Below are 54,400 nucleotides of genomic sequence, written 5' to 3'. Positions count from 1 at the left end.
TCTTCGGCAAGCTGAAGGAATTCAAACGCATAGCGATGCGATGTGACAAGACAGACGGCAGCTTCGCAGCGATGATCTACCTCGCCACCGCTGTCATCCATTCCAAGTGAATCTCAACAGACCCTAGGCCAACTTCGGCGCATTCTTCAGATAAGCAAGAGCGCGACGTCCGGCCGAGGTCAGCTCACCCAGACTGCTCTTTCCGGCCCGCGCAGCTTCAATCAGTTGCTCGGCGACATACCGGCGGCTTGCGTGATCCCCGCCATTCGGTAGTTCGGCACAGACCTGGTCCAACACCACGTCCATATTCGCCTGAACCCCGTCCTCAAACTCGCTCATCCCTCGGGTCTCTCGTTTGATGATGATCTGAAGAAAACTAAGCGGGTTTCCAAAGTGCGTATAGCGTTAGGCTGTGCGTGGGTTAAGAGGATGTTGTGTGCAGAGGTGAACTCACTAGTGAGGCGGTCGGCCGCGCCTGCCCATCCCCGGGTGGGCCGGCCCCGTTTGGGCGCCGCAGCTCCAAACTCTGGCGGTCTCGTTGAGGGAAGACGCCGAGTGCGCCAGCGTCGAAGTCCGCAGCGCTCCCACACGTCAGCGCACTCTTCGCGCTTTTGATGTCACTATGTGAATCACCCCACGTTTGCCAGATGAGTGTTCCAGCCAAGCAAACTCCATCTAACATAGGTTAAGTATCGCCACAGTTTCCTGAGACCCCGCGAAAATCATAGGGATGCTTCTAGGATCGGGCTGGCACATTCATCCCGCATCTATTTTCACGGTGGTCTGAAGACACCGCTGAGACAGGCGGTTTTGAGCACTTAAATCGGGGCCCTACATATACTGACGCCGTCTCCGGGCGGCCTCATTGTTTAACATCGACCGCGCGGGAATCGATTTTTTTCTAGCTTTTCCTGCGCAAAGCGCTCAGAATTCGTTCATTGTTCAATTCTTTCGGGGGACATTGCAATGGCAAAACCTGCCGTTTCCCGTGATTCCTTTCGTGGGTTGTCCGCTTTCTATGCGGCGAAGGCTCATCACGACCAAAAACGCGAGGGCGAACATTGCTTTTTGAAGTTGTTCGGATCTGCGGAAGACATTCCTGAAAGCCTATTGCAGCAATGGTCGGACAAAGTTGACCTGCTCGGCCTCGAAACCGTTGGTCGCACAATGGAACCGCGCGCCCGTCAAATCACCGATGGCAACGCGCGTGACGACCATGCCAGCGACTTTCTCCACACGCTCTTGAGAGACCACGGGCAAAAAGTGCAGTGATCAAAACCGCGGCCGCGCTAACGTCGCCGTCGTCAGACGCGCAGATTTTCCGCGCTGCTCTTCCCGCGCTTCCGATCAAATTGGACTTCATAAGAGACCTTCTGCCCTTCAGCCAAGCCCGATAAGCCAGCGCGCTCCACTGCGCTAATGTGCACGAAAATAACCTGGCCCCGTCATCGGGCTGGATGAAACCAAATCCCTTGGTCGGGTTAAACCACTTCACGATGCCTGTTGCCACGTCCGCCTCCCGGTTAAACAATGACAACAGCCTAGGTCGACCGCCTTGGGGCTGACAAGCCGCCCAACGGGCGAACGCCGGGGGTGTTTTCCAGGCAATCAGCTGGTCTAAGCAATGAGCGAACGATTGCAGGCGACGACCGCTGGGCTTGTGAAGTAGTTCACAGATCGGAACAGAAAAGCTCATTACCGTGGACGAGAGCGCGTGGGGCGAAGATACTCCGCTTCAGCGATGTCTTGGAATGTTGCCTCAGGGTCGCCTCCCCCGTGAAGGAAACGATGAATGGATTGGTGTTTCCGTCACAGGACTTCAAACCAGTCTGACAGAGTTCGAACGCCAGTTTGTCGAAAGGCGTTTGAACGAAAAGCAATCGAAGCTGGAGATATTGGTCAGCTCCTTCTCAAACGAAAGTGCACCGCGACCGATCACCTGGCTCGAATAGTCACCTGGGCTGGGTCGCCTGAAGCCGTCGCAGGCGTGCGAGACATAGGCCCGTCAGCGTGAACCGGCGGGCTATTCAGAGTGATGAGTGAAGCCCAGTCCGGGCACGAAGCGCCGAGTTTTCTACCTATTCCCCTTGCGTTGCAACATAATTTTCATTTTCGTCGGAATCAAATTGAGCGCCTATTTCATTTTGAGGACAGCATTCATGACAAAGGAAAATTCCTTGATCGTTCACGCAGCCGGGAAACAGTTGGACCTGCTGCGCGCCGAAGCCTCCCGCATTGCGAAAGGGAGCAAGGTGGGCTGGTGGATCGATCGTGCAGACGTCGGCACGAGGTTTTGCTTTGAAGACGCGAAAGCAAAAGAGACCTTCGCGAGTACCTGCGACAGCTTCGGCATTCCGGCCCGAGACGGCTAGCCGGCGCTCGCGGGAAACCGCTGAACCACCTGTGTTCGCCCTCTGGTTGCGATCGTATCAGGTTTTTAGGATTTATAGATCCGGATGGCCATCAAGTTCATCTTGGCGAAGGTTCTCAGAGACGAGCTTGCTTTGCGAGGCATCGCGGCTCTTATTTTCGAACGGATTACCGATCTCGAACTGCTGGCCGCGCGCGACTTCATCTCGACCAGCCGCGTCGACAGACCGACGTGACGAGCCGAGTTATGTCAGTTTACGATCCGCTGCGAAGGAAGCTGGAGAGCGTGCGAGGGCAAACAGTCCGGTTCACATTTTCAGAAATCGAAGCGGTGCTGGGAAGACCATTACCTACCTCTGCCTACAAGTTTAGTGCTTGGTGGGGAAACGAGAGCTCACGCAGGGCTGGTCACCCACAAGCCATGGCGTGGCTTCTGGCAGGCTTCAAAGCTAAGGTATCCATGAAGCAGCGAGCGGTCGAATTTCATCGAGCTTAACATTGCGTTCGCCCCGCTTACAAACGAAGTGCTGTCCTGCGATCGAACATCAGCCAGCAAGGTCACATTTCGCTTGATTGGCTGGCGCCCACCGCTTCGCAAAAACCCCATGATAAAATCAGCATATCACCATCACAAAAAGACCAACCATCATTATCGCCACACGTAGCTTATGACCGTAGCTGCAAGGAATGCGTTCCTCGGCACTTCTGAGTCCTGTGTGTCAATCGGCCCTTTAATTGCGGATTGATGTCAATTCTCTTTTTGAAGCCATTCGGCAAGGTCGGGTTGCGGAGGCGGGGCGAGCGCGGCTGGTAGATCGATAGCCAGCTCGGTAGTCGTGGGCCGATTAGCCGTTACCTAAATCTCAATGCGATCAGCTGCCCGTCGCTGGGGTCATGGTCCTTTCCAAGGTCGCAAGCGCCTCATGATGATGTCCGGATCGGGTGCCTCATCGTTTGCAACGGTGTGCGGGCGAGCCCGCCACCAGCCGATTGACCGAGGTCACCACGACCACCGTCCCAGCGGGACATCGCCGGGCCGGGCGGACCGGACCAGCAACTTGCAAAATAAGGTCAGGCCGGCGTGTGGCCCCAGTCGAACGACGTACCATCGACCCAAATGCAGTGGAGGATCACAGCGATCTCGCGCGCAATGGCGACCTTTGCCTTTTTCATACACCAGGAACCGTCATCAGGCGACGCGTCGTCTCGTCAGACTTCGCCAATCGGCGGACCTCGTCGTCGAATTTGCTCTGCTGCTGGCAGATATGTTCATGAATCGACAGGAGCGGCTCGATCACGTTAAGAAGTTGATGACCTTCGCCCAATAGCTCGCCGACCTGGTTACGGAACTGTTGGCCAATGGCGCGAGGGAATAGCAACCCACATTCCTTGATCAGACTGCGGACCTGGTTCTCGATATCCCGGCGCATGGACACAAGGCGGAATCGCGCGACAAGGATCGCTCGAACCTTCTGGCTCTCCTCGCTCTTGATTTTGACTTCACGATACCACCCAACCCGCACCAGTTCGGCAAGGCCCCGAGCATCATTCCGATCGCTCTTCTTCATGCGGACCGACAGTGCTGCGTGTGCATGCCTTGCATCGAGGCAAACGACGGGAAGTTCAACCCTACGAAGCTCGTGCCAAAGCCAGCTTGCCATCGCGCCCGTCTCAAAGCCGATCCGCTCCGCCAGTGGCGCATGTTTACGAAGCAGCTTGGACAGATCGCCGAGATCAGACTTGGCCTTTCCTTCAAAAATCGCCTGACCAGTCTCGTTGACCACGCAAACCGAAGTCTCTCTTTGCGAGACATCCAGGCCGTTCGGCTGGTGGCGGCTTGACTGTACTCCGCTGCAGACGTTGAGGCGTCCGACCCGGACATCATCATGAGGCGCTGCGCGACCTCGGAAAGGACCATGACCCCAGCGAAGACATCAACAAGCCCGGGCGATCCAATGCCCTGGCCGGCAGGGCAGTATCAGCCGCGCCCGCGCCGTCTCCGCAATCCGAACCAGCTCCGACGGCGCGAGCACTACCACCGTGCCGTGGGCGAGTTCAGAAATGTAAGCTTGACAACAAACTGCAATTAAAGGGCCGAATGACAGCCAAGGTTCAAATTAGGGAGGACAGAGCGCGCGTGGCTCAACATTTTCGTAGCTCGGCACGGTAGTTATTTGCGCCCCCTCCCATAGACCTCCAAAAAAATGGCGTTCTTACAGGTTCTTGTGGCTCTTGGTGTGGAGGAGTGGATATCCTCGGGCCATTAGGATTATCGAACCTGTCCAGCTCGCCAGATCCAAAGGGTGACTATCGATCTGCTGGCATCGATGCTGCTCCAGTGTTCAAACCCAAGTTTCTCAAGACAGAGTGGGCCCTCAACTCGCCGGCGACACATCCGCGTGCTCGCGAAGGATTGAGACGATCTGCGCTGCTTGTCTGCCCGCGCGCAAGAAAATTCAGAGCGACTGTAGGAAGCATCCGGGCGGCATCGCAGCGGCTTTCGAGGACGGCTAGACCGGTTTGGACTATTCCGGGCGGGTTTGTTTCACCTGCGGGTGAGGGGCTTGTCTCAAAGCACTGGATTGGCGCGACCGAGTCATTCTCGCGCCGTCGCCGGCACTAACCATAGTTGCTCGCAAGGCTTGAATCACCAAATCCTAAACCCTACAGTTGACTTTTCAGTATGGATTTCTTTGATGATGGTCCACTTACCCATCGTCGCGGTCGTTTCGTCCGATGGGAGACGGTCGTACTGGGTGGCAGCGGTGCCACCAGAGAAGGCGACGGATGCGGTTGCGCGAGTCGTCCCCGATGCCCGCGTCGCCAAGCTCTTGAAGCACCGCTTGCGCGCGAAACCAGATGCGCTGCGGCCAGGGGAAGTTCGGCAGCTTTCGCTCTGACCCAACCAGCTACCTCCTAAGAGACATTCATCTCCCTCAAAAGAGTTGCCCTCCAGCTTTCACCCGGTCTATTTATCTGGTTCCCACATTGGCGGACTGAGACGCGCGCGCTCGCCGCGGCTCTTGGAGGGGAGCCGCCTGGATGATCCGCTTCTTCTTCCATGTCCACGGCGGCATTTCTGTCTTCGGTGACGTCGTGCTGGAGCTACCGGATATCGACGCTGCGCAAGCAGCGGCAATCGAATTGAGCCGTCAAACTTTCAAAGAGGAACCAGAAGGTCCGATGTGGCAGGATAATGAATGGCGCGGCCAGGTTACTGACAGCCCTGGCATTGGCGGGCGGACTTTTCCTTATCCTTGAGTTTTCAGTCTCGCGACATAATGCATCGCGGCCTTTCCCCGAATGACAAGCCCCGCCAGCATGAACCGACGAGCGGTCAGGACCGCCGCTTGTGTCCCCTGCCCGCTTTCGTGACTAGCCATTGAGCAGCGCCTGAGTCACGCGACCAAGAACCTTAAGAAACATCCATTTTGTTTGATTTTCTTTCAGAGGTACTTCCATGGTCAAAACCGATTGTTTGATTGTACGAGCCTACGGCAGGCAACTGGATCAACTCCGTGCAGAAGCATCCCGTATTGCGCGGGGAAGCAAGATTGACTGGTGGATCGAGCGAGCTGACAGGGGCACGCGGTTTTGCTTTGAGAATGCTGAAGCAAAGAAGACCTTTGCCTCGATCTGCGAAAAGTTCGCCGTTCCGTACCTTGATGCCTAGTGAAGCAAAGGCGGGTCAGCATGAACCAGCGACTTCGATTTATGAGCAATCGCGGCCCAGCACGCCCCTACGTCCGGCGAGGCGCGCCGGGCCTAACCATTCGCCGCTTCCCCCGTGAGGTTTGGCTGAGCTGATCATAAAGCGATTCTCACGGCGCTCATACGTGACTGTGCAACTCCCGGAGCCTCGCCGGTGTCGCTGGTCAATTTACTGACCGGATGACAGCTACGATGAACGCAGAAGGTGCTGCCTGGATATCGCTGGGCTGCAACACATGCCAGATTTTCAACAGGCCACAGGCGCCATGCATCGGCCGCCAGTTAGAATCGAGATCGGTTCTCATGCTCCCGCTTTTGCTGGATCTCCTGACAGTCTTCTTCATCATAGCAGGCTTGGTGCTGCTTTGGATGAACCTGCGAGCATCGCGGCGAAACAGAATTAACCTCACCCCGCAGAAGCATCGTGAGCAGACCAAGCCTGACCAGTTCCAGAATTAACCCGCAGCGCGGACATCAATCTTAATTTGAGACTGTGATTGCGGCGGCGCATTGGAGCGTTAGCTTTGCGCACCGGACATTGCCCCGTCCGGGGTCCACCCAGGCGAAAGCCTTCGCGCCATCATACTCGGCGCGTTGGCTTCGTTCGCTGGCCACACGCGCGAGTGACATTTTGAAGAGGCCATCGAAACACGAGACCCTCGATCTCGCCGAGATGCGCCGGCAGATCACGGCCCTGCGATCCCGACACTCGGAAAATTTACGGATCACATATCTGCTGAACAGGCTGCTGATCAAGATTGCATATCTCAGTGAACCGGAGAGCGCAGCTCACGCGGAGCAGCTGCGCGAAGCGTTCGCCACAACGATGGCGGATATCGAGAAACGCATCACCAAAAACGCCCTCAAGCGATCGGGTAAGACGAACAAGTAGATTGCGCAAAGCGATTGCCAGGTTGGGTAATCCGACGCGTCTGAAGCAGGAGCACGTCTGCAAAAGCTCAAGCAGGCAGGCAACGATTCCTGGGCGGTGCTCAGTACCGCGTTGGCGGAATCCCGCAAGACGTTCGACCAAACCTATCAGGCCGCCTGGAACGTCTTGAGGGGCTCTGGCTCGAAGAGCTGACCCAGTTGGTCACGACGAAAATCGAGCAATCGGTCTGGAACCCGCGAGGTATTGTAGTCCGCCAGATCGGCGATGCGGAGTTCGCACAAGGCTAAGCTCTCGCGACCGGACAAGTTCGACGCAGATTTCGCACATAAATTCGAACCCGCGAAACCTCGCCGGGAGAACAATGCTCGGGGTCTGCGGAGGTGCCGACGCCGAATCCCTCGATCCGGACCCGGAAATGCTCGCCGCGACCATCGTCTGACGGACGCGTCACGCGGGTCGGCGCCCCTCAAAATCTATTCTGTTCATTGCGTCCTGCAGACGGCCGTCCTGGCGATGGCAATGGGGCTCGTCCTGACCGCGCCGATCGACGCCTTACCACGTTCATCGCAACCTCAGCCTCCTGGTGTTGCGACGACCATTTGAATCCGCCCAATATGCCTCACGCGCCTATCGCGACGCGCTCGCGGGCGCCGGCATCACCGCATCCATGAGTCGCAAGGCCGATTGCTACGACAATGCCCCGATGGAGAGCCTCTTCCATACCTTGAAGACCGAGCTCGTCTATCATCGCGACTACAACAAACCGCGCCGAGGCCCAACGCGATATCTTCGCCATCATCGAGGGTTTCTACAACCGAACCAGGCTCCATTCCGCCATCGGATATATCGCCCCGATCGAAATGGAGCTAAAAGCTGCTTAAACCCGTCCACTTTTTCGGGGGAAGATCACGACCTCTTCATAGTCAGATCGTCTCAGCGAATGCACGCCGCGCAACATCATCTTCTCTTGAAGAATGGTCGCCGTCATGGCTTTGACGCTCATGGGGCCCTCGTCTGAAAATCACATCTTCATCAGTGCTCGAGCGTGACGGACACGACATGCTTGAGCAAAGAAAAGCTCTCGCTACGGAACGATCAGGCCTGGCAACACAGATCGCGAGACAATTTCGGCTGCTAGAGACAAGGTGCACATCCGGCGAAGATCTCGTTGCGGCTGTAATGAAATGATAGAACGTCGAAAGCTGGAGCGCATCGATGTGGACGAGGTCGCCTACATTTCGGGCGACGGCGCCAGCTTACGCTGCCGCGTGGTCAACATGTCGGAAGAGGGGCATCAGTTGAGCTTCCGTCGAAGCGGCACGTGAACTCCACTTTCAAACTAATGCTCGAGAAAGATCGCATCATCCGAAGCTGCCGCCTAGTCTGGTCGAGTGGAAATCTTATCGAAGTCTCGTTCGAGGATCTTTGAGGCGGAGAAGAGTCATTTCTACCTCTGCCCTAGAATGGAATATTCGCGGTGCTTTCGCTGGCGTGGATGGCCGATGTCAAACAATAGACTGGAAATCCGTTCGTGGTCCCCCGAGGAAGAAGCGCAACTTCTCGCGCTATTCGACAATGGCATGACCGCGAGCGAGATCGGCCAGCGGCTGGGCCGCACTCGCCTGGCAGTCTACGGTTCGATTGCAACGCTTCCATAAGCAGCAAGGTCGAGTAAGCCGCACTAGCGGACGTGTCTTCGCGCAGCGGGCCGGTTAGTCGAAGGTCCCGGAGATCAAACTCTCCTCCCTCCATTCTTGGAGTGGGACGCAAACTAAACCTCGCGATGCCCGCGCGGGCCAAGTCCGGTGGATATCTCCTTTGACCATCCGGCCAATCTCGCGGCGCCCCTGATGGCGGGGGAACCAGGTCGCGTCTAGGCCCCCAACCCGAACAACACCAACTCACTGTTATGTCTGGTATTGGGGCGACATCCTTCTTTAACTGATTAGAAACCACAGAAAACGATCGGAAATTTTTAAGGAAATAACTTGGTAGCCTCGATCGCTGAGAAGTTACTGATCCGCTTGCCGCGTGCCTGCTTCACGGAATTGTCGAAGAACTTGAAGCGGATCTGCGAAGGGATCGCGAGAATGTGGTTCGCGCTTTTAGGCTCGACTGAAAGCTGACGCGGCGGCAAAGAGGCTCCTGAGGTCCCGCAGTTAAGGAATTCGTCACCAGCAATTGTCACCATGTTGCCATTGCATAGGGGACGCGAATTGCGGCCCACGGAATTCTGAAATGGTTTGAACCTGGGCACGCCGGGTTGGTGATCTCCTTCAAAGAGGAGAGGCGCAATGTTTAAGGGCTTCATGGCGGCAGTTGTGGCGCTGATCAGTACAGCGCAGGTGGATCAATACCTAACCCACGGTCGGTACACCGACGCGGCCATGGCTATGCTGCGGCAAATCAGGCATGCGTTTGGGTTTTGAGATACCCTTGGGGATAATTTTGAGGCGCGTTGATGGAACGCATCTTATGGGCTGATCTCATCGCGGATGAGCAACGCGCCGTTGCGATATTGGAAGCCGGACTTTCTATCGAGCTCTGGGACCCCGTTGCTCTCCTGACTTTAAGGCGGCCGGTCTGATCGTAGGCTTTCATTTGACGGCTGCTGCGCACGAGTTGCGGAGCGGCGTTGTTTTAGACGAACTCGGGGTGCGTGATTGCATGATATAACCGAACGCACGGCCGCTAACAGGCGGTCGAAAGTCCTCGCCAACGACAACCGCGACGCAGGATCGTTTTGGTCATTAGTATCAGTCAGTCATGCCCTGTGTTTCTCGATGATCCCTCGAAGGTCTGCGGCGTACTGTTCGATGATCGGGCGAGCCTCCTCTAGTCGCGACGGCTTAGGTGGCGACTTGTCCTCACTCCGGTGTGGTTCTTCGCCTGGTTTCATGCCCGAGCACTCGGCCGACAAAAGTCGGGCACGTTGATCTAAATCAAAGAGCGACGACCTAGGCGGCGGCTGTATCTTCCTTCTCTGCTCCGCGCATCACAATCGTTAGCGCGTTATCCTGCAGCGGTCAGCGCCCTTCGCCTCATCTCACGGTGCGCGCATCCAAAATGTCGCGCTCTTCATCGGTCGTACGGCGCGGCTTCGGCGGCAGCAGCATCGGGCGGACGACAAACGCGGGGTCGGCGAATATGCTGGAGCTCCAGCGCGGCTTTTCGATTTGGGTAATCCTTCTGCGCACTCACTTTTGCGTTGCTCCCGGGTACTCTGAGTAAGCCACCGAGGCCTCGGCGGGGGCTCATCCTGACGATCTTGAAAATTAAGAACGTGAGGGGATTGCCTGGCGTGGTCCGCGAAATGGCGGACGAGTTCGAGCGTGCCAATGGACTGGACGATCAAGCGCTGGATGGTATTGAACATCGCGCCCTTCGAAAATCGAAGGGGCAGGCTTTTGACGACGATGCTCGCGCCGAAGGGTCGGAGCAAGTGCGACTGGATTGCGGACGCGCACCTTGACGAGATATCGATCTTTTCGCAGCCCTGGTTCGTGGATATCGCGTACAGGAAGGAGCTCCGTGTCGCCAAAGCATTCAATAGAGCCGGAAAGCTCATATGCGCCTTTCCATATTGCCAAACAAACGTCATGGGCCTTTTTCCAAGGATCACAAGTTCGGATAACTGGAGACGCCTGAGCTCATTTGTCTTTCTCGACAAACACATAAGTGATGAAGAGAAACGAGGTGCGGTTGCCGATATTATCAAGCAGCTTCCTGGATCGATTGGTTATTGCCACTTCATCCTGGATATTGATTCAGGCATCATTCGCGACGCGTTTATCAAAGCTGGGTTTGAATGTATCGAAATGCCCAAATACATCCGTCGACCCAGCAAGCAAAATTATGAGCGTGCTGACGCGTATGCGCAAGCCAGAGACAACGTCCTGAAAACCATTTCAAAAGACGGAAGAGCCAGATATAAAACAACAGCAGGACGAACAAAGATAGAGAGCATCTCAGCGTCCGACTTTTGTAAGTTTTACGAGAGCAATCTTATTAGTCACGGCGAGCAGAGCTATGCCCCGCTAAGCGTTGCAGAGACACTCATCGAGAACAGTGCTCGTCGTCAGAAAGCTTTCGCGCTTGCAGTAAAGGATAAAGACGGTGTGGAAGCCGCCGCCGCTTTCCTGTTTGATTCAGGATCGACCTATGCATGGTTGGCGAGCAGAAAACATCATCCGCAAAGCACGAAATTCCGCGGTGATGATAAATACAAAAAGTATTGCATGGATCTATTGATCATCGAAGCGATGATCTTCGCAGAATTGCATGGCCTGATTTATGATGCCGAAGTCATTCCCGTTGAAAGAAACGGCGCCCCCAGAAGTCCGCACAAGGTTTTTGTCAACGAGAAGATCCTTCACCTTTCGAAAAACGAATCCAGATTTGTTTTCGAAAGAATGGGGTGGTGGTATCACGGAGCGAGGCAGGCTTTTTGCGTGGCGAGGAACGTTTTTGCAAAGCGACCGGTTGATGTGATCGAATGACGCTCAAGTTGACCGTCGGGGACCGTTCCTTGCGAGGCGCAGCCTCGCTTCCTGGAAATGTCCCCTAAGCTGCTCCAGAATGGCTACTCAAGGCTAATGCCGGTCTTGTGGCCGTTCGACAACGGGCGGCAAATCGCCATCATCCGCTGCCTTCCCGTTGGTCTTACTCAGTTACCAGCGCCATGATGCCGATTGTCAGGCGATTGGCGTTCGGCATGTCGGCGGACGCGTTGGAAGGGTGGAACCCGGTGACCGAAATGCCAGGACTGTTGCTTGAACGTTACATCTGAGCGCGATGAACTGGTTTAAGCTTTGGGTTGTACCATTCGGCGCGTGGTTGGGGCTTTTTATGAAAAAACTTGCTTTGGCTGTATCCGTTCTCGCGGCCAACGCAATGGGCGCATCCGCTGCTGACATGGTTGTGAAAGCCCCTCAGTATAAAGCGCCCGAAGCAACCGTTTCGACTTGGACAGGCTTTTATGTTGGAGCCTCGCTCGGCGGCGAGCAGGCCAACGCCAATTGGACGACGACGTCGATTGCCGTTGACGCACCGGGCTTTGTCATTCCTCCCCCGACGGTAGACGGTAGTTCGCCCAGGCGCTTTAACCCCTTGGGCGGTCGTTATGGGGGCTTTGCCGGATACGACTATCAGTCCGCGGCTCAGTGGGTTGCAGGCATTGTCGTCGATGTCGCCTATTTTGACAGCACCGTCACGACTGTGGGGGCGCCCGGCTGCACGGTCACTTGCATTTTGGGTGTCCCGGGACCCGGAGTCGATGTATCGAGTGTAAGAGCCAAATGGGATGCGGATGTGCGGGGTCGGCTCGGATATCTGGTAACCCCCAATGTTCTGCTCTATGGGACCGGCGGTATTGCGTTCCAGAAGTTCTCCAACTCCATCACCTGCGAAACCAGCCTCACTGATCCTCTTTGCGGACCAACAGCAATCCCCGCTGCCGCGACGGCGACGAACAGTTCCATCCGAACGGGCTGGACGGCCGGAGTCGGCGTCGACGCGAAGATCTTCGCAAACTGGATGCTTCGTGCTGAGTATCGTTACTCGGACTTCGGAACGTGGAGCAATTCGCTGTTACTAGTATCCCCCGGTGTTTCAGTTGCAACGGTAGCCACGAATTTGAAAATCAATACGCATATCGGAATGATAGGAATAGCGTACAGGTTTGGTGGCCCCGTCGTTGCAAAGTACTGAATTCTCCAAACATTCCATGCTTTAAAGCCACGCACGCCTCCCTCTGTGCCGCCAAAGGCAGTTGCCTCAAATGGCTCCGTCCGCTTCGAGTCAATCGCGTCGATCTTGGCATGTCCCCGACACGTCCGGTTTGGGGGAATCTCGTGCCGGACTGTCGGGGTTCGCCGGTTGAAGGCATCGTTGTGGACGTGATGCTGCCGGTCTGACTACCCAGTTGTCGGTAACAGCCAACAGGCGAGATGTGTCCAAACAACTGAGGCTTGAGGCTGTCGAGCCCGAAGCCTGCAAAGCTGATCGGGCACTATAGGGATGCCGAGTAGCTAACCATCTGATTTTTATATTTTTTTCGCACCGCTTTCTCCCACAAGGGGAGAAGGAAGAGGAAGCGCAGCTCACATCCTTTTCGCGACTTCTTCCAGCATGACCTGGGTGGCGCCGCCGCCGATGGTCAGCACGCGGGCGTCGCGCACCGTCCGCTCGATCGGGGTGCCGCGCATGAAGCCGGTCCCGCCGTGCAGCTGCAGGCAGCCATGCACGACCTCGTGCAGCACTTCCGGCGGCAGCGCCTTCACCATCGACACTTCGCGCGGGCACGGCTTGCCGGCTTCGACCAGTTCCGCCGCGTGATAGGCCAGCGCCCGGGCGGCCGCGGCCTTCGTCGCGAGCGAGGCGAGCTTGAGCCGTACCGCCTGCTGGTTTCACAAGGGACCGCCGAACGCCTGACGGGTCTTCACATAATTTGGTCGTGAGTTCGATCGCCTTGGCGGATTCGCCGGCGCAGATGCCGCCGATGCAGATCCGCCCGTTCTCAAACGTTTCCATGATGCCGTAGAAGCCGCGGTTCTCCTCGCCGAGCACATTTGCGGCGGGAATACGGACATCCTGGAACGCGATCTCCGCGGTGTCGGAGCAAAGCCAGCCATGCTTGTCGAGTTTTATCACCGATATGCCCGGCGTCGTCCGTTCGACAATGAACAGCGAGATGCCGCGGCTGCCCTTGGCCGCGGGATCGGTGCGCGCGGCGACGATCAGGATGTCACCATAGACCGCATTCGGGATGAACATCTTTGAGCCGTGATCACCCAGTCATCACCGTCGCGGCGGGCGCGCGTCTTCAACCCCGCGACATCGGAGCCCGCATCGGGCTCGGTCACCGCGATCGAGCAGATCGTCTCGCCGCGGATGATCGCGGGCAGATATTTCTGCTTTTGCTCCGGCGTGCCGCGAAGGGTGATGTGGACCGCCGACATGTCGGTGTGAACCTGCACCGACGAGGTAATGCCACCAAAGGTCGAGCGCCCGAGCTCTTCCGTCCACACCATCGACGTCAGCGGCCCCATATCGGTGCCGCCATATTTGGCGGCGTGACGCATGCCGAGAAAGCCGAGTGGCACCCATGCGGCGATAAATCTCGCGCGGGATTTTTCCCTCGCGCTCCCACGCCTCGCCATGCGGCACGACCTCTTTCTCGACAAAACGGCGGACCTGCTCACGCAGCATCCGCAGTTCCTCGGACAGTTGCGGTTGTTCCGAGAAATGGAATTCGCTGTCGGAATGACCGCGGGGATCGGCGGCCCTGACGTTCATGATGATCCCCTCTCGGCCTTGATGTGACGGTGCCGGTTCAGAAATCCGGCGATCGATGCAATGGCGTGACGCGCCTCTCGAAGATCGAACATCTGGAAGACATGGATCATGCCGTCCCAGACTTCCAGACTAACATCGATACCGACGGCACGCGCCTTGTCGGCGAACATGACGGAATCATCCAGCACGGTTTCGCGGTCCCCGACCTGGATCAACAACGGCGGCAAGCCCGCTAGATTGGCATATAGCGGCGATACCAGGGATCGCAGGGATCGCCCTGCCCGCCCAGATAATTCTTCGCCAGCGCCAGGATCATTGCGCGTTGATGGATCGGATCGGCGGCGGCGCGGGTGAGAAAACTCGCGCCGGTCGCCGCGAGGTCAGTCCATGGCGACATCAGCACCGCCGAAACCGGAGCTGTCGGCCGATGGCTTCTGCAATCCGCAGAATGCGCGGGTCAAGCGACTGACCGGAGCGCGATCCGTTGTCATTGGCCGGACCAGGCCCGTTTCTTTCCTCTTCCACCGTCATTCCGACGCTCCTTCGTCAGGTCCATCGGACGAGGAACAACGAGGAAGCTCAGAGCTGAATTCAGAAAGTCGAGCCGTCGTAGCGGAGCGCAAAGATACTTGCTGCCGACGATTTCTGTTCGTTGGTTGCCAATATCCCAAGCCGTTTCAAGCGGCGTTTGCACGAAGGCCGATGCTCATCCCCCGAATCCCGTGTCAGGATGGGGGAGCGTTCCGCTCCTCGTTAAACCTTACCTGCTCGGCAAGCCCTTGCCGGGCCGGCGACATCCGGTCAAGGCCGCAAGCCGCGAAGCGGGGGCGCGGAACGCGCCAGCCTTGACGGGATGGCGCTGGTTCGGCCTGCTTGGCCCAAGCAGGCAAGGCTTGCTCTTCTGCTCACAACCCGAGCCCGCGCTTTCTGCCCAAGCTCCATTCGATGCCGCCGTCATTGCGCATGAAGCCGGAGATGTATTGCCCGATGCGCTTGTCGAGCACGGGCTGCCACGGTACGAGGCTGAAGCCGAGACCGCCATCGCCGCTCAGGGTTTCGATGATGGCGAACCGGCCGCTGGAGAGCTGAGTGGAACCGACGAGCTGACCGCTGACGTGAGCGCCTGGAGCGACGGGCTGCCATGGCAATCCGCGTTGGGCGGCGAGCGCCTTGCCGGCTCGTTCGATGTTAGCCACCTCAAGCCGCTGGATCAGATCCGTGGGCGCACGGACGCGGCCATTACCGAGGTCGGTAACGTGGCCCGCGCCCACCAAGGCTCGCTTGCGCTTGTCCAGGGCCGCCCTCACCTCCTGACCAAAACCATCGTCGGCAAGCGCCACACGATGGCGGGAGACCAGTTCGCGGTCGAGCCAGGTCGCTCCGTCATTACCGATCTGCTGGCCAAGGCCGGTGGGAGAAAGAACACTGACTCGGATGTTCGCGCGGTCCCGTGCGAGATCGTAGGCCTGACCGCGCTCGGGGAGATCGGCAGGGACACGCCAGTGATCCGCATCGATCAGCTCTGCATGGCCGGCCCGGCGCAGCGCCTCCAGCCGGCGGACGTGGGAGCGAACGAAGGCCTCGGGATCGCCGTCTAAGCGGTCGATGGCGGCGCGCGCCCGCTCCAGATGCTCGGACGGACGATAGACGCCCCCCTCGCCGGCTACGTCGATGATATTGCGGTCGGCGGCGCGCGGCCCCGGAGGGGCGGAGCCGGCCGCAATGATCATGCCCCGGCCCACTTCCTCAGCGCGGGCAGCATCCATCTCGATGTGGTGCACGCGCCCGTCCACGCCGTCGATCACCAGCCGGACCCGCTCGCCCATCTCGTCCCCGCCTAAGCCTTTGTCGAGCACCCGGCCGACGATGCGTTCGGTCGCGCTCTCGCGGTGCACGACGTAGCTTGCGGGATGCCGATCCTGGACCAAGCCCTCTCGTTCCAGTGCCCGGTGCATGGTCTTGATGATGTCACCGCGCTCGCCAAGCTCGCGCAGCGCTGGTTCGGCCTTTGACGACACGATCCATTGCCCGGTCTCGACCTCGGTTGCCAGCCCCATGCGCTCCAGCTTGCGGGCCCGCTCGATCAGCAGCGCGCGATTCTGGCGAAACGTGTCGCGCATGTCCTTGTCGGGCCGCAGATCGGAAAACTCCTTCCCCTGCTGCTCCGCGATCAGCATCCGGTCGAGCCGGGTGAAACGATCGGCATCCACTTCTCGCTCAAGCTGCTTCGTTACCTCAAGCTCGGTCTGCCGGCCCAGTTCCCGGGTAACGATCTCGCTGGCGCGCTCGCGAATACCGTAGGCGATATAGTCGCCGGCGATGTTGAGGGTCTTGCCGTCGTCGGTGATACCCCGAACGAGGATGTGGGTGTGGGGATGGCCGGTGTTGTGGTGATCGACCGCGATCCAGTCGAGCTCGGTCCCGAGGTCGGCCTCCATCTGCTTCATCAAGGCGCGGGTCGTCTCGCGCGGATCGGCAAGGTCTACACCGTCCTCTGCCGAGACGATGAAGCGGAACTGGTGGCGGTCATCGCGGCCCCGGTCCAGGAAGGCGCGACCATCCTCCACGTCGCGCTCACCCGAATAGACCTGGCCCTTCTCTCCATCCTTCGTCACACCGTCACGTTGGAGATAGCGGAAGTGCGCGTCCACTGCCTTGGCGCCAACGAACTGCCGACCGCGCGCGGCTCCGCGCTGCGGGTTGAGCTTCACCACACGAGCCTTCACCGCTACGCGTCGTGCCCGTGTGCGCAAGCCGCTCCCGTCCCGACTCCACGCGCTCCGATCCTTCAGCGTCAGCGCCGTCGCAGCGCCCCTGCCCCGCGCATTGAACCGGCCACTTCCCTTTCCGGCCCTACCCGCGCGGTCGGGGTTGCCGCCCGCCCGGCGAATGGCCTGCTGAACCTCGCCGAGGAAGCTGGCCGGCCGTCGGCGAATCCCATTGATCCGGCGCGCACTCGTCCGTGCACCACTGCGATCACGGACCTTACCGGGACGGATGCGGAAGTCGTCTTCGTCGCGTGCCATGAGACGACGATTGGAAGTCGAGAGGCATCCCGCAAGAGCCGAAATGCAACAATCGCGGAGGAGCGCAGAAATGCTTACTTCAGCGTAAGCGCTTCGGTCTCGCGCTTCCCACACATCGCGGGCGACGCCGCTCGGACCGTTGAAAACAAAGAAGGAAGCATCTGCAGCGCCCCCGCCTCACCTCACTCGTTTCAAACGAGCCGCATAAAACCAATGTGCAGACAAACACTTAGGAACGAAGTTCCGGCAGCGAGGAATCTCGCTTTATCTTGCCATCCTTCAACGGCCCGTAAGCGTCCGAGTCCTGCACCACTCTTCGATAGTGTGTTCTCGTTCCAATTCGGGTTCTCTGCTGCATTGGAGAATCTCCGGTGGGTCCAAAACATTTCCAGAACAAAGCCAGGCGCGAATGGTGGTCGATTCACATCGAGGCCTGGCAGCGTAGCGGCGTTTCGCGCAAGGCGTATTGCCGTCAGCATCGATTGGACGAGGGGACGTTCGTGCGCTGGCTCAAGGCGCTTGCTGGCGAGGAAGCTGCATGCAAGCTCACGGAATATCAGGCGGAATTGCGCCGTGAAAAGCGCCTTGAACAGCGAGAAAATGGGCTGCGACGACGCTTTAGCGTGAGCATGGACGTGCGCAATCGCGCCATGCAAGCGTTCTGGGCGATGCACGTGGAGGCGATGAACTGGAGCGGAATGGGCATACGCGAATACGCTGCGGCGCTGTCTCTGTCGCCCTATGCGCTCCGCAAATGGCGTGACCGGCTCGACGACGGCGGGTTGAAATCGACTGGCGTGCGCATCTTCACCCCTCCGCCCGCCCCGTCGTTAGCACTAGTGCTAAGGAATTGGGTTCCGAAAGCAGCTTGACAGGATCTGCAAATGACGTTCCGCGAGCACCAGCGACGCCCGCCCGGCGGTTCTTCAGCGACGAACAGAAGCTCGCAATCGCGATAGAAAGCGGGCAGCCGGGAGCGACGGTCTCCGGCGTTGCGCGCAAGCATGGGATCGACACGAGGCTCTTGTTCCGCTGGCGAGTAGAGTTCGGCGTGGCGCAAAAGAAACGCGCGAAGCTTGTTCCCGTCGCTCTTGCCGATGACATGGCGGCGGCCCGCGTTCTGCGTGATCTTGTGCAACCTCCCGAGGGAATGATGGCCGTTGATCTGCCCGACGGGCGGCGTGTCTTTGCTCCCGCCGGCAGCGATCCCAATGCCGTGCGAGCGCGCGTTGAGAGCGGGGGAATTGCATCATGATGATTGTTCCCGCGGGCGTAAAAGTTCACCTGGCGCTCGGCTACACCGACATGCGCAAGGGCATGGCCGGGCTTGCCGTGCTGGTTCAGGAGACGCTGAAGAAGGACCCGTTCTCGGGTCACCTGTTTGCCTTCCGCGGTAAGGAAGCATCGATGCTGAAGATCCTGTTCTGGGATGGCAATGGGCATTGCTTGTTCACCAAGCGGATCGACCAGGGCCGCTTTGCCTGGCCGGCAATGCCGGGTTACGACGGTTCGATCACATTGACGCCGGCACAGCTTGCGATGCTGATCGAAGGCATCGACTGGCGCGCACCCGAGCGCGTGTGGAAGCCGGCGCTCGTAGCTGAATCGCAGAAACCCGCATAGAATATAGCGAAGTTGCTTCTTCGAATCAGCGTGTTCAAGCAGAATCGGACATGCAGCTCAATCTCAACAATCTGCCGTCCGATACGGCGCTGTTGCACCGTCTGGTAAGCGAGATGGCTGTTGTCGTCGACAGCCGCGACGGTGAGATCGAGCGCCTCCAACTCATCATCAAGAAGTTGCAGCGAGCGCAGTTCGGGCGTCGCTCCGAACGCCTGGATGCCGATCAACTGGCGCTCGCGCTTGAAGACCTCGACGGTGACATTGCCCGCATCCGGGAGAGCCGCCCGATAGTCATCGCCGAGACCGACAACGGACGCCCGAAACGCAAACCGCTGCCCGATCATCTGCCGCGCGAGGACGTTGTGCTCGCGATCGTCGGTGATACCTGCGGCTGTTGTGGTGGTGCGCTCCATGCGATCGGCGAAAGCGTCAGCGAGATGCTGGACTGGGTGCCGGCGCAGCTTCGTGTGGTGCACATTACTCGCCCGAAATACGCCTGCCGCGCCTGCAACGAAGTCGTGCAAGCGGCGGCGCCGGAGCGGCTGATCGCTGGTGGACTGGCCACACCGGCGCTGCTCGCGCAGGTGATGGTCGGTAAATATTGTGATCACACGCCGCTTTATCGGCAGTCGCAGATCTTCGCCCGCCACAGCGTCGATCTCGGACGCTCGACGCTGGCCGGATGAGTTGGCGGCGCATGCTGGTGGCTGGAAGCCCTGCATGAGCGATTGTGCAAAAACGTGTTCGCCTCCGACCATCTGTTTGCGGACGACACGCCGATTCCGGTGCTCGATCCGGGCCGTGGACGAACGAAGACAGGACGGCTCTGGGTCTATGCGCGCGAACAACGCCCCTGGAATGGACCGGAACCGCCGGCGGCGGTCCATCTGTTCGCGCCGGACCGGAAAGCGGAGCGACCGGTGGCGCATCTCTAACGGTTCAAGGGGCGTCCTGCACGTAGATGGTTACGCCGGATTCGAGCGGTTGACCGGTAATGGAGATATCGTGCTCGCCGCCTGCTGGGCGCACACAAGACGCAAGTTCTACGAGGTCGCTGAGGCGACCGGCTCGCTGGTGGCGGCCGAGACGTTGCGCCGGATCGGCGAACTCTATGCCGTCGAAGCGCGCGTGCGTGGGCAGTCGTCCGCTCATCGGCTTGCCGAGCGGCGCTCCTTCTCCAGACCGATCGCGACAACAGCGACGAGAACGCAGATGATTTGCAACAACGTTCTGGTCGAGAACATTCTATTGAAGAGCGTCATGATGCCGCCTTCTAGCGCTGGTGACCGAGCCGGATTCCAAGCTTGAGCGCCTTCTGGCGGAGTGAGCCTTCGGAACGCTTTGTGAGCTTCGCAATTTTTGCAACCGGAGTCTTCGCTTTCGAATGAGCGCGCAGCTCCTTCACGTCAGCCTTTGTGTATTCGCGACGCACAGGTTTCTTCTTCGTAGCCGTCTTCTTTGCCTTCTTCGCCACTTCTAGCTCCTCGATTCGAGAGTGGGCGTAGTAACACAGCCGCATTGAGGCGCAACTCTCCATCAGTTGACTCTATGTGCTAGTCCGATGCGTGAACTCTCTCATGATTTCAGTTTGCCGGAGACTACCCGACCTATCAAATTGTTCCGGCAATTCCTGTTGGGATTACAGCTTGAAGTAATCTGACTGAGGTAAGGACCAAATCCTAACTTCACCGCGGGGCCGGCAATGTTTGGTAGATCACCCACGAAGCCTAAGAACGCAGACGATTGCTTGCAAGCAGCGACCTAGATCAGCTGCGTAGGAGGGGCTTGACGTGCCTCTCTCTCCAAATGCCGCCGATAGGGGCGAAGAAATTGGGAAGACGAGAACCTTTCCTTTCATTCGCTTTGGCATCCAATTGCACCACGCATTTTTGACAACCATTTTCCTCCGGCACGGCCAATTGCATGATGTGGGCGATGATCACGTTTTCCGATGCGCTCTTTGACGGCGTAGCAAGCCACGCAAAGGAAGCGCGTGAGGTTGTCGCCTGTGCCGGAATCGCAGGTCGAGAACGGGCGACGCGACTAGCCACGCCGTTGTGGCCCGCAAACGATAAGGGACTTAAGTGATGAACGAGTTCGGGCAGAAGGGAAAGGTACCGCTCTCGGAACGGCTGTCGGTGTCACCAGAGGAGGCAAGCGCCCTCACCGGGATCGGGCTGACCTCCATTCGCGAGGCGATCAGCAGCGGTGATCTCAAGGCCAAGAAGCACGGGAGGCGTACGATCATCCTGCCCGACGATTTGAGAGTATGGCTCAAAACGCTGCCGGATGTCTGCAAGTCGATTGAAGTAAGCCCCGCTTAACGTCTTCCGAATGACGTACTGGCGCGCTGGCGCGCTGGCGCGTTGGCGAACTTACCGTTCTTCGACATCGAAGACGAGCATCTTGTGAAGTGCGATCTTTGGATTGGCCGCTTGAACTGGCCGACTGGTTCTATGTCATGTTCGAGCTGGCTTTGGATTGCCGCTTTTTACCAAATAGGAGCGGCGATGCGCCGCCTTATTCCTTAGCGCCCCATCACGCCATTGCCGTCTTGTAGCAAGTCCGTGTCGGTCATTTTGGCCTTGGGCGAGTGGGTCGCCTTCCGACACCGCTTCAACGAAGCCGGGCATGAACTCAATCACGTTCAGCCCTTTATTAAGCCGGCCGTCCATCGATGGGCGTGTGGAGCACTTTGGCAGTGTCGCATGGCCGCAGCACACTGTGCACATTCCGCTGGTCGCGATGACCGCTGACAAGGGGCAGCGGTCACCGGCAGGGCGAGTGGCGAGGTCTCGGACAGGTTCGCGTTTACGATTTGGTTGAACAAGGAAGCGGTGATCCGCGCCCTCTCAGCCGAGCTGGACCAGTTCGACTATGCGAATGCGCTGACGCAGCAATAGCGTGAGCTCCGCTGGAGCCGCCGTAGGAAGGCCGTACAGCCGGGAGGGCGGGGCAAAGGACTAGGACCAGCCGTTGCCAGCGCACAGGCAGTCACGCGTGTCGCAGGGACGCGGCGCAAAAGCGGTAAGGAACCAGACCCAGCAAAATGAGGAAAGCCCTTTAAAATGGGCACTTCTTCGATTGCGTCACGGACAAAGCATTCTGACGGGTTGCATTGTTGAAAATCAGCAACTTAGACGCGCGCTAATACCGGTAATAAATCGGTAAGCGATCGGAGGGATAAAATCTCGAAATCTCTATTCTTATAGAGCTTCAGCGTATCCCGTCACGGATCATGTACCCGGCGCCGCGGATCGTATGCAGCAGCGGCCGCTCAAAACCTTTGTCGATCTTGGAGCGCAGCCGCGAAATGTGCACGTCGATCACGTTGGTCTGCGGATCGAAATGATAGTCCCAGACGTTCTCCAGCAGCATGGTGCGGGTCACCACCTGACCGGCATGCTTCATGAGGTATTCGAGCAGGCGGAATTCGCGCGGTTGGAGCGTCAGCTCGTCCTTGCCGCGAGCCACGCGATGGGAGAGCCGGTCGAGTTCGAGATCGCCGACCCGGTACAGCGTGTCCTCGGCCGGACCGCCGCGGCGGCGTGACAGCACCTCGACCCGGGCCAACAACTCGGCGAAGGAATAGGGTTTTGGCAGATAGTCATCGCCGCCGGCGCGCAAGCCCTTGATGCGGTCGTCGACCTGGCCGAGCGCGGAGAGAATCAGCACCGGGGTCGAGTCGTCCTTGTCGCGGAGCGCGCCGATCAGCGACAGGCCGTCGCGCTTGGGCAGCATGCGGTCGACCACCAGCACGTCGTAATCGCCGTTCTCGGCCATGGTGAGGCCTTCCTCGCCGTCGGAGGCGTGGTCGGCAATGTGCCCGACCTCGCGAAACGCCTTCACGAGGTAGTCGGCGGATTCGCGGTCGTCTTCAATGATGAGGAGGCGCATCGTGCGTTCGGCGACGGTCAAGGGAGTGAACCTTCTCTAAACATGGCGCGAGCGGCAATCGCATGCAAGCCGAGTGAGAGACTCTGGCATCGAGAAAAAGGCGGGCGGCGAAGCTGGGGGGACTTCACCGCCCTAGGCCTTCCGACGGAGGGGGGCGTAATTCCACCGGAAGGTAGACAGGGGAAGCAAACGTTGCGCTGCTTCCCCGAAGGGGGCCGTCGGCGGGGGCGACTGATGCCGGCGACACCCTTCATCTCGTAGGCGTCCTGAGGCCTAGCCCTTGGCAAGGGGTACGGCGACGAAGCGCGACTGGCCGCCGCTCTTCACGCGCATCAAGACGCTGTTCTTGCTGTCGGTCCGCACCGTGTTGATGGCGTCGCGGACGTCGCCGGCGGTGCTCACGCTCTTGCCGCCGACTTCGAGAATCACGTCGCCCTCCTTGAAGCCGCGTTCGGCCGCGGCGCTCTTCGGATCGACTTCGGTAACCACGACACCATCCTTGCCGGCGCCGGCGACGGAATTCGCGGGCGCTACCGTCATGCCGAGCTTCGGCACGTCGGTACCCTTGCTCGCACCCTTGCCGCTGTCAGTGTCGGTGTCAGCCTTGGCCTCGACCGTGTTCGGCAGCTGCCCGAGGGTCAGGTTCACGACCTTGTCCACGCCCTTGTGCAACACGTTGAGCTTCACGGTCGCGCCGGGCGCCAGGCCGCCAATGGTACGGGCGAGCTCGCGGGCGTCCTTGACCGATTCGCCATTGACCGACGTGATCACGTCACCGGACTCGATGCCGGCCTTTGCCGCCGGACCGTTCGCCTGCGGCTCCGCAACCAGCGCACCTTCGGCCTTCTTCATGCCGAGGCTATCAGCGATGTCGGATGTCACCGGCTGAATCTGCACGCCAATCCAGCCCCGGCTGACCGAGCCCTTGTCCTTGAGCTGCGCCACCACGCTCTTCACGGTGCTCGCGGGAATCGAGAACGCGATGCCGACGCTGCCGCCGGAAGGCGAGTAGATCGCGGTGTTGACGCCCATCACCTCACCGTTGGTGTCGAAAGCCGGACCGCCGGAATTGCCCTTGTTCACGGGCGCGTCGATCTGGATGAAATCGTCATAGGGGCCGTTGCCGATGTCGCGGCCGCTGGCCGAGACGATGCCCGCGGTCACGGTGCCGCCGAGGCCGAACGGGTTGCCGACCGCCAGCACCCAATCGCCGATCCGCGGCTTGCCGTCGGCAAGCTTCGCGAACGGGAAGTTCGAGCTGCCCTCGACCTTGATCAGAGCGAGGTCGGTGCGCTGGTCGGTACCGATCACCTTGGCGGTGTAGGTCTTGCCGTCGTCGGTCGTGACCTCGACCTTGTCGGCGCCGTCGACCACGTGGTTGTTGGTCACGGCAAAGCCGTCGGCCGAGATGAAGAAGCCGGAGCCCTGGCCCTGCACGACGCGGCCACGACCACCTCCACCCTTCTGGCCCGGAAAACCATCCGGACCGCCAAAGCGGCGGAAGAAGCGCTCCATCGGCGAGCCTGGCTGGAAGGGCGAGGAGGAATCATCGCCATCGTCGTTGCTCGCGGTCTTTTCCTTCATGTTGACCTTCACCGAGATCACCGACGGTTTCACGCGCTCGACAATGTCGGCGAAACCGATCGGGCGTTCGACCTTGCGGACCTCGTTATTGACCTGCGCATGCGCCGGGCTCGAGAACAGGTCGGCCGGCGAGGTCGACGTGCCAAAGCCGTAGACGGCGGCACTGAGGCCGGCGACGACCGAGGCCATCAGCGCGATCTTGCGGGCCGAGAAAACCGACCGGCGGTGCTGCCGGAAGGACGGAAGGTTCGAGAGGTCGGAACGGTCGGTCATGCAGAGATCTCCAGGGCCTTGAAATCCATTTGGTGCCTGACGACGGCACCTTACGGACCTGAAGATGGGGGCTGCCGCCTTACCGTGCGCTGGCGGCGGGGTTAAACTTTTGTAATGAACGAGGAATGCCGATGCGGCAGTTTATCGCAGGCCGAAAATCGTGAACCCGCAGGAACTTAACAGGGTTCCAGGAACACGCACGCGCTTTGTGCCTCTTCAGCGCGATGTGGCCTCGTCGGACATCAATGCGGCGAGCCGCGCTTCTTCGTCGGGCGTGAGCGGCGGAGCTGGTACGTCTGCACCGCTTCGCGAGCGCCGGCGGATTTGCAGCCACAGCGCCAGGCCGCCGCCACTCAGCAGCAGCGGCGCGAGCAGCCACAACAGCATGGTCTGGCGCTCGAAGCGCGGCTTGAGCAGCACGAAGTCGCCGTAGCGCGCGACCAGGAAATCGAGCACTTGCGAATTGCTGTCGCCAGCCGCGATGCGCTCGCGCACCAGGAGCCGCAAATCGCGCGCCAGCGGCGCATCGGAATCGTCGATCGACTGGTTCTGACAAACCATGCAGCGCAGCTCGCGCGACAAGTCGCGTGCGCGCGACTCCTTCGCAGGATCCGACATGATCTCGTCGGGCTGCACGGCATGCGCCGCGGGCAAGCCCAGCAGCATCAGCGCGACGAACGCGGCCATCATCCGGCGCATCGGATCACTCCGCCGGCTGCAGGCGCTGCTTGGCCCGCGCCGGTTTTGGCGCGCCGACCCGCAGGCGTCGGTCGGACAGCGACAGCACGCCGCCGAACGCCATCAGCACCGGTCCCCACCAGATCAGCAGCACCAGCGGCTTGTGATAGATGCGTACGGCAATGGCGCCCTCGGCAGTGGTGTCCCCGAGAGAGACGTAGAGCTGGCTTGCGCCGCGCGTCAGCAGCGCGGCCTCGGTGGTCGACGAGCCGCGGGTGGTGAAGCTGCGCTTGGACGGCGTCATCACGCTGAGCGCCTCGCCGTCACGGCTGACGTTGAATTCGGCGATCATCTCGCGGAAGTTTGGCCCCTGACGCTGAAACAAACCGTCGAGCTTCACGTCGTAACCGGCGACACGGGCGACGTCGTTCTGTTTCATCGTCGCGATATATTCGCTGTTCCAGGTGGTCTCGCAGACGATCCCAATCAGCGCGATGCCGAGGCCGGCATGCGCAAAAGCGGAGCCCCAGGCCGAGCGCGGCAGGCCGCGGGCCCGGTGCAGCGCCGTTGCGAACGGTAGCCGCACGAGGCCGGTCCGCTCGACGATATCAGTGACGGCACCGGCGATGACGAAGATGCCAAGCCCGATCGCGAGCGGTGCCAGCGCGCTGCCGCCGCGCGCCCAGCCCCAGACCATGGCGACGGCGACAAGCCCGGCAACGCCTGCCGCGAGCAGCCGCTGGGTGACGCCGAGCAGATCGCCGCGCTTCCATGCCAGCAACGGCCCGAACGGCACGGCGAGCAGCAGCAACGTGAACAGCGGAGCGAAGGTGAGGTTGTAGAACGGCGCGCCGACCGACATCTTGAAGTCGGCGAGCATCTCCATCGCCAGCGGATAGAGCGTGCCGAACAGCACCACCGCGCAGGCGACCGTGAGCAGCAGATTGTTCAGCACCAGCGCGCCCTCGCGCGAGATCGGCGCAAACAGGCCACCCTGCTTCAACGAGGTCGCGCGCCCCGCGAACAGCGACAGGCTGCCGCCGATGAACAGGCAGAGGATCAGCAGAATGAACACGCCGCGGGTTGGATCGGTCGCGAAGGCATGCACCGAGGTGATGACCCCCGAGCGCACCAGGAAGGTGCCGAGCAGCGACAGCGAGAAGGTCAGGATCGACAAGAGGATGGTCCAGACCTTCAGCGCGTTGCGCTTCTCCATCACCAGAGCCGAATGCAGCAGCGCGGTGCCGGCAAGCCACGGCATCAGCGAGGCGTTCTCGACCGGGTCCCAAAACCACCAGCCGCCCCAGCCCAGTTCGTAATAGGCCCAGTACGAGCCCATGGCGATACCGAGCGTCAGGAAGATCCAGGCGACCAGCGTCCACGGCCGCACCCAGCGCGCCCAGGCCGCGTCGATCCGCCCCTCCAGCAGCGCCGCGATCGCGAAGGAGAACGAGATCGAGAAGCCGACATAGCCGAGATAGAGCATCGGCGGATGCACGGCGAGACCGATGTCCTGAAGCACCGGATTGAGATCGCGTCCCTCGATCGGCGGGTTGGCGATGCGCAGGAACGGGTTGGAGGTCAACAGGATGAAGAGATAGAAGGCGCTGGCGATCCACGCCTGCACGGCCAGCACATGCGCGCGCAGCGACAGCGGCAGATTGTTGCCGAAGGCCGCGACCAATCCGCCGAACAGCGCGAGGATCGACACCCACAAGAGCATCGAGCCTTCATGGTTTCCCCACACGCCGGTGATCTTGTAGAGCAGCGGCTTCATGGAGTGGGAATTCTCGTAGACGTTGGCGACCGAGAAATCCGAAGCTACGTGCAGCATCACAAGCGCGATGAACGACGCACCGACGAACAGGAGCTGCGCCAGCGCAGTGGAGCGCGCCACATTCATCAGCGCGTCATCGCGCAGGCGCGCGCCGATCAGGGGCACGATGGACTGGATCAGTGCCAGTCCGAGCGCCAGCACCAGCGCGTAATGTCCTGACTCCGCGATCACCGCACTGCTCCCTGCGGATTGCCCTGCGCAGTCGTGGCCGCAGGCTTGACGCTATCGGAAGCTTTGGCACCGTAATCGTCCTTCCAGTGCCCCTGCTTCTTCAGGGCATCGGCGACGTCCTTGGGCATGTAGGTTTCGTCGTGCTTGGCGAGCACGGTGTCGGCCTTGAACACGCCGTCGGCATCGAGCGCGCCCTCGGCGACGACGCCCTGCCCTTCGCGGAACAGATCAGGCAAAATGCCCTTGAAGGCGACCGGAAGCTTTGCGCCGCCGTCGGCGACCTCGAAGGTCACTGCGAGATTGTCGCCGCGCTGGAGCGAGCCGGGCTGCACCAGGCCGCCGAGACGAAACCGCTTGCCGGGCGCGACGTGCTTCTCGGCGACCATGGTCGGCGTCGAGAAGAACACGATGGAGTCGCGCAATGCGTTGAGCACCAGCGCGGCCGCGAGCGCGAGCACGGCGAGCGAGCCGCCGATGATGGTCATACGTCGCTGCTTGCGCGTCATGGCGTATCCGTTCCCTGCTCGTCTCGCCCTGACGTCGTCATCCGTCGAGCCCGAGTGTCTTGAGGCCTTCATTGAGCTGGCGCAGCCGCGCTGTATCGTTGGCAACCGCCTGGCGGGCATCGGTTGATGCGCCCACCGCCTTGTCGCGGTCGCCCATCACGAGATAGGCGCGCACCAGGCGCAGCCAACCCTCGACGTCGTCGCCGTTCTGCCTGAGGCGCGTGGCGAGCCGTTCGACCATGCCGCGAACCATGGCACTGCGATCGCCCTCCTTCATGTCCTTGGAGGCTGCAAGTGTCTCATCCGACAGCGCCGGCATCGTAGCGCCACCGCCGCCGACCCGCGCGAGCGAGGTCTGCACGAGAGGGCGCCACGGCGCATCCGCCGGCGCTTTCGCCAGCAGCGCGCGCCAGATATTGGCGGCATCGTCCTTGCGGCCGTCCTGCTCGGCGGCGAGACCGAGAAAATAGTTTGCCTTGGGGTCGTCGGTGCTGAGCGCGTGCGCGCGCTCGAACTCGGTTTTGGCTTCGGCGGTCACGACGCCGCCGGCGGCGGCCGAGATCGCTTCGCCGAGATCGGACCGGCGCTCCGCGCTCTCGCCATTGTAGGTGAGCGAGTTGCGATAAGCGCGCACCGCGTCGTCGAAGCGACCAAGCCGCGCCAGCACGGGCGCAATCACGTTCCAGCCGCGCCCGTCGGTCGGATTCTTCTCCAGATGTTGCTCGACCTGCACGACCAGATTCTCGAGCGACTGCGCCATGCCGGACCCGGATCCGCGCTCCCGCTGCGCCAGCGGAAAGTCCTGAAGCCTGGGCGAGCCGAGCGGCACGTAGACGCCGATCGCAACCAGCGGCAGGCCGACGAGCGCCAGCACGGCCGCCGCGCGGCGCCATTTGAGGCTGGATTTCGGTGCCGTTGCGGGCTCGCTGCCGGCCGCGGCGAGCAGTCTGCGGCTGATCTCGACGCGCGCGGCCTCGGCTTCGGGCGCTGCGATCAGCCCTGCGGCAAGATCGCGCTCGATCTCGGCGAGTTGGTCCTTGTAGACCGCAACCTCGCTGCCTTGATTTTGCACGCGTCCGCTACGGCCGAGCGGCAGAAGCACGGCGAAAATCGCCGCGACCGTCATCAGCGCGAACACGAACCATAGCGTCATCTGGCAAGCTTCCGGCAGCGCGCGAGCCGCGCCCACAGGTGGCTTTACACCACGGCCGGACGATGCGGCAATTGACAATTGTCAATTCGGCGCGACCGCGCACAGTCCCGAAACGGTGAAAATCCAACGGCTTAGCCGATCTCGAAGTCCACGCTTTGAGCGGCGTCCTCGCCGTGCCCGTCGAAGGCCCTCAGGAAGTAAGTTCCCGGCTCGATGGCGTCGGGCAATCTGATGCGCAACGCCCCGACGGGAACGGGCGATGCAACCCTGGTGACGGTCTCAGGCAGCTGCCGGCCGCTTGCCTTCTCGACCAGCACCATCTTCGCGCCAACCATCAGCCTTTGATATTTGGCAACGACGACGCGATTCTCGATTTCGATGGAGCTGATAACGGGTTTCATGCGCCCACAGATAGAAATTCCAAAAGCTTGCACGGCGACCGTAGGGCCCGTCACCGGCATCGTCAACCTCAAATTGTGATCAGTAAAATATGCGCCTGGATCAGCTCGCGCGCGACGATTTGCGCTCGCCCGTGGCCGCGTTCTCCGCGGCGCGGCCCATCAGCGAGGCATAATCATCGCCGAACAGCACCTGACAGAAGCGGATAGCGGCCTGGACCTGCTGCTGCCGATAGGTGCGGACCTTGTGATCGGCGCCGCGCAGCGACTGGACCAGCTGCTCCGTCGAACGCTCGACATATTGCTGGAGATCGGAATAGGTGCGCAGTGTCACCTCGTTGATCGCAAGCTCGCTGGCATAATTGCGGCAGATCGCCACGAAATCGATCAGCGCCACGGTTTCCTCGACCTCGGTGCTGTCGATCCGCGCGCCCGGCGGAATGTCTTTCTCGGCGCGCTGGCGCAGGATGCGGCGGACGCGGCCGGGAACGCTGTCGATCTCGGATTGCAGCGCGTTGGAGATGTCGGCCCGGATCGACGTCAACTGCTTGCCCCAGGCGGAATCGTTGCGCAGGTCGAGCTCGGTGCGCAGGCCGCGGACGCCGTCGTGCAGCGTCTTGAGATTGCCGGCGACGTTGTCGAAATGGCCGCGCTTGATGTCCATGCGCAGGATCGCGGCCACGCAGGACAGATCATGCAGCGCGATCGTGACCGCGACGCCATAGGGCGTTGCCGCCACGCGGATCTCGTCGTCGGACGCGGCAATCTTGATGGCGAGGCGGATGATCTGCCACGGCGCGGTCATCCGCTGCACGACGATCGACAGCGCGAAGGGCAGCATCTGCGGCGTCTGGAGGACGGGAATGTTGAGCGCCGATGTCACCGAGGCGATCTGGGCATCGCCGAAGGCGCGCAGGGAGCGCGGCAGCTTCTCGTTCAGGGTGGCGAGAGCCTCACGGACCGCGAGCACCGCCCCGGTCGAATAGAGGTCCTCGATCACGTTGGGCGGGCCAACGCGGGCGAGCGCACGCGACTTGTCACCGCCGCCCGGCCCGGTCAGCTCGAAGATGGCATCCGCGGCGACCGCCTGGAGCTTCGAGGCCAGCGCTTCGACCTGCCCTGCACTGTCGGCCGGCATGCGCGCCAGCGCCGCCTCGAATTCGCTCAGCTTGTCCGGAGCACCGTCGCGGCCGAGCCATTGCCAGATCGGAGGCAGCGAGGAACGGCGGACCTGCCCGACCCGGATCGGGGCGCCCGCTTCGACCAGGAACGGTTCCAGCACCTGGAACAGCAGTCGCGACAGATCGTCCGTGCGCGGCGGCGGAGCCTCGTCGGCTTCCGTGTTGCGGACGATCTTGCGCAGCTGTTCGAGCACGAGGATCGCCACAGCGGTGTCCTGGCCGCGCTCGAGCGCACGCTCGAACTCCCGCATCAGCAGCGCCTGCGCCTGCGGCGGGAGCTGCGCGAGATATTCCCTCAGCCGCTCGATCGATGTCTGGCTCATGCGCCCGGGTAATGCACGGTAAAATGGCGGACGTGGGATGCGTCCTGCTCGATCATAGGAGGGCCCACTTAAGAAGCCGTTTAGGAGGTCGCTCCGAATACCCCTGGTTTCGTCCGGATCGATGTACCGCGGGCCAAATAGTCGCGTCGGAACAAGGGATTATATTCCGGGGAGGACCAGCTCCGCCCGCAGGCCCCCGGTCGGCGCGCCGCCGAGCGAGAGGCTGCCGCCATAGAGCGCGGCGAGGTCGGTCACGATCGACAGCCCCAGCCCCGAGCCGGGCTTGGACTCGTCGAGCCGCTGGCCGCGCCGGGAGACCTGGGCGCGCTCGGCCTCCGACAGGCCGCGGCCGTCGTCATCGACGATGATCCGCAGACGCGGGCCGGCGCCCGCCTGGTGCAGCGTCTCCACCAGGACCTCGATGAAGACCCGCGAGGCCGCCCATTTGCAGGCATTGTCGACGAGATTGCCGACCATCTCCTCCAGATCCTGCCGCTCGCCGCGAAACTTTGCCGACGGATCGGCCTCGGCCTCGACCACGATGCCGCGGTCGCGATGGATCTTCTCCATGGTCCGCCGCAGCGCCTCGATGGCGGGCGCGACTTCCGTCACCGTCGCGACGACCGAGACCCGCGCCGCGATGCGTGCGCGCTCGAGATGATGGGCGACCTGGTCGCGCATCACGTCCGCCTGCTCCATCACCTTGGCCGCGAACGGATCGGCGGCATGCGCGCCAGCCTCGTTCACGATGACCGAGAGCGGCGTCTTGATGGCGTGGGCGAGATTACCGACATGGGTGCGCGCGCGCTCGACAATCTCGCGATTGGCATCGATCAGCGCGTTGGTCTCGCGCGCCAGCGGCGCGATCTCCACCGGGAATTCGCCCTCGAGCCGCTCCGCCCGCCCCGAGCGAATGTCGGCGATGGATTCCGAAATGCGCTTGAGCGGCGCGAGGCCGAAGCGGACCTGGAACACGGTGGTCAGCAGCAGCACGATGCCGAGCGCGGTGAAGGTGCCGCCGAGATAATAATCGAAACTGCGCGTCTCGTCGAAAATCTCGGTGTCGTCGCCGGCGACGCTGACGAGAAATTTGCCGTCCGCGCCGAGATCGACCGGGCGCTCCACCATGCGCAGGTTCTGTCCTTCGGGACCGTCGACATAAGCGATCCGGATGCCGGCGGCGGTGAGCTCGGTGCCCTGCTCTTCCAGCTTCGGCAGCTTCTTGTCCCAGAGCGAGCGCGAGGAGCGCAGCTCCGGCTTTTCGGTGTCGGTCCGCGTGATCTGCCAGTACCAGCCGGACAGCGGCAGCTCGAACAGGGGCTCGCCGAGCGACTGGAATTGGCGGTCCGGCGGCTCGTCGGGGGTGGCGACCTCGGCGATCAACGTACGGAGATAGAGATTGAGCCGGCGGTCGAAGGCGCGCTCGGTGGCGTTCTTGTAGACCGACGACAGCACCACCCCGGTGATGGCCAGGATCACCACGAGCCACGCGGTCGCCGACAGGAACAGGCGGTTCGCAAGCGAGCTGGCGGGCATCGGAATGATCCCGGAGGCGCGGGGTGGCATGGTGTCGGAGCTCATGACCCGACCAAGGCCCCTGTCGGGCCGCCCGTCAAGCCAAGATACTTCTAGACAAGATACTTCGAGACAACACGCTTCAAGCGCCGGGGGCCGGCGGGGTCAGGAGATAGCCGAGGCCACGGACGGTCTGGATGATGTCGACGTCGAGCTTCTTGCGGATGCGGCCGACGAAGACCTCGATGGTGTTGGAGTCGCGGTCGAAGTCCTGGTCGTAGAGATGCTCGACCAGCTCGGTACGGGACACCACGCGGCCCGAATGGTGCATCAGGTAGGCCAGAAGCCGATATTCGTGCGAGGTCATCTTGACCGGATTGCCTGATACGCTGACCCGCCCGGTCCTGGTGTCGAGCGTGACGGGGCCGCAGCTCAGCTCGCTCTGGGCATGGCCGGTGGAGCGGCGCAGCAGGGCGCGGATGCGCGCCAGCACCTCCTCCAGGTGGAACGGCTTTGCGACATAGTCGTCGGCGCCGGCATCGAAGCCCTGGACCTTGTCGCTCCAGCGGTCGCGTGCGGTGAGGATCAGGACCGGCATGGTGCGGCCGTTGCGGCGCCAGGCCTCCAGCACCGAGATGCCATCCTTCTTCGGCAGGCCGATGTCGAGCACCACGGCGTCGTAGGGCTCGTTGTCACCGAGATAATGCCCCTCCTCTCCGTCGAAGGCGCGATCGACGACGTAGCCGGCGTCGGTCAGCGCCTTGGTGAGCTGGCGATTGAGATCGGGGTCGTCCTCAACGACGAGCAGGCGCACGCTTCTCTCCAGAATTAGGCCGCATGAACACCAGCAGAGATGAGCAATTCCGGCGTGAACTGAATATGAACGCCGGGAACCGGCCGCGTTACTTTTTGGTCATATACGACCTGTTCGCGGTCAACGCACTGCGCCCGCCAGACCACCGGATGAACCGGCGGCATGGCGGGCGCAGTGTGCCGCGTTACGCGGCGAGTCGGAAGGTGCGAACCGTCCGGTCGATGTGCCGGTCAGGTCCGGAAGAACACGAACCAGATGACGGCGAGGATCAGGATCGCAAGCCCGGTCGAAATGGCGAGCAGCGCCGCCACCGACGGCCCGGGCTCGCCCTGGCGCGCCTCGGTCGGAGTTTCCACGATCTGACGTTGGTCTCGCGTGGTTGCCATGGTGTCCTCAATCTCTGGCTGTCGCGCCGGATGGCCGCGACCTCCTTGCGGCGGGATGTCCCCGTGGCAACGCATGATTGGATATGATGTTCCGGCTTTTGCGGCCGGATCAGGCTGCAACCGCGCGCCGGGCGGCCGGTTAACGCAGTTGCAAGATTCCGCAATCCGCCTTGCTATGATTCGTTGTTCCCCGATGGTATCTTCGTCTTCTGTCCCCGTTGCGTTTGGAGTAGCCCATGGCCCCCCGCGCCAATTGGAAGGGTTTTCTGCGTTTGTCGCTCGTGACCTGCCCGGTCGCGCTCTATCCGGCCACGTCGGATACCGAGAAGGTCTCGTTCAACCAGATCAACCGCAAGACCGGCCACCGGATCAAGTACCTCAAGGTCGACGCCGAGACCGGTGACGAGGTGACCTCCGAGGACATCGTCAAGGGCTACAAGGTCGACACCGACACCTATATCGAGGTCACCAAGGACGAGCTCGACGAGATCGCGCTGGACTCCACGCACACGATCGAGATCGACGAGTTCGTGCCGAAGACCGACATCGACAGCCGCTATCTGATCCGCCCCTATTATCTAGTGCCCGATGGCAAGGTCGGCCACGACGCATTTGCGGTGATCCGCGAGACCATCCGCAGCATGGACAAGGTCGCGATCGGCCGCGTGGTGCTGACCAACCGCGAGCACATCATCGCGCTGGAGCCGCTCGAGAGCGGCCTGATGGGGACGCTGCTGCGCTACCCCTACGAGGTCCGCGGCGAAAAGGACTATTTCGACGACATCCAGGACGTGAAGCTGACCAAGGACATGCTCGACCTCGCAAAGCACATCGTCGAGAAGAAGTCCGGCGCGTTCGAACCCGAGCTGTTCGAGGACCATTACGAGACCGCGCTGATCGACCTCATCAACAAGAAGCGCAGCGGCGCGCCCATCACCGCGAAGGCCGCGCCGAAGACCGGCGGCAATGTCATCAACCTGATGGACGCGCTGAAGAAGAGCATCGCGAACGAGAAGGACGCAAGCCCCGCGGCGAAGGTGGCCAAGGATACCGTCAAGGGCAAGAAGCCGAAGAAGCGCGTCGAAGGCCAGCGCGAGATGCTGCTGCCGATCGCCGGCAAGGGCGGCAAGGACACTGCTGCGAAAGCCGCTCCCAAAAAAACCGACAAGCCGGTGCGCGCGCCGGCGCGGGCGAAGAAGGCCGGCTAGCAGCATCGCAGCTTCTCACCGCGCCGTGATGTCTCCCCTCACCGACCGGCCGACCTGACATGCCCTGGTCGGCAGCGTTCGACGATCCCATTTCGTTACGTGACGGGCGCAAGCTGCGGACGCTGCAAGAGGCTGCCGATCACATCATGCGACTGCCCGAGGATACGCAGCACGCGAGCCACTGGCAGACCGCGATCGAGACCTTGATCAACGCTGCCGAGACCGGCAGCGGCTGGATGATGTTCGCCCGCATCGCAATGCTGCGGGCGCTGAATGCGGACGATCGGCGCGAGTGAGTCCGGCGCGTTGCTGGGCCTGCCCTCCGGTGCGCCGCCGACCGCCCAAGAACAGGCCCAAGAACAGGCCCGCGAACAGGCTCAACAATCCGTTAAGCCGCACCATAGCTTTGAGCGCCCGCCTGCGGTCGCGGGAGCGACACGTAATCGTACGGAAGACGAAATTAACCGTCGGCTCCCGCTCCGCACAGCATGGTCGCCCCTCGATTGAACCCGGGATTTGCAGGCTCGTGCAGCAGCCGGACGCCAGAAAGAACTACATCAGCATCGTGAACGACACGGCCGAGGAAGAAAGTCTCGCCGGCAGCTCCGCGCGAGCGCAGCCGCGCGTGGTGAGCTATCTGGTCGGACCCCTTGCAGCGGTGCTGAAACGCCCCGTCAAGGCCGCGCCGGAACGCCGATCTCGTCCTGAGACAGGATGACAACATCGCCAAATGCGTCCGAATTGGGTGACGAAACCTTAAGTCAATCGATGACAACATAGGAAACGACAGGTGAGGACCATCCGGCCTGCGTTTTGACGCGCCCACGAAAAATTAGTGAATCAATTTACCATTCCGAAAACGGCACCAGCCTACGTTGGACGGATGAACAGGAGTTGACGATGACTTTGCTCAAGTCATTTCTTGCCGATGAAAATGGTGCCACTGCCATCGAGTATTGCCTGATCGCCACCGGCATCGCGCTCGCGATCATCACGGCCGTGAACAACACAGGCAGCGCACTCCTGAGCGGCAAGTTCAACTCGATCACCGCGGCGGTGAAGTAGCCGGCATAGCCGGCGCGCCACAATCTGATCAGCGCGACTCCGCGTGCAGCGCGCCGGATGACAGGCCTCTCTTTCCAATACGGACACGCGTTTCGTGCTCTCGCGCCGGCTTTCGCCCGCATCATCGTAGAGCGTAAGCTCAAACTCCAGCGGCCCGATGACATGATTCCTTCCGACAAGCCGACCTTGACAACCCGGGCTCGTCTTGGCTCGGACCGATCGGTGACGATCGCCGTTTTTGCAATGCTGGCGGTCGTCTCGTTTCTTCCTGTGCTGCTGACCCCTATTCCCGCGATGGTCGATTATCCCAATCACCTCGCCCGCATGTACATTCTGAGCCAGAACGGCACCCCCGACGCCAATCCGCATTACGAGGTGGCATGGGCATTCTATCCCAACCTTGGAATGGATTTGCTGGTCCCGCAGATGGCGCGGCTGATCAGCGTCGAGAACGCCACGCGGCTGTTTCTGCTCCTGAGCCAATTATTGATCGTCGGAGGCGCGCTCCTGCTCGAGTGGGCCCGGAAGGGACGGGTCCATCTCGCCGGCTTTGCGGCGCTCGCCTTCCTTTACTGCCTGCCGTTCAGCTGGGGCTTCGTGAATTTCGAGTTCGGACTGGGCCTCGCTCTCTGGGGCATCGCCGTCTATCTGATGCTGGCGGAACGCCCATGGCCACTGCGTTTCGTCGTCAACATGGTCTTCGTCGCTGTGCTGTTTGCGGCGCATTTCTTCTCCCTCGGCATCTACGGCGCGACGCTCGGCCTTTACGAGCTCTCGCGCATCCGCCACCGGCGAACATCGTACCCGGTCGCCGCCGCGCGGCTCGGCGCGTTGGCCATACCGGCGATTGCCCTGTTTGGGATCATGCGCATGACCGCGGGATCGATCGGAAGCGAAGGTACGAGCTGGTTCCTCGAATTCAAGCCGATCTGGCCGTTGCGCATCATGAACGGCTACAATTTGACGGTAGCGGCGGCGACCGGGCTGGCGCTGATGATCTCGTTGTTTTTCGCCGCAAGACGCGGCGCCCTCAAGCTCGAGTCAGCCGGGATCTGGCTCGCGATCGGCTTCGCGCTGCTGTACGTCGTCATTCCCTCGAAGCTGTTCGGGACCTCGTTCGTCGACCTCCGCGTGATTCCCGCTGCGGCTCTGATCCTGCCGGCCTTCTGCTCGCTGTCGCTGCCCAGCCGGGCGTGGCGAATGGCTGCGCTCGCCGCGATCAGTGGCATCACGCTGATCAATCTCGCCGTCGTCCTCGCGGTGTGGTTGCCTTACCGCACCGACTATGCGGCCATCATCGAATCGTTCCACAAGATCGATCGCGGCTCGCGCGTCCTTGTCGCCAGTACGGTCGACAACGGAGACCCGCCCTTCGCCGACCTCACCTCATATCCAATGTATTATGCGCCGACGCTGGCCGTGCACTATGCCAACGCGTTCGTGCCTAATCTATTCACGGAAGCGGGCAAGCAACCCGTGCGGCCACGCGAGGCCGTGCGCCGTCTTGCCATTCCCTACGGGGGGCCGATGCCGCTAGGCGTGCTTACCGCGATTGCGGCAAGCCGGCGGCCGACCGGCGTCCCGCCGTTCGTCCGCACCTGGCACCAGGATTACGACTATCTCTATGTCCTCGGGCCGCGGGCCGCAAACCCGCTGCCAGATCTGCTGGAAGCGCTGGACGCCTCAGAGCGATTTGTTCTCTACAGGATCCGCCGCGGGTCCTAGGCCGAAGCCGCTTCCGCCCAGCGTGGTTAATCGGGCATCACCATCCGCAGCACCGCCTACCGGACTGTCGCAATCGCCCTCCGGCGGTCCGAAGCCGCTCCAGCGCCCGATATCCTTAACGGTTGTGGCAAGGCCGCCTTAACCACCGCCGACATAGACTTCCGCTCCTGCAACGAGTTGGACCCTCTCGCATGGCGGCCAGTTTCCAGTCGATCCGCTACAGCCTCGTCATTCCCGTATTCAACGAGGAAGCCGTGCTGCCGGTCCTGCTGCGCAGGCTCGACCTGGTCTTGTCCCGGCTCGACGGGCCGGCAGAAGCGATCTTCGTCGATGACGGCAGCAGTGATTCCAGCTCGATCGTGCTACAGGCGCTCGCCACGCGCGACCCGCGCTTTCGCTATATCGGCCTGTCGCGAAATTTCGGCCATCAGATCGCCATCACCGCCGGCATGGACGCCGCGCAAGGTGAAGCGATCATCGTCATGGATGCCGATCTGCAGGATCCGCCCGAAGTGATCGAGCAATTGATCGCAAAATGGCAGGAAGGCAACGACATCGTCCACGCCCGTCGCCTGTCGCGCGACGGCGAAAGCCGATTCAAGCGCGCGACCGCGCATCTCTTCTACCGGCTTCTCGGCAGGATGTCCTCGGTCGGCATCCCCGCCGATGTCGGCGACTTCCGCCTGATCGATCGCAAGGTGCTCGACGCACTTCGTCAGATGCCGGAGCACGACCGCTTCGTACGCGGCATGATCGCCTGGCTCGGCTTCCGGCAGACCGAGGTCGCCTTCCACCGCCTCGAGCGTGCAGCGGGCGAGACCAAATACCCGCTGTTCAAGATGGTGCGGCTCGCGATGAACGCCGCCCTCGGCTTTTCCGATCTGCCCTTGCGCTTGGCAATCTGGTGCGGATTGACGGTGTCGGGACTCGCACTGCTCTACGGCGGCTGGGTGGTCCTGCTGTGGCTCAGCAAGGACAGTCATCTCGTCACCGGCTGGTCCTCGACGATGGTCGTCGTATCCCTGCTGTGCGGAATGAACATGCTGATGACGGGCATCGTGGGGCTTTATGTCGGCCGCATCCATGCCGAGGTGAAACGCCGCCCGCTCTACGTGGTGCAGACCCGCGCCGGCTTCGATCGCAACGAGACGTCGGCCGCACCCGCGATCCACGCCGTCAACGAGTGACCGAGCGCATGACCGAGCTCTTCGACGGTTATCACGACAACTACCGTGACGTGGTCCAATCCTCGATCGACTTCTCCGGCTTGCCGCATCACTTCTTCATGCGCGCCAAGGCCGATCTCCTGGGCAATCTGATCGCGCAGCGGCTCGGCACGGAGAGGCCCGAAATGCTGGACGTCGGCTGCGGCGTGGGCAGCCTTCATCCCCTGCTGCACGGCATGGTCGGCCGCTTGAGCGGTATCGACGTTTCTTCGGCCAGCCTGGCACAGGCCCGCGCCGACAACGGCGGGGTCGACTACCGCGAGTTTGACGGCCGCACCTTTCCTTTCGACGATGCCAGCTTCGATCTGGTCACGGCCATCTGCGTGATGCACCACGTCGTGCCGACCGAATGGGCGCAATTCATCGCCGAGATGCGGCGCGTGACGCGCCCCGGGGGGCTCGTCTGCGTCATCGAGCACAATCCGTACAACCCGCTGACACGCCTTGCCGTCGCGCGTTGTGAGTTCGACCGGGACGCCGTCTTGCTCGGTGCCGGCACAACCCGAAAGTTGATGGCCGCCGGCGGCTTGCGCGAGATCGGTGCGCGCCATTTCCTGCTGCTGCCCTGGGACACCAAACCGGCGCGGCGTCTCGAAGATGCCCTGAGCGGGGTGTCGCTCGGCGGCCAATACGCCGCCTTCGGGATCGCTTGATCTATCTTTGCGGCGTATCTCGCCGCTTGTGCACGACCGCCACGCCGTCGCTGTAGACGCGTTGCCACTGGGGCAGCCGGTCCAGCATCGCTATCGCCGGCGTCTCCGGCGCGAGCAGCGTCGCGCCGATGTTGTATTCGTCGAGCAGCTTGAGAAAATCGCCGAGGTCGACCAGCGCCAGGGCGCGATTGTAGCGGTTGATGAACGCTCCCCCGAACAGCTCGCCGCGACCGTCGATAAAGCTGGGAATACCGGCAAAGATCAAATAGCCACCGAAGGAATAATCGTTGAGCACATGCCCCGTCTTGGCGAGGTTGGCTTCAGCGATGGCAGCCTGAGGGGTGATGACCGGAGCCGGCCGTATGTCACGCGCCAGCGCCGCCCCGCTCACCACGATCAACGCACCGAGCGCGGCCAGGTTCAGGCCGCGCGACGAGCCGGCCGCATCCTCCCCGGTCGGTCCGCCGAACTTCCGCCCCAGCGGAGCCGCCAGATAGAGCGGCGCCAGCATGGCCAGCAGATCCGCATTGCGGATCTGGGCCAGCGCGAAATGGAGCAAGCCGATCACGACCAAGGCCCGCACGACCGGCAGCGTCACGCCGCGCGAGAGCGCAAAGATGCCGGCCAGCAACAGCAACTCGAACAAGCCTATGTGGCTGAAATCCTGCGGCCGCCATTCCGAGATCCAACCGAGCGCGGGGCCGAGGCCGAGTGTCGTCAGCGGCATCAGCAGCGGTTCCGGCCCGTACGGCGTCAGACAGGACGCGGCGACCGCGAGCGCGGTGAATGGTAGCCACCGCAGGAACACGCGCGGCCATTCGCTGCGCTTCTCGCGCAGCAGCGCCTCGAGCCCCGCAGCGCCAATCAGTCCAAGCGCCAGCACCACACTGCCGTGCAGATTGGCCCACACGACCAGCAGCGGAAGGGCCCAGTATGGCGGGGGCCCTCCACGATCCATGCAGCGCACCAGGGCAGCCGCCCAGGTCACCATCACCGGCAGCACCAACACGTGTGGCCGCGCCAGCATATGCGGCGCCAACAGGATGACGGCCGCGAACACCATGAGCAGCGTCTGGACTGGCGAAAGCTCGCGCAGCAGGAAGAACGTGAACAGGCCAAAGGCGAGCGCTATCGCCGCGGCGGCGACGACGAGGACGCCCGGCCAGCCGGCAAGCGCGTAGGCTCCGGCGTAGATGATCTCCGAGAGCCATTCGAAGGTGATCCAGGGCGCACCGTGCATCGAAAAGGAAAATGGGTCGCTCGCCGGCAAGGTGCCGTGCGCGATGATCCAGCGCCCCACCTCGATATGAGAATAGCTGTCGGGATCATTGAGCAGCCGCGGTCCAAGGATCAGCAGCAGGACGTAGACGCCAAGGCTCACCAGCCAGGGAAGCGCCGCACGCGCCGAAAACGGTTGAATCTCGCTGTGGACGACCTGGTCACTCATGGCGAGCGCAAGTTAGGGCGCAAGCGTTAAATTCCTCTTTGACGTCATTGCGCCTCGCCCTGTGCGGGGCGGGCTGGAACTCTTTGTGAACCATATTTCCGGCCATGCGTTCAGGACCCCCAGCACACCGTCGACATCGGCGACACCGTCGATAAGCAAACAGCAGACACATCTCCGCACTCTCGCGGCGGCTTTCGCCCGAGTTTTGCTGTCGTCTTCCGCCCTCTTCGAAGCAAGGGCGCAGGGAAGGCCGGGCGCCGGCGGGCACCCGAAGTCCCGTGTGCGGATGAACGCGCACGGGTGGACCACAGGTGACGCCGGGACATCCCGGCCTTCCCTGCGCGGATGGTTTTAACGGTGTCCTTCGTGCTCTCCCCGGGGAGCGATGCACTATTGCCCCCGTCGCCCTGCAGATGGCTGATGCGCGTGCCCGGTCGGGCAGCACACATCACCACAAGACTTGACGCACAGACCCCGGGCGTCAGGACCACACGACTTCTCCGTCCGCGCACATCCCCGCTCACATCATCGACGGCTGGCGTGCGCTCACCGTCGAAGCGGAACGAGGACGCTATCAGCGCCGTGTCGTACCGCGCGTGCCGCTGCTCACGGTTTCCCGCCCTGCAGCCAACCCCGCGCGCCGACGCCGTCGCGTCCACCGCATTCCGTCCCGCGTCCCGTGACGATCGCGAAACGCCCCTTGTGGCGGGCCGGAATGTCCAGGCTTGTACGGCAAAACAGAATTTCTGTAAATACGAATATTTTCGATACCGGCAATTGACCCAGCGCTGGTGTGTTTTGCCCGCCGGCAACGCAACGGATCGTAGCCCTTTGACGGCCATGCGAGTCCTGATATTCTTCAGCATGACGTGACTCGACGAGCCATGCCGTCAGTCGATAACCAGAGCTGTTTAAAGGATGCGGATGAGAAGCGTGGCGCTCCTGGCTCTCAGCCTCCTGTTTGTTGTCGTCTGGTCGCAGGACAGCGCGACTGGACAGAGTTCGGTCGCGCCGCCGGTTTCGCTGGCTCCGCTCAATGCATCGCCGCCGCCACGCGCGAATGTCAAAAATTTCAGAGTTTCGCCAACCGCGTCCGAGGCTTCGACACCTGTGATCGGCGGGCCTCCGCCGATGCCGAATCCGGCCGCCGACTACGATGGCTTCAGCGCAGGCACCGTCGACGATAGTGACACCTCAAGTCAGGCAGCGCCGCCTGTGAGGTCGCGCACGGCAAAGGGCTCCAGGCCCAATCCGGATACGAAAGGCGCCGCGGCTCAGCAATTGATCGATCAAGAAGATGAGGCGTTGAAACGCAAACTGATGATCTGCCAAAGCTGCAAGTAGCGATCGTAGCGGCGGCTCGCTGCATAGCTGACCTTCCGCGACCGTCGCCTGCCGGCGCTTTACCCTCCCACAAATTCCTGATCCTCTCTTCCTAATCGGCCGGACCAACCGGCCAAGCCTGAGGAGAGACGCCATGAAGCTCGGCACCGCGATTGCGGAAATCATGAAGCGCGAGGGGATCGAGATCCTCTGCGGCTATCCGGTCAACCATCTCATCGAGCATGCGGCCCAAGCCGAGATCCGTCCGGTGATGGTGCGGCAGGAGCGCGTCGGCATCCACATGGCGGATGCGATCTCGCGGGTGACGTCGGGGCGCAGCATCGGCGCGTTCTGCATGCAGCACGGGCCCGGCGCGGAGAACGCGATGGGCGGTGTGGCGCAATGCTACGGCGAATCCGTTCCTGTGCTGGTGCTGCCGATGGGCTATCCGCGCAGGCTGTCGCATATCGAGCCCAACTTCAGTTCCAGCGAGGCGATGAAGCCGTTTTCGAAATCGTCCGAACCGATCATCCTCGCCGCGGAAGTCGCCAACATTTTTCGACGCGCCTTCACCAAGCTGAAGAACGGCCGCGGCGGGCCCGTCATCGTCGAAATTCCTGCCGACATGTGGAACGAGGAGGTGCCGGAGCCGCTGAACTACACGCCGGTGCTGCGCACCCGCTATGGTGCGGACCCTGTTCATGTGAAGGAGGCGGCCCACCTGCTCGTCAACGCCAAGCGCCCGGTGATCTATGCCGGACAGGGCGTGCATTACGCCCAAGCGTGGCCGCAACTGAAACGGCTGGCCGAGCGGCTCGCCATTCCCGTCACCACCAGTCTCGGCGGCAAATCGTCGTTCCCGGAAACGCATCCGCTCTCGCTCGGCTCCGGCGGCCTTGCGGTGCCGCGCGCCGTCCCCAAATTCCTCGCTGAGGCCGACGTCATCCTCGGCATCGGCTGCTCCTTCACCGAGACAAACTTCGGCATCGCGATGCCAAAGGGCAAGACCATCATCCACTCCACACTCGATCCGAACCATCTCAACAAGGACGTGGAAGCCAGGATCGGCCTCGTCGGCGATGCCGGGCTCGTGCTCGATGCGCTGCTGGAGGAGATCGGCAAGACCGTCACCGCGGATCGCGACGCATCGGCGATCGCGGCCGAGATCGCGGCCTCGCACCAGGCGTGGCTGGCGAAATGGATGCCGAAGCTCACCAGCAATGATGCACCGCTCAGCCCCTATCGGGTGCTGTGGGACTTGCAGCACACCGTCGACATCAGCAACACCATCATCACCCATGATGCGGGCAGCCCGCGCGATCAGCTCTCGCCGTTCTGGAAGTCGGTCGAGCCCCTCACCTATCTCGGCTGGGGCAAGACGACGCAACTCGGCTACGGCCTTGGGCTCGCAATGGGCGCCAAGCTCGCAAAGCCCGACAAGCTCTGCATCAATGTCTGGGGCGATGCCGCGATCGGCTTCACCGGCATGGATTTCGAGACCGCGGTGCGCGAGCGCATCCCGATCATGTCGATCCTGCTGAACAATTTCTCGATGGCGATCGAATTGAAGGTGATGCCGGTCTCGACCGAAAAATATCGCTCGACCGACATTTCCGGCGACTACGCCGCGATGGCGCGCGCCTTCGGCGGCTATGGCGAGCGGGTGACGAAACCTGAGGACATCATCCCCGCAATCAGGCGCGGCATCCAGAAGACGCAGGAAGGCGTCCCGGTGCTGCTGGAGTTCATCACCAGCAAGGAGACCGAGGTGTCGCGGCCGGGCACGTGAAGCCGGCCGGGTTTTGGCGGTAAAACTCGCTGCCGCGGGTGCTGGCTCCGGCCGCAGGAGATGTGATAATCCGCCCTGGTGCCGCGCATGTCGCTGCATCAAGCCGGATTGCGAATGACCACCCCCTCCAACGACATCGCGGAACTCGAGCGCCTGTTGCAGTCGGCCACAGCCGAGAACGCCCAGCTTCGAAGCGAGCTTGCGATTGCGCGCGATCGTCAGAGCGCCAGCGCCGGGATCCTGCGCACCATCGCGGCCTCTCCGTCCGATGCCCGGCCGGTCTTCGAGGCGATTGCGGCCAGCTCCAAACATTTGCTCGGCGGCTTCTCCGCCACCGTGCTTCAGTTCATCGGCGACGAGCTCCACCTCGTGGCGTTTACACCAACGAGCCCCGATGCGGACGAAGGGCTCAAAGCGTCGTTCCCGCGCAAGATTGCCGACTTTCCGACCTTCGCGCTGGTGCGTGGCGGCGAGACGATCCAGTTTCCAGATAGCGAAGCGGCGGACGTCCCGGAGCTGAACCGGAACCTTGCGCGGCTGCGTGGCTTCCGCAGCGTGCTGTTCATGCCGCTGATGAACCGCGGAACGCCAGTCGGCATGATCAGCGTCACGCGCGCCGAGCCCGGCGCGTTCGCAGCCGACCTCGTGCAGCTGCTCCAGACCTTTGCCGACCAGGCCGTGATCGCGATCGAGAATGCGCGGCTGTTCAACGAGACGCGCGAGACGCTGGAGCGCCAGACCGCCACCGCAGACATTCTGAAAGTGATGGCAGGTTCGCCGTCCGCCGTGCAGCCGGTGTTCGACGCCATCGCCGCCAATGCCAACCGGCTGATCGGCGGCTTCTCCACCGCGGTGCTGCGCTATATCGACGGCGCCGCGCATCTTGCGGCGTTCACGCCGACCGATCCGGCCGGCGATCGCGTGCTCCAGTCCTCGTTCCCGGTGCCATTCGCGCAGTTCCCGCCCTACCAGCTCGTGGCCGATGGCGCCGCGGCGCAATTGCCCGATACCGAGATCGAACCCGCCGCGCGCGACATCGCCCGCGCCCGCGGCTACCGCAGCATGCTGTTCGCGCCCTTGATGAGCGACGGCGAAGCCATTGGCGTCATCATCGCCACGCGGCGAACGACCGGCGCGTTCGGCGAGCATCATGTGCGGCTGCTGCAGACCTTCGCCGACCAGGCGGTGATCGCGATCAAGAATGTCAGCCTGTTCAACGCCACGAGGGAAGCGCTGGAACGGCAGACCGCGACCGCCGACATCCTCAAGGTGATCGCGGCCTCGCCCGCGGATGTGACGCCGGTGTTCCAGGCGATCTCCGACAGCGCCAAGACGCTGGTCGGCGGACATTCCTCCACCGTCACGCGCGTCATCGACGGCCTGCTGCACCTGGCCGCCTTCACCACCGACAACGAGGCCGGCAACGAAGAGCTGCTCAGCTCGTTCCCGGCGCCGCTGTCGGCATCGGGCATTCACAGCCGGGTGGCGACGAGCGGAGAGTTCGCATTCCGCAGCGACATGCAGAACGAGCCCGACCTCACGGACGCCATGAGAGAGCTGGCGCGGACCAGAGGTTATCGCAGCATCCTCGTGATCCCGATGCTGCGCGACGGCGTCGCGATCGGCACCATCGGCGTGACGCGGCCGGAGGCCGGTCCTTTCCCGGACAAGGCGATCGCCCTGCTCAAGACCTTTGCCGACCAGGCCGTGATCGCGATCGAGAACACGCGGCTGTTCAACGAAGTGCAGGCGCGGACGCACGAGCTTGCAGAGTCACTAGAGCAGCAGACCGCGACATCGGAGGTGCTCAGCGTCATCAGCCGATCGGCCGGCGATCTCGCGCCGGTATTCGAGGCGATGCTCAGCAAGGCAATGCAGCTCTGCGGCGCCAGTTTCGGCGTGCTCAATACCTACGACGGCACGCAGTTCCGCACAGCCGCCACTTACGGCCTGCCCCCCGCCTACGATGAATTCCGGCGCAAGGCGCCTCTCAACTATGGTCCGGCCACCGCGCCCGCGCGTCTTTTGAAGGGCGAACCGTTCGTCGAAATTGTCGACCTGCTGGAGTCAGACGTCTATCGCAGCGGCGAGCCGCACCGTCGGGCGCTGGTCGATCTCGGCGGCGCCCGCTGTCTGCTCGCGGCGCCGTTGCTCCAGGACGAGCGCGTGGTCGGCAACGTCATGATCTTCAGGCAGGAGAACCGACCCTTCTCGAAGAAGCAGATCACCTTGCTGAACCAGTTCGCGGCACAAGCCGTGATCGCCATCGAGAACGCGCGGCTGCTCAGCGAATTGCGTCAGCGCACCGAAAATTTGACCGAGTCGCTGCAACAACAGACGGCGACTGCCGACGTGCTCAAGGTTATCAGCCGCTCGGCGTTCGACTTGCAGGCCGTACTCGATACGCTTGTCGAATCGGCGGCGCGACTATGCGAAGCCGATATGGCGGCAATTACCCGCAAATCCGGCAGCACCTATTTCCGGGCAGGCTCCTACGGCTTTCCAGCCAAATTCGTCGAGTATGTAAGAGATCTTCCGGTCCGGCCAGATAGGCGCACCATCACGGGCAGGACTTTGCTTGGCGACAAGGTGGTCCATGTCACCGATGTGCTCGAAGACCCCGATTACTCCTTTGAAGGCCAGGAATTGAGCGGCAATCCGCGTAGCTTCCTGGGTGTGCCCCTATTGCGCGAAGGCAGCACCGTCGGCGCTATTGTTCTCGCACGTCGCGCGATCCGGCCGTTTAGCGAAAAGCAGATCGAACTCGTTACCAGTTTCGCCGATCAAGCCGTCATCGCGATCGAGAATGTGCGCCTCTTCGACGAAGTGCAGGCCCGTACCAGCGAACTTGCCAAATCGCTCGACGATTTGCGCGGCGCGCAAGACCGGCTGATCCAGACTGAGAAGCTGGCATCGCTCGGCCAGCTCACTGCCGGCATCGCGCATGAGATCAAGAACCCGCTCAACTTCGTCAACAATTTCGCATCGCTCTCGGCCGAACTGACGGATGAGCTGAACGAGGCGCTTGCGCCCGCCCCGCTCGCCGACGATCTGCGCGCGGAAGTCGACGAACTGACCGGGCTGCTGAAAGACAATCTCGCGAAGATCGTGCAGCACGGAAGGCGCGCCGATTCCATCGTCAAGAACATGCTGCTGCATTCCCGCGAGGGCGGCGGCGAACATCGGCTGAGCGACATCAACGCGCTGGTCGAGGAGAGCCTCAATCTCGCCTATCACGGCGCCCGCGCCGAGAAGCCGCACTTCGACGTGACGCTGAAGCGCGAGCTCGATCCCGCGGCCGGGCAAGCGGACGTGTTTCCGCAGGAGATCACCCGGGTGCTGCTCAACCTGATCTCGAACGGCTTCCACGCGGTCGCCAAGCGCAAGTCGGATGACGGCGCCGCCGATTACGAGCCGGTGGTGATCGCCGCAACGCGCGACCGGGGCGACAGCATCGAGATCCGCATCCGCGACAACGGCACCGGCATTCCGCACGAGGTGAAGGAGAAGATGTTCAATCCGTTCTTCACCACCAAGCCGGCCGGCGAAGGCACCGGCCTCGGATTGTCGATGAGTCACGACATCGTGGTGAAGCAGCACGGCGGCACGATCGACGTCGCGACCGAGCCCGGCGCGTTCACCGAGTTCACGATTCTATTGCCGCGAAACAGCAGCTTTCCGGACGGAGGCCGCGGCTAAAGCGCGATGAGATGAGGATGAATCATCATCGCGCTTTAGGTTGTTGTTTGAGCATGATCTTTTCGGAAAACCGCTTCGCACTTTTCCGGATCATGCTTTAGCGGTTTCTATTCCGCCATCTCGACGGGTTGCGTCGTGGACGGACCGGCCAGCGGCCGCTCCTCCATCGCAACGAGGCAGAGGGCGGCGCCGGTCATCAGCGCCGTGGCGGCGCCGAAGACGTAGCGGAACGCATGCCGCATGTCGTCGGGGGCGATCGCATTGACGGCGCCGTGATGCTCGCCGGCAAGCGGAATGTCGGCACCGAGCGCGATGAACAGGATGGCCGCGAACGCCGCAACCGTGAACGAGGACATCAGCGAGCGGAAGAAGTTCAAAGCGCCGGTGATGGTGCCGACCTGCGGACGCGCGACCGAATTCTGCAGCGAGACCACGCAGACCGGAAAGGTGGTGCCGAGGCCAAGCGCAAACGCAGCCATCAGCGTCAGCAGGGCCCACAGCGGCAGCGTCGTCAAGGTCAGGCCGAGGCCGCACAGCGCAGCCCAGGACGTGCCGACGATGGCGACGCGCTTGTAGTGCCTGGCGCGCGCCATGGTGCGACCGGCGATGGCCGCGCCGCAGGTCGAGACCGCCGCGAGCGGAATCAGCGCGAGGCCGGCTTCGCTGGCACTGAGGTGATAGACCTGTTCGTAATAGAGCGGAAGCTGCACCGTGAGGCCGGTGATCGCGCCGAGCGCGCAGCCGCCGGCCGCCAGCCCGAACGGCGCAACCGATCCGCCGAGCAGCGGCAGCGGCAGGAACGGCTCGTCCGCCCGCCGCGCGTGCCACACGAAGGTGACCGCGAGCGCGACGGCGCCGCCCACCATCGCAAGCACGGTCGGCGAGAGCCACGGGAAGCGCGTGCCGCCCCAGGTCAGCACCAGCATGAAGACGACGGCGGAGGCCATCAGCAACACGCCGCCGAGCCAGTCGACCTTGCGCTTGCGGTGGAACACCGGGATCTTCTTCATCCTGGGCAGCAGCAGCGCGATCGCAGCAGCCGCGAGCGGCACGTTGATCCAGAAGATCATCGACCAGTGCAGATGCTCGGCGAACACGCCGCCGATGACCGGGCCGAGAATGCCGCCGACCATCCAGACGCTGGAGAAATAGGCCTGATACTGGCCGCGCTCGCGCGGCGACACGACGTCGGAGATCACGGTCTGCACCACCGGCATGATGCCGCCGCCACCCAGTCCCTGAAGACCGCGTGCAAGAATCAGCATCGGCAGGTTCGGGGCGATCGCGCACAGCACCGAGCCCGCGACGAACAGGCTGAGCGAGATGATGATCATGACGCGGCGGCCGTAGATATCGCTCAGCGTTCCGAACACCGGCGCAACCGCGGTCGAGGCGAGCAGATAGGCCGTGATGACCCAGGAGAGATTGGAAACGTCGTGGAACTGGCGCCCGATGGTCGGCAGCGCGGTGGCGACGATGGTCTGGTCGAGCGCGGCCAAAAACATCGTCAGCATCAGGCTGATGACGATGGTGCGGACCTCGTCCTGTGACAGCGGTGCCGGCGGCACGAGCAACGGAGCGTCATCGACGCTCAAGACCTCGGACGGAAGGCGGGACAATTCCTCGGCGATGTCGTCGGGCAATGTCTGGATGTCGGCAGAACTGCTCTGCCGCTCGAACTTGTTCATCTCGATCGGAAGCCATGAGGCGGCGCAACGCCGCGAAGGATTCGTTCTATGCAGCCCAATGTAGACAGCAAAGTTCTTCTCGGACAGGCACTGCGGCGCATGGGTGCATCCCACCCCACGGCCATCCCGAAGACGTGATCCGAGTCCCCCGCCGGATCAGTCCTTCGGACGTCGCTTCAGGCGGGCCCGTTTCGGCAGTTGCGCCGGCCATTGCACGATGTGGTTCTCGAGCTCGTCGTCCGGAATCTCCACCTCGCTGCCTTCGACCCGGCCGCGCACGGAAACGCCGGCCTCATGCACGGTGTTGGGATCGCCTGAGACCAGCGGATGCCACCAATAGAGGTCGCGCCCTTCCGCGACGAGCTTGTAGCCGCAGCTCGGCGGCAGCCAGTTCAGGGTGCGGACATTGGCCGGCGTCAGGCGGACACAGTCAGGAACCTTGTCCGAACGATTCGGGTAGTCCTTACAGCCGCAGGTCGCCCCATCGAGCAGTTTGCAGCCGACATGGGTGAAATAGATGTCGCCGGTGCCCTCTTCCTCGAGCTTGTTCAGGCAGCAGCGGCCGCAGCCGTCGCACAGGCTTTCCCATTCGGGCCCCGACATCTCTTCCAACGTCTTGGTTTTCCAGAAGAATCCTTCCTGGCCTGAAGGTCGTTTGGGAGCTGCGGTCATGCGCCTCAACAAAAGTTCGAAAGAGCTACGGTTGGTGCCATCTAGGGCGTGCGGCCGTGGGGCTGCAAGCAACGCCCGCGTGAGGCCCGTAATGAACCGGGGTCAATTAGGCCTGTTGTTCAAAATCGCAAGCGTGACCATTGGTTTATAGGCCCCGCTCGGCTAGAAGGAACAGCAAGTCCCTGAGGTCGCTAGCCGGGCGCCTTGGGTTTGCCGCAACATTCCCGCAAGACGTCTCGATGCCGCCCCGGCCGGGTGCTTGAACGCTTTCGAACCAAGCCTCAAGGGTTCTAGGTGCGCCAGATCATACCATCGCATTGGAAGCAGAAGGTCCGGAATTTCTTCCTGGACCTCGATGCGCGCATCGACTCCTCGCTGTTCTCCTCGGCCAAGGGCATCCGCGAGCTCTACGAGCGCTACTCGACCTTCATGGACCGCTTTTATGTCGGGCGGTGGAAGCGCTGGGTGTTCATCGAGCCGCTGTCGGAAGCTGCGACCCTCGGCCTCGGCGGGCTGGTGGTAATGCTGACGCTCGCGATCCCCGCCTTCCGCGAAACCGCGGACGAGGACTGGCTGAAGAAGTCCGACCTCGCGGTGTCCTTCCTCGATCGCTACGGCAACCCGATCGGCAGCCGCGGCATCAAGCACAACGACTCGATCCCGCTGGAAGATTTTCCGGATGTGCTGATCAAGGCGACGCTTGCGACCGAGGACCGCCGCTTCTACGAGCATTTCGGCATCGACATCGCCGGTACCGCGCGCGCGCTCGTCACCAACGCCCAGGCCGGCGGCGTCCGCCAGGGCGGCTCCTCGATCACCCAGCAGCTCGCCAAGAACCTGTTCCTGAGCAACGAGCGCACCATCGAGCGCAAGGTCAACGAAGCCTTTCTCGCGGTCTGGCTGGAATGGCGCCTGACCAAGAACGAGATTTTGAAGCTCTATCTCGACCGCGCCTATATGGGCGGCGGCACCTTCGGCGTCGACGGCGCCGCGCATTTCTACTTCAACAAGTCGGCGCGTGACGTGACGCTTGCCGAAGCCGCGATGCTCGCCGGCCTGTTCAAGGCGCCGACCAAATACGCGCCTCACATCAACCTGCCCGCCGCGCGTGCCCGCGCCAACGTCGTGCTCGACAACCTCGTCGACGCCGGCTTCATGACCGAGGGCCAGGTGTTCGGCGCCCGCCGCAATCCCGCCTTCGCGGTCGACCGCCGCTACGAGGCTTCGCCGAATTATTATCTCGACTACGCCTTCGACGAGATGCGCAAGCTGGTCGACACCTTCCCGAAATCCTACACCGAGCGCGTCTTCGTGGTCCGGCTTGCGATCGACGCCAATGTGCAGAAGGCCGCGGAAGACGCGGTCGAGAACCAGCTGCGCCAGTTCGGCCGCGACTATCACGCGACGCAGGCCGCGACCGTCGTCTCCGATCTCGACGGCGGCATCCGCGCCATGGTCGGCGGCCGCGACTATGGCGCCAGCCAGTTCAACCGCGCCACCGACGCCTATCGCCAGCCGGGCTCGTCGTTCAAGCCTTACGTCTACACCACCGCGCTCCTCAACGGCTTCACGCCGAACTCGATCGTGGTCGACGGCCCGGTCTGCATCGGCAATTGGTGCCCGCAGAACTATGGCCATTCCTATTCCGGCGCGGTGACGCTGACGCAGGCGATCACGCGCTCGATCAACGTGGTGCCGGTCAAGCTGTCGATCGCGATCGGCCAGAAGGAACAGCCGAAGGCGCCGAACCCGGCCAAGATCGGCCGCGCCAAGATCGTCGAGGTCGCCCGTCGCTTCGGCCTCAAGGCGCCGCTGCCAGACACGCCGTCGCTGCCGATCGGCTCGGACGAAGTCACCGTGCTCGAGCACGCCGTCGCCTATGCGACCTTCCCCAACCGCGGCAAGGCCGTGACGCCGCATTCCGTGCTGGAAGTGCGCACCGGCGCGGGCGATCCGGTCTGGCGCTGGGACCGCGACGGGCCGAAGCCGCGCCAGGCGATCCCCGCCTCCGTGGCTTCCGACATGGCCGGCATGATGAGCCACGTCGTCAGCGAAGGCACCGCGCGCCGCGCAGCCCTCGACGGCATTCCGACCGCGGGCAAGACCGGCACGACGAATGCTTATCGCGACGCCTGGTTCGTCGGCTACACCGGCAACTTCACCTGTGCGGTCTGGTACGGCAACGACGACTACTCGCCGACCAACCGCATGACCGGCGGCTCGCTGCCGGCGCAGACCTGGCACGACATCATGGTCGCGGCGCATCAGGGCGTCGAGGTCCGGGAAATCGCCGGCATCGGCATGGGCCAGAAGCTGCCGCCCGAGCGGATCGCCAACGCGCAGGCCAATGCGGCGCCGAAGGTGCTGGAGACCAAGCCCGGTCCGCCGCCCGTGCTGACCAAGCGCAGCGCCGACGTTTTGGTGCGTGTCGAGAAGCTGCTGGATGACGCGGCCAGGACCGCGACCAAATCGGCCGCCACTGACCAGCAAGCCAAGCCGGCATCGTCCACGAGCGCGCTCGCCTTCCCGCAGAACTATGCGGAAGAGAATGCGAACGCATCCGCCCCGCGCAAGAACTGATCGAAACAAGTGCGGCTGATCCTGACCACATTGACGGCCCTTCTGCTCGCAACCGTGGTGGGCGTCGGCGCGACCTGGATGACGACGACGCGCGGCACCGAGATCGGCGCGCTGACCATCGGCCCCTGGACCGCCCGCCCGCGCACCGGCACCGCCGACGTCGATCCCTATTCGCGCGCCACCATCGTGCGCAACGGCGAGCTGCCGATCGGCACCGGCGACGGCGTCGCGTTCACCGCAACCGCCGACGACAGGAAGAAGGCGCTCGACGGCCGCTGCGATGTCGTGGTCTCCGGCGTGACGCCGCCGGCACGGTTCTGGACCTTGACGCTCTACGACCGCAAGGGTCATCTCGTCCCCAATTCGCTGCAGCGCTACGGCTTCACCAGCCAGGAGATCGTGCGGCAGTCCGACGGCTCGTTCGAGATCCGCATCGCCTCGCGCTCGCGCGCCGGCAACTGGCTGCCGACCGGCGGCATCGAGCGCTACGCGCTGATGCTGCGGCTCTACGACACCCCGGTCGGCGTCGCCACGCGCACCCAGCGCGATGCGCCGATGCCCACCATCACGACGGCGGGCTGCTCATGATCCGCCTGTTGTTCACCATCGTTGCCGGCGTGGTGTTGGGCCTCGTGGTCCATCTCGTCAGCGTGCTGGCGCTGCCGCGGATCGCGACGCAGGACGCCTATTCGCGGCTGACGCCGATGACCAAGCTCAACGGCGTCACGCAGCTTCCCCTCGCCGATCCCAACACCTCGCCGATGCCGTTCATGGACCCGGCCTTTGCGCTCGCGATCTGCCGCTACGACCTGTCGAACGGACCGATCAAGCTGACGGTGCCCGTCAGCCAGGCCTACACCTCGGTGTCGTTCTACACCCGCAACGAGATCGCCTATTACGCCATCAACGACCGCTCGGCCGGCAAGAAGGTGATCGAGCTCGACCTGATGACCGAGCCGCAGCACGACGAGCTGCCCGAGGACGAGGAGATCACCGCGGCCGACCGCCTGATCATCGATTCCCCGACTACCACCGGCCTGATCGTGATGAAGGCCCTCGCCGCCGAGCCCGGCCTGATGCCGCAGGCGCAAGGCTCGCTTGCTGCTGCGAGCTGCGGACCGCAGACCGAGCCGCCCGCCAAGGCCGAAGCGCCGCGCGGCCGGCGCTGACGCGCGCCGCTTCGGCAAGCCGCAAAAACAAAAAGTGCGAAAACAACCCCATGCACAGTAGCGGGGGCATTGAAATCATTTGTAATTCTGAGCTCGTGCCGAGCACCCAGTCTCGGACCAAGGCGGCCATGCCAGAGCGCCGCGCCGTTCAGCTTTGACACGTCGGGCAAAACACTGGCACAATGCCACTATCGAGAATTCGTTGAGCCCGCGCGGAGAAATCCGCCGCGGGTTTTTTCATGCCGGAGCAGGTGCCATGATCGAGGTATCTCTATCGTTCCCCACAAGTTGGATCAGCCTCCTTGATCAGCGTCCGGCAGCCCAGCTTCCGCTTTCGGCCGTAGCGGACATAGTCGTGCTACAAGCTGATGGCAGCTTTTGACCCAGGCTGTGTAAAAACCCCGTCGATGCTATGATTCCTTGCTGAATCGGCGGGGGAAGTGATGCGGGGTTTCGTTCAAGGGGCGGATCGCCAGCAGACGACGCTGTTGCCGGAATGCCTCGATGATTGGGTCGACGAGA

The 54,400-nt window shown here is 62.2% G+C and carries 51 protein-coding genes and 5 pseudogenes; 30 read left to right on the top strand and 26 right to left on the bottom strand.

The genetic code is table 11. The features are described from left to right. Positions 1-123 precede the first annotated feature (123 nt). On the bottom strand, positions 124-339 hold the full coding sequence (locus QCM77_RS35205) for a hypothetical protein (protein WP_280096038.1): 216 nt from the start codon (positions 337-339) through the stop codon (positions 124-126). A gap of 627 nt (positions 340-966) precedes the next feature. On the opposite strand from QCM77_RS35205, the gene QCM77_RS35200 reads away from it, so the two are divergent. After that, positions 967-1,272 carry a hypothetical protein gene (locus QCM77_RS35200; RefSeq protein ID WP_280096037.1) on the top strand — a complete coding sequence of 102 codons (306 nt, stop codon included), beginning with the start codon at positions 967-969 and terminating at the stop codon, positions 1,270-1,272. Positions 1,273-1,304: 32 nt separating this feature from the next. On the opposite strand, the pseudogene QCM77_RS35195 reads toward QCM77_RS35200, so the two are convergent. After that, positions 1,305-1,510, bottom strand: a pseudogene (locus QCM77_RS35195) (cold-shock protein). Positions 1,511-2,159: 649 nt separating this feature from the next. Between QCM77_RS35195 and QCM77_RS35190 the strand changes: the two are divergent. The 3 genes from QCM77_RS35190 to QCM77_RS35180 all read left to right on the top strand — a co-directional run bounded on the left by QCM77_RS35190 (position 2,160) and on the right by QCM77_RS35180 (position 2,866). Next, on the top strand, positions 2,160-2,372 hold the full coding sequence (locus QCM77_RS35190; protein WP_280096036.1) for a hypothetical protein: 213 nt from the start codon (positions 2,160-2,162) through the stop codon (positions 2,370-2,372). An 84-nt stretch (positions 2,373-2,456) separates the two neighbouring features. Further along, the gene (locus QCM77_RS35185; RefSeq protein ID WP_280096035.1) at positions 2,457-2,606 is read left to right on the top strand and encodes a hypothetical protein; all 150 of its coding nucleotides are present in this window, start codon (positions 2,457-2,459) and stop codon (positions 2,604-2,606) included. Between the two features lie 11 nt (positions 2,607-2,617). After that, a complete protein-coding gene (locus QCM77_RS35180; RefSeq protein WP_462804370.1) occupies positions 2,618-2,866 on the top strand; it encodes a DUF7662 domain-containing protein in 249 nt (82 codons plus the stop codon). A gap of 575 nt (positions 2,867-3,441) precedes the next feature. Here QCM77_RS35180 and QCM77_RS35175 read toward each other — a convergent pair. Further along, positions 3,442-4,187: pseudogene (locus QCM77_RS35175) on the bottom strand (IS110 family transposase). Between the two features lie 1,225 nt (positions 4,188-5,412). On the opposite strand from QCM77_RS35175, the gene QCM77_RS35170 reads away from it, so the two are divergent. The 4 genes and pseudogenes from QCM77_RS35170 to QCM77_RS35155 form a co-directional block, all read left to right on the top strand. Continuing rightward, positions 5,413-5,631, top strand: coding sequence for a DUF6894 family protein (locus QCM77_RS35170; RefSeq protein ID WP_280096033.1), 219 nt, complete (start codon positions 5,413-5,415; stop codon positions 5,629-5,631). Positions 5,632-5,830: 199 nt separating this feature from the next. Beyond that, entirely contained in the window at positions 5,831-6,043 is a 213-nt protein-coding gene (locus QCM77_RS35165; RefSeq protein ID WP_280096032.1) for a hypothetical protein, read from the top strand. 669 nt (positions 6,044-6,712) lie between these two features. Beyond that, entirely contained in the window at positions 6,713-6,973 is a 261-nt protein-coding gene (locus tag QCM77_RS35160; protein ID WP_280096031.1) for a hypothetical protein, read from the top strand. 610 nt (positions 6,974-7,583) lie between these two features. Further along, a pseudogene (locus tag QCM77_RS35155) lies at positions 7,584-7,854 on the top strand (integrase core domain-containing protein); the annotation flags it as partial. Here the strand turns inward: QCM77_RS35155 and QCM77_RS35150 are convergent. Beyond that, complete coding sequence (locus QCM77_RS35150) at positions 7,851-7,976, bottom strand: hypothetical protein (RefSeq protein WP_280096030.1); 126 nt, start codon at positions 7,974-7,976, stop codon at positions 7,851-7,853. The pseudogene QCM77_RS35155 and the gene QCM77_RS35150 sit on opposite strands and share 4 nt — an antisense overlap. 181 nt (positions 7,977-8,157) lie before the next feature. Here QCM77_RS35150 and QCM77_RS35145 point away from each other — a divergent pair, with 181 nt between their 5' ends. Continuing rightward, positions 8,158-8,298 carry a hypothetical protein gene (locus QCM77_RS35145; RefSeq protein ID WP_280096029.1) on the top strand — a complete coding sequence of 47 codons (141 nt, stop codon included), beginning with the start codon at positions 8,158-8,160 and terminating at the stop codon, positions 8,296-8,298. Between the two features lie 650 nt (positions 8,299-8,948). Here QCM77_RS35145 and QCM77_RS35140 read toward each other — a convergent pair. After that, positions 8,949-9,164 carry a hypothetical protein gene (locus tag QCM77_RS35140; RefSeq protein WP_280096028.1) on the bottom strand — a complete coding sequence of 72 codons (216 nt, stop codon included), beginning with the start codon at positions 9,162-9,164 and terminating at the stop codon, positions 8,949-8,951. Positions 9,165-9,267: 103 nt separating this feature from the next. Between QCM77_RS35140 and QCM77_RS35135 the strand changes: the two genes are divergently transcribed. From QCM77_RS35135 to QCM77_RS35125, 3 genes are all read left to right on the top strand, one after another. Continuing rightward, positions 9,268-9,402 (top strand): hypothetical protein, encoded by a 135-nt coding sequence (locus tag QCM77_RS35135; protein WP_280096027.1) that lies wholly within the window; start codon positions 9,268-9,270, stop codon positions 9,400-9,402. 909 nt (positions 9,403-10,311) lie between these two features. Then, on the top strand, positions 10,312-11,472 hold the full coding sequence (locus QCM77_RS35130) for a hypothetical protein (RefSeq protein WP_280096026.1): 1,161 nt from the start codon (positions 10,312-10,314) through the stop codon (positions 11,470-11,472). 295 nt (positions 11,473-11,767) lie between these two features. Next, entirely contained in the window at positions 11,768-12,682 is a 915-nt protein-coding gene (locus QCM77_RS35125; RefSeq protein ID WP_280096025.1) for an outer membrane protein, read from the top strand. Positions 12,683-13,074: 392 nt separating this feature from the next. Here QCM77_RS35125 and QCM77_RS35120 read toward each other — a convergent pair whose 3' ends face one another. The 6 genes and pseudogenes from QCM77_RS35120 to QCM77_RS35095 form a co-directional block, all read right to left on the bottom strand. Continuing rightward, entirely contained in the window at positions 13,075-13,317 is a 243-nt protein-coding gene (locus QCM77_RS35120) for an acyl-CoA dehydrogenase family protein (protein ID WP_280096041.1), read from the bottom strand. Between the two features lie 301 nt (positions 13,318-13,618). After that, positions 13,619-13,747 (bottom strand): annotated as a pseudogene (locus tag QCM77_RS35115) (acyl-CoA dehydrogenase); the annotation flags it as partial. Beyond that, a complete protein-coding gene (locus tag QCM77_RS35110) occupies positions 13,711-14,055 on the bottom strand; it encodes an acyl-CoA dehydrogenase family protein (protein ID WP_347882414.1) in 345 nt (114 codons plus the stop codon). The pseudogene QCM77_RS35115 and the gene QCM77_RS35110, both read right to left, overlap by 37 nt. Positions 14,056-14,265: 210 nt before the next feature. Next, a complete protein-coding gene (locus QCM77_RS35105) occupies positions 14,266-14,484 on the bottom strand; it encodes an alpha/beta hydrolase (RefSeq protein ID WP_280096040.1) in 219 nt (72 codons plus the stop codon). Positions 14,485-14,501: 17 nt separating this feature from the next. Then, positions 14,502-14,666, bottom strand: coding sequence for a hypothetical protein (locus tag QCM77_RS35100; RefSeq protein ID WP_280096024.1), 165 nt, complete (start codon positions 14,664-14,666; stop codon positions 14,502-14,504). A 508-nt stretch (positions 14,667-15,174) separates the two neighbouring features. Then, complete coding sequence (locus QCM77_RS35095) at positions 15,175-16,983, bottom strand: DUF3363 domain-containing protein (protein ID WP_280096023.1); 1,809 nt, start codon at positions 16,981-16,983, stop codon at positions 15,175-15,177. A gap of 683 nt (positions 16,984-17,666) precedes the next feature. On the opposite strand from QCM77_RS35095, the gene tnpA (QCM77_RS35090) reads away from it, so the two are divergent. The 4 genes and pseudogenes from tnpA (QCM77_RS35090) to tnpC form a co-directional block, all read left to right on the top strand. Further along, positions 17,667-18,167: an IS66 family insertion sequence element accessory protein TnpA gene (tnpA, locus tag QCM77_RS35090; protein ID WP_280096022.1), complete on the top strand. Its 501-nt coding sequence runs from the start codon at positions 17,667-17,669 to the stop codon at positions 18,165-18,167. Continuing rightward, complete coding sequence (tnpA, locus tag QCM77_RS35085) at positions 18,146-18,550, top strand: IS66-like element accessory protein TnpA (RefSeq protein ID WP_347882413.1); 405 nt, start codon at positions 18,146-18,148, stop codon at positions 18,548-18,550. Before tnpA (QCM77_RS35090) ends, tnpA (QCM77_RS35085) begins: the two co-directional genes overlap by 22 nt. Then, complete coding sequence (tnpB, locus tag QCM77_RS35080; RefSeq protein ID WP_280096021.1) at positions 18,547-18,918, top strand: IS66 family insertion sequence element accessory protein TnpB; 372 nt, start codon at positions 18,547-18,549, stop codon at positions 18,916-18,918. Before tnpA (QCM77_RS35085) ends, tnpB begins: the two co-directional genes overlap by 4 nt. A 50-nt stretch (positions 18,919-18,968) precedes the next feature. Then, positions 18,969-20,106: pseudogene (gene tnpC / locus QCM77_RS35075) on the top strand (IS66 family transposase); the annotation flags it as partial. A gap of 85 nt (positions 20,107-20,191) precedes the next feature. Here the strand turns inward: tnpC and QCM77_RS35070 are convergent. Continuing rightward, positions 20,192-20,437, bottom strand: coding sequence for a hypothetical protein (locus tag QCM77_RS35070; protein WP_418219769.1), 246 nt, complete (start codon positions 20,435-20,437; stop codon positions 20,192-20,194). Between the two features lie 568 nt (positions 20,438-21,005). On the opposite strand from QCM77_RS35070, the gene QCM77_RS35065 reads away from it, so the two are divergent. After that, positions 21,006-21,242 (top strand): helix-turn-helix domain-containing protein, encoded by a 237-nt coding sequence (locus QCM77_RS35065; protein ID WP_280096019.1) that lies wholly within the window; start codon positions 21,006-21,008, stop codon positions 21,240-21,242. A gap of 892 nt (positions 21,243-22,134) precedes the next feature. Here QCM77_RS35065 and QCM77_RS35060 read toward each other — a convergent pair. The 11 genes from QCM77_RS35060 to QCM77_RS35010 form a co-directional block, all read right to left on the bottom strand. Next, positions 22,135-22,815 (bottom strand): winged helix-turn-helix domain-containing protein, encoded by a 681-nt coding sequence (locus QCM77_RS35060; protein WP_280096018.1) that lies wholly within the window; start codon positions 22,813-22,815, stop codon positions 22,135-22,137. Between the two features lie 273 nt (positions 22,816-23,088). Then, a complete protein-coding gene (locus QCM77_RS35055; protein ID WP_280096017.1) occupies positions 23,089-24,672 on the bottom strand; it encodes a Do family serine endopeptidase in 1,584 nt (527 codons plus the stop codon). A gap of 216 nt (positions 24,673-24,888) precedes the next feature. Continuing rightward, positions 24,889-25,371: a cytochrome c-type biogenesis protein gene (locus QCM77_RS35050; protein ID WP_280096016.1), complete on the bottom strand. Its 483-nt coding sequence runs from the start codon at positions 25,369-25,371 to the stop codon at positions 24,889-24,891. 4 nt (positions 25,372-25,375) lie between these two features. Then, entirely contained in the window at positions 25,376-27,358 is a 1,983-nt protein-coding gene (locus QCM77_RS35045) for a heme lyase CcmF/NrfE family subunit (protein WP_280096015.1), read from the bottom strand. After that, positions 27,355-27,864 carry a cytochrome c maturation protein CcmE gene (gene ccmE / locus QCM77_RS35040; RefSeq protein ID WP_211394153.1) on the bottom strand — a complete coding sequence of 170 codons (510 nt, stop codon included), beginning with the start codon at positions 27,862-27,864 and terminating at the stop codon, positions 27,355-27,357. Before ccmE ends, QCM77_RS35045 begins: the two co-directional genes overlap by 4 nt. Before the next feature lie 37 nt (positions 27,865-27,901). Continuing rightward, positions 27,902-29,017 carry a c-type cytochrome biogenesis protein CcmI gene (ccmI, locus tag QCM77_RS35035; RefSeq protein ID WP_280096014.1) on the bottom strand — a complete coding sequence of 372 codons (1,116 nt, stop codon included), beginning with the start codon at positions 29,015-29,017 and terminating at the stop codon, positions 27,902-27,904. A 131-nt stretch (positions 29,018-29,148) separates the two neighbouring features. Then, a complete protein-coding gene (locus QCM77_RS35030; protein ID WP_279668086.1) occupies positions 29,149-29,418 on the bottom strand; it encodes a hypothetical protein in 270 nt (89 codons plus the stop codon). 100 nt (positions 29,419-29,518) lie between these two features. Then, positions 29,519-30,919 carry a hypothetical protein gene (locus QCM77_RS35025; protein ID WP_279691729.1) on the bottom strand — a complete coding sequence of 467 codons (1,401 nt, stop codon included), beginning with the start codon at positions 30,917-30,919 and terminating at the stop codon, positions 29,519-29,521. A gap of 159 nt (positions 30,920-31,078) precedes the next feature. After that, positions 31,079-32,455 (bottom strand): ATP-binding protein, encoded by a 1,377-nt coding sequence (locus tag QCM77_RS35020; RefSeq protein WP_279668076.1) that lies wholly within the window; start codon positions 32,453-32,455, stop codon positions 31,079-31,081. Positions 32,456-32,576: 121 nt separating this feature from the next. Next, complete coding sequence (locus QCM77_RS35015; protein ID WP_027531116.1) at positions 32,577-33,248, bottom strand: response regulator transcription factor; 672 nt, start codon at positions 33,246-33,248, stop codon at positions 32,577-32,579. A 230-nt stretch (positions 33,249-33,478) separates the two neighbouring features. Beyond that, positions 33,479-33,634, bottom strand: coding sequence for a hypothetical protein (locus QCM77_RS35010; RefSeq protein WP_007593402.1), 156 nt, complete (start codon positions 33,632-33,634; stop codon positions 33,479-33,481). A 236-nt stretch (positions 33,635-33,870) separates the two neighbouring features. Here QCM77_RS35010 and ku point away from each other — a divergent pair, with 236 nt between their 5' ends. The 7 genes from ku to QCM77_RS34975 all read left to right on the top strand — a co-directional run bounded on the left by ku (position 33,871) and on the right by QCM77_RS34975 (position 39,511). After that, entirely contained in the window at positions 33,871-34,842 is a 972-nt protein-coding gene (gene ku, locus QCM77_RS35005; protein WP_280096013.1) for a non-homologous end joining protein Ku, read from the top strand. A 59-nt stretch (positions 34,843-34,901) separates the two neighbouring features. After that, positions 34,902-35,138: a hypothetical protein gene (locus QCM77_RS35000; RefSeq protein WP_280096012.1), complete on the top strand. Its 237-nt coding sequence runs from the start codon at positions 34,902-34,904 to the stop codon at positions 35,136-35,138. 230 nt (positions 35,139-35,368) lie between these two features. Then, positions 35,369-35,560, top strand: a complete 192-nt coding sequence (locus QCM77_RS34995; RefSeq protein WP_280096011.1) for a hypothetical protein — start codon at positions 35,369-35,371, stop codon at positions 35,558-35,560. Positions 35,561-35,742: 182 nt separating this feature from the next. Beyond that, on the top strand, positions 35,743-35,907 hold the full coding sequence (locus tag QCM77_RS34990) for a Flp family type IVb pilin (protein ID WP_279691733.1): 165 nt from the start codon (positions 35,743-35,745) through the stop codon (positions 35,905-35,907). Between the two features lie 162 nt (positions 35,908-36,069). Beyond that, complete coding sequence (locus tag QCM77_RS34985; RefSeq protein ID WP_280096010.1) at positions 36,070-37,632, top strand: hypothetical protein; 1,563 nt, start codon at positions 36,070-36,072, stop codon at positions 37,630-37,632. 191 nt (positions 37,633-37,823) lie between these two features. Continuing rightward, a complete protein-coding gene (locus QCM77_RS34980; RefSeq protein WP_280096009.1) occupies positions 37,824-38,819 on the top strand; it encodes a glycosyltransferase family 2 protein in 996 nt (331 codons plus the stop codon). Between the two features lie 8 nt (positions 38,820-38,827). Next, positions 38,828-39,511: a class I SAM-dependent methyltransferase gene (locus QCM77_RS34975; RefSeq protein ID WP_279668069.1), complete on the top strand. Its 684-nt coding sequence runs from the start codon at positions 38,828-38,830 to the stop codon at positions 39,509-39,511. Position 39,512: 1 nt separating this feature from the next. Here QCM77_RS34975 and QCM77_RS34970 read toward each other — a convergent pair whose 3' ends face one another. After that, positions 39,513-40,958, bottom strand: a complete 1,446-nt coding sequence (locus QCM77_RS34970) for a hypothetical protein (RefSeq protein WP_280096008.1) — start codon at positions 40,956-40,958, stop codon at positions 39,513-39,515. Positions 40,959-41,882: 924 nt separating this feature from the next. Here QCM77_RS34970 and QCM77_RS34965 point away from each other — a divergent pair. From QCM77_RS34965 to QCM77_RS34955, 3 genes are all read left to right on the top strand, one after another. Beyond that, on the top strand, positions 41,883-42,302 hold the full coding sequence (locus QCM77_RS34965) for a hypothetical protein (RefSeq protein ID WP_280096007.1): 420 nt from the start codon (positions 41,883-41,885) through the stop codon (positions 42,300-42,302). Between the two features lie 133 nt (positions 42,303-42,435). Further along, positions 42,436-44,070, top strand: coding sequence for a thiamine pyrophosphate-requiring protein (locus QCM77_RS34960; RefSeq protein ID WP_280096006.1), 1,635 nt, complete (start codon positions 42,436-42,438; stop codon positions 44,068-44,070). A 114-nt stretch (positions 44,071-44,184) separates the two neighbouring features. Then, complete coding sequence (locus tag QCM77_RS34955; RefSeq protein WP_280096005.1) at positions 44,185-47,769, top strand: GAF domain-containing protein; 3,585 nt, start codon at positions 44,185-44,187, stop codon at positions 47,767-47,769. Between the two features lie 107 nt (positions 47,770-47,876). On the opposite strand, the gene QCM77_RS34950 is transcribed toward QCM77_RS34955, so the two are convergent. Together QCM77_RS34950 and QCM77_RS34945 are read right to left on the bottom strand one after the other, a co-directional pair. Then, positions 47,877-49,457 (bottom strand): MDR family MFS transporter, encoded by a 1,581-nt coding sequence (locus QCM77_RS34950; RefSeq protein WP_280096004.1) that lies wholly within the window; start codon positions 49,455-49,457, stop codon positions 47,877-47,879. 156 nt (positions 49,458-49,613) lie between these two features. Beyond that, positions 49,614-50,129: a YcgN family cysteine cluster protein gene (locus QCM77_RS34945; protein WP_279668064.1), complete on the bottom strand. Its 516-nt coding sequence runs from the start codon at positions 50,127-50,129 to the stop codon at positions 49,614-49,616. A gap of 294 nt (positions 50,130-50,423) precedes the next feature. Here QCM77_RS34945 and QCM77_RS34940 point away from each other — a divergent pair, with 294 nt between their 5' ends. Genes QCM77_RS34940 through QCM77_RS34930 form a run of 3 tightly spaced genes read left to right on the top strand, consistent with a single transcriptional unit; the run spans position 50,424 to position 53,878 of the window. Further along, on the top strand, positions 50,424-52,709 hold the full coding sequence (locus tag QCM77_RS34940; RefSeq protein WP_280096003.1) for a transglycosylase domain-containing protein: 2,286 nt from the start codon (positions 50,424-50,426) through the stop codon (positions 52,707-52,709). 9 nt (positions 52,710-52,718) lie between these two features. After that, positions 52,719-53,297 (top strand): DUF1214 domain-containing protein, encoded by a 579-nt coding sequence (locus tag QCM77_RS34935; protein ID WP_280096002.1) that lies wholly within the window; start codon positions 52,719-52,721, stop codon positions 53,295-53,297. Further along, positions 53,294-53,878 carry a DUF1254 domain-containing protein gene (locus tag QCM77_RS34930; protein ID WP_279668061.1) on the top strand — a complete coding sequence of 195 codons (585 nt, stop codon included), beginning with the start codon at positions 53,294-53,296 and terminating at the stop codon, positions 53,876-53,878. Before QCM77_RS34935 ends, QCM77_RS34930 begins: the two co-directional genes overlap by 4 nt. Positions 53,879-54,400 lie beyond the last annotated feature (522 nt).

This window comes from Bradyrhizobium nivariense (genome assembly GCF_029846695.2).
Lineage (GTDB): Bacteria > Pseudomonadota > Alphaproteobacteria > Rhizobiales > Xanthobacteraceae > Bradyrhizobium.
Note: the sequence above shows the minus strand (reverse complement) of the source record. Positions and strands in the feature narration are given on the sequence as shown.

Excerpts from the sequence above, each read along its gene's own strand:
- QCM77_RS34945 (WP_279668064.1), bottom strand. The coding sequence starts at position 50,129 with ATGACCGCAGCTCCCAAACGACCTTCAGGCCAGGAAGGATTCTTCTGG.
- QCM77_RS35010 (WP_007593402.1), bottom strand. The coding sequence starts at position 33,634 with ATGGCAACCACGCGAGACCAACGTCAGATCGTGGAAACTCCGACCGAG.
- QCM77_RS34950 (WP_280096004.1), bottom strand. The coding sequence starts at position 49,457 with ATGAACAAGTTCGAGCGGCAGAGCAGTTCTGCCGACATCCAGACATTG.
- ccmI (WP_280096014.1), bottom strand. The coding sequence starts at position 29,017 with ATGACGCTATGGTTCGTGTTCGCGCTGATGACGGTCGCGGCGATTTTC.
- QCM77_RS35200 (WP_280096037.1), top strand. The coding sequence starts at position 967 with ATGGCAAAACCTGCCGTTTCCCGTGATTCCTTTCGTGGGTTGTCCGCT.
- QCM77_RS35030 (WP_279668086.1), bottom strand. The coding sequence starts at position 29,418 with ATGAAACCCGTTATCAGCTCCATCGAAATCGAGAATCGCGTCGTCGTT.
- QCM77_RS35180 (WP_462804370.1), top strand. The coding sequence starts at position 2,618 with ATGTCAGTTTACGATCCGCTGCGAAGGAAGCTGGAGAGCGTGCGAGGG.
- QCM77_RS35065 (WP_280096019.1), top strand. The coding sequence starts at position 21,006 with ATGAACGAGTTCGGGCAGAAGGGAAAGGTACCGCTCTCGGAACGGCTG.
- QCM77_RS35020 (WP_279668076.1), bottom strand. The coding sequence starts at position 32,455 with ATGCCCGCCAGCTCGCTTGCGAACCGCCTGTTCCTGTCGGCGACCGCG.
- QCM77_RS34930 (WP_279668061.1), top strand. The coding sequence starts at position 53,294 with ATGATCCGCCTGTTGTTCACCATCGTTGCCGGCGTGGTGTTGGGCCTC.
- QCM77_RS35100 (WP_280096024.1), bottom strand. The coding sequence starts at position 14,666 with ATGTCGCCATGGACTGACCTCGCGGCGACCGGCGCGAGTTTTCTCACC.
- QCM77_RS34970 (WP_280096008.1), bottom strand. The coding sequence starts at position 40,958 with ATGAGTGACCAGGTCGTCCACAGCGAGATTCAACCGTTTTCGGCGCGT.
- QCM77_RS35110 (WP_347882414.1), bottom strand. The coding sequence starts at position 14,055 with ATGCGTCACGCCGCCAAATATGGCGGCACCGATATGGGGCCGCTGACG.
- QCM77_RS35060 (WP_280096018.1), bottom strand. The coding sequence starts at position 22,815 with ATGCGCCTCCTCATCATTGAAGACGACCGCGAATCCGCCGACTACCTC.
- ku (WP_280096013.1), top strand. The coding sequence starts at position 33,871 with ATGGCCCCCCGCGCCAATTGGAAGGGTTTTCTGCGTTTGTCGCTCGTG.
- QCM77_RS34965 (WP_280096007.1), top strand. The coding sequence starts at position 41,883 with ATGAGAAGCGTGGCGCTCCTGGCTCTCAGCCTCCTGTTTGTTGTCGTC.
- QCM77_RS35000 (WP_280096012.1), top strand. The coding sequence starts at position 34,902 with ATGCCCTGGTCGGCAGCGTTCGACGATCCCATTTCGTTACGTGACGGG.
- QCM77_RS35170 (WP_280096033.1), top strand. The coding sequence starts at position 5,413 with ATGATCCGCTTCTTCTTCCATGTCCACGGCGGCATTTCTGTCTTCGGT.
- QCM77_RS34955 (WP_280096005.1), top strand. The coding sequence starts at position 44,185 with ATGACCACCCCCTCCAACGACATCGCGGAACTCGAGCGCCTGTTGCAG.
- QCM77_RS34960 (WP_280096006.1), top strand. The coding sequence starts at position 42,436 with ATGAAGCTCGGCACCGCGATTGCGGAAATCATGAAGCGCGAGGGGATC.
- QCM77_RS35145 (WP_280096029.1), top strand. The coding sequence starts at position 8,158 with ATGATAGAACGTCGAAAGCTGGAGCGCATCGATGTGGACGAGGTCGCC.
- QCM77_RS35165 (WP_280096032.1), top strand. The coding sequence starts at position 5,831 with ATGGTCAAAACCGATTGTTTGATTGTACGAGCCTACGGCAGGCAACTG.
- QCM77_RS35025 (WP_279691729.1), bottom strand. The coding sequence starts at position 30,919 with ATGAGCCAGACATCGATCGAGCGGCTGAGGGAATATCTCGCGCAGCTC.
- QCM77_RS35070 (WP_418219769.1), bottom strand. The coding sequence starts at position 20,437 with ATGCGGCTGTGTTACTACGCCCACTCTCGAATCGAGGAGCTAGAAGTG.
- QCM77_RS34980 (WP_280096009.1), top strand. The coding sequence starts at position 37,824 with ATGGCGGCCAGTTTCCAGTCGATCCGCTACAGCCTCGTCATTCCCGTA.
- QCM77_RS35125 (WP_280096025.1), top strand. The coding sequence starts at position 11,768 with ATGAACTGGTTTAAGCTTTGGGTTGTACCATTCGGCGCGTGGTTGGGG.
- QCM77_RS35185 (WP_280096035.1), top strand. The coding sequence starts at position 2,457 with ATGGCCATCAAGTTCATCTTGGCGAAGGTTCTCAGAGACGAGCTTGCT.
- QCM77_RS34975 (WP_279668069.1), top strand. The coding sequence starts at position 38,828 with ATGACCGAGCTCTTCGACGGTTATCACGACAACTACCGTGACGTGGTC.
- QCM77_RS35150 (WP_280096030.1), bottom strand. The coding sequence starts at position 7,976 with ATGAGCGTCAAAGCCATGACGGCGACCATTCTTCAAGAGAAGATGATG.
- QCM77_RS35190 (WP_280096036.1), top strand. The coding sequence starts at position 2,160 with ATGACAAAGGAAAATTCCTTGATCGTTCACGCAGCCGGGAAACAGTTG.
- QCM77_RS35205 (WP_280096038.1), bottom strand. The coding sequence starts at position 339 with ATGAGCGAGTTTGAGGACGGGGTTCAGGCGAATATGGACGTGGTGTTG.
- QCM77_RS34990 (WP_279691733.1), top strand. The coding sequence starts at position 35,743 with ATGACTTTGCTCAAGTCATTTCTTGCCGATGAAAATGGTGCCACTGCC.
- QCM77_RS35140 (WP_280096028.1), bottom strand. The coding sequence starts at position 9,164 with ATGGTGACAATTGCTGGTGACGAATTCCTTAACTGCGGGACCTCAGGA.
- QCM77_RS35055 (WP_280096017.1), bottom strand. The coding sequence starts at position 24,672 with ATGACCGACCGTTCCGACCTCTCGAACCTTCCGTCCTTCCGGCAGCAC.
- QCM77_RS35130 (WP_280096026.1), top strand. The coding sequence starts at position 10,312 with ATGGACTGGACGATCAAGCGCTGGATGGTATTGAACATCGCGCCCTTC.
- ccmE (WP_211394153.1), bottom strand. The coding sequence starts at position 27,864 with ATGACGCGCAAGCAGCGACGTATGACCATCATCGGCGGCTCGCTCGCC.
- QCM77_RS34985 (WP_280096010.1), top strand. The coding sequence starts at position 36,070 with ATGATTCCTTCCGACAAGCCGACCTTGACAACCCGGGCTCGTCTTGGC.
- QCM77_RS35135 (WP_280096027.1), top strand. The coding sequence starts at position 9,268 with ATGTTTAAGGGCTTCATGGCGGCAGTTGTGGCGCTGATCAGTACAGCG.
- tnpB (WP_280096021.1), top strand. The coding sequence starts at position 18,547 with ATGATGATTGTTCCCGCGGGCGTAAAAGTTCACCTGGCGCTCGGCTAC.
- QCM77_RS35050 (WP_280096016.1), bottom strand. The coding sequence starts at position 25,371 with ATGCGCCGGATGATGGCCGCGTTCGTCGCGCTGATGCTGCTGGGCTTG.